This window comes from Actinosynnema sp. NPDC002837 (assembly GCF_040295345.1).
Lineage (GTDB): Bacteria > Actinomycetota > Actinomycetes > Mycobacteriales > Pseudonocardiaceae > Actinosynnema.
Window position 1 is genome coordinate 1 of the sequence record NZ_JBEOVG010000053.1, and the last position, 57,671, is coordinate 57,671.

53 protein-coding genes and 1 tRNA gene (1 of these 54 running past the window's edge) are annotated in these 57,671 nt (G+C 72.1%); 22 read left to right on the forward strand and 32 right to left on the reverse strand.

The features are described from left to right. Positions 1–116: 116 nt before the first annotated feature. The 4 genes from hpt to dacB all read right to left on the reverse strand — a co-directional run bounded on the left by hpt (position 117) and on the right by dacB (position 4,021). Positions 117–668 carry a hypoxanthine phosphoribosyltransferase gene (gene hpt, locus ABTZ99_RS29040; protein ID WP_360466193.1) on the reverse strand — a complete coding sequence of 184 codons (552 nt, stop codon included), beginning with the start codon at positions 666–668 and terminating at the stop codon, positions 117–119. Between the two features lie 17 nt (positions 669–685). After that, positions 686–1,597: a tRNA lysidine(34) synthetase TilS gene (tilS, locus tag ABTZ99_RS29045; protein WP_499615649.1), complete on the reverse strand. Its 912-nt coding sequence runs from the start codon at positions 1,595–1,597 to the stop codon at positions 686–688. Beyond that, complete coding sequence (locus ABTZ99_RS29050) at positions 1,594–2,607, reverse strand: zinc-dependent metalloprotease (RefSeq protein ID WP_498779304.1); 1,014 nt, start codon at positions 2,605–2,607, stop codon at positions 1,594–1,596. Before ABTZ99_RS29050 ends, tilS begins: the two co-directional genes overlap by 4 nt. Positions 2,608–2,668: 61 nt before the next feature. After that, entirely contained in the window at positions 2,669–4,021 is a 1,353-nt protein-coding gene (dacB, locus tag ABTZ99_RS29055; protein WP_499615652.1) for a D-alanyl-D-alanine carboxypeptidase/D-alanyl-D-alanine endopeptidase, read from the reverse strand. Positions 4,022–4,399: 378 nt separating this feature from the next. On the opposite strand from dacB, the gene ABTZ99_RS29060 reads away from it, so the two are divergent. Continuing rightward, positions 4,400–4,903: an inorganic diphosphatase gene (locus tag ABTZ99_RS29060; RefSeq protein ID WP_498779300.1), complete on the forward strand. Its 504-nt coding sequence runs from the start codon at positions 4,400–4,402 to the stop codon at positions 4,901–4,903. Between the two features lie 71 nt (positions 4,904–4,974). Here the strand turns inward: ABTZ99_RS29060 and ABTZ99_RS29065 are convergent, their stop codons facing one another. Together ABTZ99_RS29065 and ABTZ99_RS29070 are read right to left on the reverse strand one after the other, a co-directional pair. After that, positions 4,975–6,645, reverse strand: coding sequence for an MDR family MFS transporter (locus ABTZ99_RS29065; RefSeq protein WP_498779299.1), 1,671 nt, complete (start codon positions 6,643–6,645; stop codon positions 4,975–4,977). Further along, positions 6,645–7,160 carry a MarR family winged helix-turn-helix transcriptional regulator gene (locus tag ABTZ99_RS29070; RefSeq protein ID WP_498779298.1) on the reverse strand — a complete coding sequence of 172 codons (516 nt, stop codon included), beginning with the start codon at positions 7,158–7,160 and terminating at the stop codon, positions 6,645–6,647. The genes ABTZ99_RS29065 and ABTZ99_RS29070 overlap by 1 nt, the downstream gene beginning before the upstream one ends. 128 nt (positions 7,161–7,288) lie before the next feature. Here ABTZ99_RS29070 and ABTZ99_RS29075 point away from each other — a divergent pair, with 128 nt between their 5' ends. Together ABTZ99_RS29075 and ABTZ99_RS29080 are read left to right on the forward strand one after the other, a co-directional pair. Continuing rightward, entirely contained in the window at positions 7,289–7,741 is a 453-nt protein-coding gene (locus tag ABTZ99_RS29075; protein WP_498779297.1) for a DUF4442 domain-containing protein, read from the forward strand. Positions 7,742–7,778: 37 nt separating this feature from the next. Continuing rightward, positions 7,779–8,729, forward strand: coding sequence for a TIGR03617 family F420-dependent LLM class oxidoreductase (locus ABTZ99_RS29080; RefSeq protein WP_499615657.1), 951 nt, complete (start codon positions 7,779–7,781; stop codon positions 8,727–8,729). Here the strand turns inward: ABTZ99_RS29080 and ABTZ99_RS29085 are convergent. Both ABTZ99_RS29085 and ABTZ99_RS29090 read right to left on the reverse strand, forming a co-directional pair. Continuing rightward, positions 8,716–8,895, reverse strand: coding sequence for a hypothetical protein (locus tag ABTZ99_RS29085; RefSeq protein ID WP_498779294.1), 180 nt, complete (start codon positions 8,893–8,895; stop codon positions 8,716–8,718). The two genes, ABTZ99_RS29080 and ABTZ99_RS29085, sit on opposite strands and share 14 nt — an antisense overlap. A gap of 188 nt (positions 8,896–9,083) precedes the next feature. Next, positions 9,084–9,157: transfer RNA gene (locus tag ABTZ99_RS29090), tRNA-Thr, on the reverse strand. 126 nt (positions 9,158–9,283) lie between these two features. On the opposite strand from ABTZ99_RS29090, the gene ABTZ99_RS29095 reads away from it, so the two are divergent. Beyond that, entirely contained in the window at positions 9,284–10,879 is a 1,596-nt protein-coding gene (locus ABTZ99_RS29095; protein WP_499615724.1) for a hypothetical protein, read from the forward strand. Between the two features lie 4 nt (positions 10,880–10,883). Here the strand turns inward: ABTZ99_RS29095 and ABTZ99_RS29100 are convergent, their stop codons facing one another. The 10 genes from ABTZ99_RS29100 to ABTZ99_RS29145 all read right to left on the reverse strand — a co-directional run bounded on the left by ABTZ99_RS29100 (position 10,884) and on the right by ABTZ99_RS29145 (position 26,106). After that, complete coding sequence (locus ABTZ99_RS29100; protein ID WP_499615660.1) at positions 10,884–13,307, reverse strand: protein kinase domain-containing protein; 2,424 nt, start codon at positions 13,305–13,307, stop codon at positions 10,884–10,886. Beyond that, positions 13,304–14,398, reverse strand: a complete 1,095-nt coding sequence (locus ABTZ99_RS29105) for a patatin-like phospholipase family protein (RefSeq protein WP_499615664.1) — start codon at positions 14,396–14,398, stop codon at positions 13,304–13,306. The genes ABTZ99_RS29100 and ABTZ99_RS29105 overlap by 4 nt, the downstream gene beginning before the upstream one ends. 265 nt (positions 14,399–14,663) lie before the next feature. Then, entirely contained in the window at positions 14,664–15,863 is a 1,200-nt protein-coding gene (locus tag ABTZ99_RS29110) for a DNA polymerase III subunit delta' (RefSeq protein WP_498779288.1), read from the reverse strand. 20 nt (positions 15,864–15,883) lie between these two features. Next, positions 15,884–17,911, reverse strand: a complete 2,028-nt coding sequence (locus ABTZ99_RS29115) for a bifunctional MFS transporter/dTMP kinase (RefSeq protein ID WP_499615667.1) — start codon at positions 17,909–17,911, stop codon at positions 15,884–15,886. A gap of 84 nt (positions 17,912–17,995) precedes the next feature. Continuing rightward, entirely contained in the window at positions 17,996–18,457 is a 462-nt protein-coding gene (locus tag ABTZ99_RS29120; protein ID WP_498779285.1) for a hypothetical protein, read from the reverse strand. Positions 18,458–18,470: 13 nt separating this feature from the next. Next, positions 18,471–21,233: a type I DNA topoisomerase gene (gene topA, locus ABTZ99_RS29125; RefSeq protein WP_498779283.1), complete on the reverse strand. Its 2,763-nt coding sequence runs from the start codon at positions 21,231–21,233 to the stop codon at positions 18,471–18,473. 126 nt (positions 21,234–21,359) lie between these two features. Next, positions 21,360–22,328 (reverse strand): hypothetical protein, encoded by a 969-nt coding sequence (locus tag ABTZ99_RS29130; RefSeq protein ID WP_499615670.1) that lies wholly within the window; start codon positions 22,326–22,328, stop codon positions 21,360–21,362. 90 nt (positions 22,329–22,418) lie between these two features. Further along, positions 22,419–23,027: a hypothetical protein gene (locus ABTZ99_RS29135; protein ID WP_498779280.1), complete on the reverse strand. Its 609-nt coding sequence runs from the start codon at positions 23,025–23,027 to the stop codon at positions 22,419–22,421. A 45-nt stretch (positions 23,028–23,072) separates the two neighbouring features. Continuing rightward, on the reverse strand, positions 23,073–23,657 hold the full coding sequence (locus ABTZ99_RS29140; protein WP_499615673.1) for a hypothetical protein: 585 nt from the start codon (positions 23,655–23,657) through the stop codon (positions 23,073–23,075). A 145-nt stretch (positions 23,658–23,802) separates the two neighbouring features. Next, positions 23,803–26,106, reverse strand: a complete 2,304-nt coding sequence (locus ABTZ99_RS29145) for a sodium-translocating pyrophosphatase (protein ID WP_498779277.1) — start codon at positions 26,104–26,106, stop codon at positions 23,803–23,805. 205 nt (positions 26,107–26,311) lie between these two features. Here ABTZ99_RS29145 and ABTZ99_RS29150 point away from each other — a divergent pair, with 205 nt between their 5' ends. Continuing rightward, entirely contained in the window at positions 26,312–28,720 is a 2,409-nt protein-coding gene (locus tag ABTZ99_RS29150; RefSeq protein ID WP_499615677.1) for a DEAD/DEAH box helicase, read from the forward strand. Here ABTZ99_RS29150 and ABTZ99_RS29155 read toward each other — a convergent pair. The 8 genes from ABTZ99_RS29155 to ssd all read right to left on the reverse strand — a co-directional run bounded on the left by ABTZ99_RS29155 (position 28,690) and on the right by ssd (position 34,888). Next, positions 28,690–29,292, reverse strand: coding sequence for a bifunctional DNA primase/polymerase (locus ABTZ99_RS29155; RefSeq protein WP_498779275.1), 603 nt, complete (start codon positions 29,290–29,292; stop codon positions 28,690–28,692). The genes ABTZ99_RS29150 and ABTZ99_RS29155 overlap by 31 nt on opposite strands. 269 nt (positions 29,293–29,561) lie before the next feature. After that, on the reverse strand, positions 29,562–29,900 hold the full coding sequence (locus ABTZ99_RS29160) for an Rv3654c family TadE-like protein (protein ID WP_499615681.1): 339 nt from the start codon (positions 29,898–29,900) through the stop codon (positions 29,562–29,564). Positions 29,901–30,182: 282 nt separating this feature from the next. Beyond that, positions 30,183–30,530, reverse strand: a complete 348-nt coding sequence (locus tag ABTZ99_RS29165) for a TadE family type IV pilus minor pilin (protein ID WP_499615684.1) — start codon at positions 30,528–30,530, stop codon at positions 30,183–30,185. Beyond that, on the reverse strand, positions 30,527–30,703 hold the full coding sequence (locus ABTZ99_RS29170; protein ID WP_498779270.1) for a DUF4244 domain-containing protein: 177 nt from the start codon (positions 30,701–30,703) through the stop codon (positions 30,527–30,529). The genes ABTZ99_RS29165 and ABTZ99_RS29170 overlap by 4 nt, the downstream gene beginning before the upstream one ends. 32 nt (positions 30,704–30,735) lie before the next feature. After that, positions 30,736–31,290, reverse strand: coding sequence for a type II secretion system F family protein (locus tag ABTZ99_RS29175; RefSeq protein WP_499615687.1), 555 nt, complete (start codon positions 31,288–31,290; stop codon positions 30,736–30,738). Next, complete coding sequence (locus ABTZ99_RS29180; protein WP_498779267.1) at positions 31,287–32,048, reverse strand: type II secretion system F family protein; 762 nt, start codon at positions 32,046–32,048, stop codon at positions 31,287–31,289. Before ABTZ99_RS29180 ends, ABTZ99_RS29175 begins: the two co-directional genes overlap by 4 nt. Further along, positions 32,045–33,175 carry a TadA family conjugal transfer-associated ATPase gene (locus tag ABTZ99_RS29185; RefSeq protein ID WP_498779266.1) on the reverse strand — a complete coding sequence of 377 codons (1,131 nt, stop codon included), beginning with the start codon at positions 33,173–33,175 and terminating at the stop codon, positions 32,045–32,047. Before ABTZ99_RS29185 ends, ABTZ99_RS29180 begins: the two co-directional genes overlap by 4 nt. A 660-nt stretch (positions 33,176–33,835) precedes the next feature. Further along, on the reverse strand, positions 33,836–34,888 hold the full coding sequence (gene ssd, locus ABTZ99_RS29190) for a septum site-determining protein Ssd (protein ID WP_499615690.1): 1,053 nt from the start codon (positions 34,886–34,888) through the stop codon (positions 33,836–33,838). 483 nt (positions 34,889–35,371) lie between these two features. Here ssd and ABTZ99_RS29195 point away from each other — a divergent pair, with 483 nt between their 5' ends. From ABTZ99_RS29195 to murQ, 6 genes are all read left to right on the forward strand, one after another. Continuing rightward, on the forward strand, positions 35,372–36,184 hold the full coding sequence (locus ABTZ99_RS29195; protein ID WP_498779262.1) for an HAD-IB family hydrolase: 813 nt from the start codon (positions 35,372–35,374) through the stop codon (positions 36,182–36,184). Positions 36,185–36,751: 567 nt separating this feature from the next. Next, complete coding sequence (locus ABTZ99_RS29200; RefSeq protein WP_498779260.1) at positions 36,752–38,476, forward strand: glycoside hydrolase family 3 protein; 1,725 nt, start codon at positions 36,752–36,754, stop codon at positions 38,474–38,476. Between the two features lies 1 nt (position 38,477). Beyond that, positions 38,478–39,725, forward strand: a complete 1,248-nt coding sequence (locus tag ABTZ99_RS29205; RefSeq protein ID WP_498779258.1) for an exo-beta-N-acetylmuramidase NamZ family protein — start codon at positions 38,478–38,480, stop codon at positions 39,723–39,725. Between the two features lie 12 nt (positions 39,726–39,737). Further along, positions 39,738–41,390, forward strand: coding sequence for a serine hydrolase domain-containing protein (locus ABTZ99_RS29210; RefSeq protein ID WP_499615694.1), 1,653 nt, complete (start codon positions 39,738–39,740; stop codon positions 41,388–41,390). A 109-nt stretch (positions 41,391–41,499) separates the two neighbouring features. Continuing rightward, entirely contained in the window at positions 41,500–42,417 is a 918-nt protein-coding gene (locus tag ABTZ99_RS29215; RefSeq protein ID WP_498779255.1) for a MurR/RpiR family transcriptional regulator, read from the forward strand. Next, a complete protein-coding gene (murQ, locus tag ABTZ99_RS29220) occupies positions 42,414–43,349 on the forward strand; it encodes an N-acetylmuramic acid 6-phosphate etherase (RefSeq protein ID WP_498779254.1) in 936 nt (311 codons plus the stop codon). Before ABTZ99_RS29215 ends, murQ begins: the two co-directional genes overlap by 4 nt. Here murQ and ABTZ99_RS29225 read toward each other — a convergent pair. Further along, on the reverse strand, positions 43,318–43,767 hold the full coding sequence (locus tag ABTZ99_RS29225) for an Lrp/AsnC family transcriptional regulator (RefSeq protein ID WP_201438208.1): 450 nt from the start codon (positions 43,765–43,767) through the stop codon (positions 43,318–43,320). The two genes, murQ and ABTZ99_RS29225, sit on opposite strands and share 32 nt — an antisense overlap. A gap of 107 nt (positions 43,768–43,874) precedes the next feature. Here ABTZ99_RS29225 and ABTZ99_RS29230 point away from each other — a divergent pair, with 107 nt between their 5' ends. From ABTZ99_RS29230 to ABTZ99_RS29245, 4 genes are all read left to right on the forward strand, one after another. Further along, positions 43,875–44,690, forward strand: a complete 816-nt coding sequence (locus tag ABTZ99_RS29230; protein ID WP_498779253.1) for a tryptophan 2,3-dioxygenase — start codon at positions 43,875–43,877, stop codon at positions 44,688–44,690. Then, complete coding sequence (gene kynU / locus ABTZ99_RS29235) at positions 44,687–45,808, forward strand: kynureninase (RefSeq protein ID WP_498779251.1); 1,122 nt, start codon at positions 44,687–44,689, stop codon at positions 45,806–45,808. The genes ABTZ99_RS29230 and kynU overlap by 4 nt, the downstream gene beginning before the upstream one ends. A 65-nt stretch (positions 45,809–45,873) precedes the next feature. Then, positions 45,874–46,281 (forward strand): PIN domain-containing protein, encoded by a 408-nt coding sequence (locus tag ABTZ99_RS29240; RefSeq protein WP_499615699.1) that lies wholly within the window; start codon positions 45,874–45,876, stop codon positions 46,279–46,281. Beyond that, entirely contained in the window at positions 46,278–46,625 is a 348-nt protein-coding gene (locus ABTZ99_RS29245; RefSeq protein WP_499615702.1) for a PIN domain-containing protein, read from the forward strand. Before ABTZ99_RS29240 ends, ABTZ99_RS29245 begins: the two co-directional genes overlap by 4 nt. Positions 46,626–46,738: 113 nt before the next feature. Here the strand turns inward: ABTZ99_RS29245 and ABTZ99_RS29250 are convergent, their stop codons facing one another. Next, a complete protein-coding gene (locus ABTZ99_RS29250; RefSeq protein WP_499615705.1) occupies positions 46,739–47,464 on the reverse strand; it encodes a Fic family protein in 726 nt (241 codons plus the stop codon). 91 nt (positions 47,465–47,555) lie between these two features. Between ABTZ99_RS29250 and ABTZ99_RS29255 the strand changes: the two genes are divergently transcribed. From ABTZ99_RS29255 to ABTZ99_RS29275, 5 genes are all read left to right on the forward strand, one after another. Next, positions 47,556–48,125, forward strand: coding sequence for a GNAT family N-acetyltransferase (locus ABTZ99_RS29255; RefSeq protein WP_499615707.1), 570 nt, complete (start codon positions 47,556–47,558; stop codon positions 48,123–48,125). 200 nt (positions 48,126–48,325) lie between these two features. Continuing rightward, entirely contained in the window at positions 48,326–50,302 is a 1,977-nt protein-coding gene (gene acs, locus ABTZ99_RS29260; protein ID WP_498779243.1) for an acetate--CoA ligase, read from the forward strand. A gap of 147 nt (positions 50,303–50,449) precedes the next feature. Further along, positions 50,450–51,658, forward strand: coding sequence for a Na+/H+ antiporter NhaA (nhaA, locus tag ABTZ99_RS29265; protein ID WP_499615709.1), 1,209 nt, complete (start codon positions 50,450–50,452; stop codon positions 51,656–51,658). 59 nt (positions 51,659–51,717) lie between these two features. Next, a complete protein-coding gene (locus ABTZ99_RS29270; protein ID WP_498779239.1) occupies positions 51,718–52,188 on the forward strand; it encodes a phage holin family protein in 471 nt (156 codons plus the stop codon). 8 nt (positions 52,189–52,196) lie between these two features. Continuing rightward, entirely contained in the window at positions 52,197–53,123 is a 927-nt protein-coding gene (locus tag ABTZ99_RS29275; protein WP_498779237.1) for an alpha/beta fold hydrolase, read from the forward strand. On the opposite strand, the gene ABTZ99_RS29280 is transcribed toward ABTZ99_RS29275, so the two are convergent. Genes ABTZ99_RS29280 through nth form a run of 4 tightly spaced genes read right to left on the reverse strand, consistent with a single transcriptional unit; the run spans position 53,124 to position 56,342 of the window. Next, a complete protein-coding gene (locus ABTZ99_RS29280) occupies positions 53,124–54,311 on the reverse strand; it encodes a MarP family serine protease (protein ID WP_498779235.1) in 1,188 nt (395 codons plus the stop codon). Further along, complete coding sequence (locus ABTZ99_RS29285) at positions 54,308–54,979, reverse strand: NUDIX hydrolase (RefSeq protein ID WP_498779234.1); 672 nt, start codon at positions 54,977–54,979, stop codon at positions 54,308–54,310. Before ABTZ99_RS29285 ends, ABTZ99_RS29280 begins: the two co-directional genes overlap by 4 nt. Beyond that, positions 54,976–55,578 carry a TlpA disulfide reductase family protein gene (locus ABTZ99_RS29290; protein WP_499615713.1) on the reverse strand — a complete coding sequence of 201 codons (603 nt, stop codon included), beginning with the start codon at positions 55,576–55,578 and terminating at the stop codon, positions 54,976–54,978. The genes ABTZ99_RS29285 and ABTZ99_RS29290 overlap by 4 nt, the downstream gene beginning before the upstream one ends. Next, a complete protein-coding gene (gene nth, locus ABTZ99_RS29295) occupies positions 55,575–56,342 on the reverse strand; it encodes an endonuclease III (RefSeq protein ID WP_498779232.1) in 768 nt (255 codons plus the stop codon). Before nth ends, ABTZ99_RS29290 begins: the two co-directional genes overlap by 4 nt. Before the next feature lie 280 nt (positions 56,343–56,622). Between nth and ABTZ99_RS29300 the strand changes: the two genes are divergently transcribed. Together ABTZ99_RS29300 and ABTZ99_RS29305 are read left to right on the forward strand one after the other, a co-directional pair. Further along, positions 56,623–56,874, forward strand: a complete 252-nt coding sequence (locus ABTZ99_RS29300; protein WP_015097743.1) for a hypothetical protein — start codon at positions 56,623–56,625, stop codon at positions 56,872–56,874. 198 nt (positions 56,875–57,072) lie between these two features. Further along, positions 57,073–57,671, forward strand: partial view of a Crp/Fnr family transcriptional regulator gene (locus tag ABTZ99_RS29305; RefSeq protein ID WP_033441932.1) — the 5' portion only. The gene runs 76 nt beyond the window's last position; 599 of the gene's 675 nt are visible here — the first part of the coding sequence; it begins with the start codon at positions 57,073–57,075; its stop codon lies off the right edge, out of view.

Consider the following 57,671-nt stretch of genomic DNA (forward strand, 5'->3'; position numbering starts at 1 on the left):
GTCGTTCGCGCCCTGATTCCCGACGATCGAAAAGCGTGATCGCCGGGAATGAGGACGCGAACGACCGACGCGACCTCGCGGGGGTGGTCCGGTCGGGGCCGCCCCCGTTCACGTGCTCAGCTTGAGTAGACCTTGGGGTCCAAGGTGCCGATGTAGGGCAGGTCGCGGTAGCGCTCGGCGTAGTCCAGGCCGTAGCCGACCACGAACTCGTTCGGGATCTCGAAGCCGACGTACTTCACCGGCACCTCGACCTTGACCGCGTCCGGCTTGCGCAGCAGCGTGCAGACCTCCAGCGACCGCGGCTTGCGCGACGCCAGGTTCTTGAGCAGCCACGACAGCGTCAGACCGGAGTCGATGATGTCCTCGACGATGATCACGTCGCGGTCCGCGATGTCCCGGTCGAGGTCCTTGAGGATGCGCACCACGCCGGAGGACGAGGTCGACGAGCCGTAGGAGCTCACCGCCATGAACTCCAGCTGCACCGGCACCGGCAACGCCCTGGCCAGGTCGGTCATGAACATCACCGCGCCCTTGAGCACGGTGATCAGCACCAGGTCGTTCGCGCCGTCGGCCGGGTAGTCAGCCGCGACCTTGTTGGCCAGCTCGGTGACCTTGTCGCTGATCTCCTGCTCGCTGATGAGCACGGAACTGATGTCGCCGTCGTACACGGACGGTTCCCCTTTTGTCATGACTGCACTGGTTCCACTCGCAGCCTGCCATGCGCGCGCCGCGCCACAAAGCCGCCGGGCAGCCACACGCCGCCCTGCCCGCGCCACTCGCTCACCAGCGCGTCCACCCGGCGCAGGTGCGAGTCGGACAACTCGGGCACGTTCTCCTCCAGCAGCCAGCGGCGCAGGACGCGGCGGCGCAGGGCGGTCGGCAGGCGCCCGACGTCGGCCACCGACCGGCGGTCGCCGTCGAACGCCTCGGCCAGCTCGTCCAGCGCGTCGTTGTCCTCGCGCAGGTGGGCGGCGGTGCGGGCGAGGGCGTCGGCCACACCGCCCTGGAGCACGTCCTCCAGCAGCGGCAGGACCTCGCGGCGCAGGCGGACCCTGGTGTAGCGCGGGTCCTCGTTGTGCGGGTCGCGCCACGGCGTGAGGCCGAGTTCGTCACATGCGGCCTCCGTCACGGCCCTGGAGACCCGCAGCAGCGGACGGCCCCACGGCGGGTCGTGCGCGCGCATGCCGGCGATGCTGCGCGGCCCCGAGCCGCGACCCAGGCCCAGCAGGACGGTCTCGGCCTGGTCGTCCCTGGTGTGGCCGAGCAGGACCAGCCCGCGCTCCGGTCTCAGCGCGGCGTACCTGGCCTTGCGCGCGGCGGCCTCAGGTCCACCCGATCCGGTGACCTCCACCCGGCGCACCTCGGCGACCAGGCCGAGCTCGCGGCACGTGCTCGCGGCCCGTTCGGCGACCTGCGCCGAGTCGGCTTGCAGGCCGTGGTCCACGACGACCGCGCGTGCCCGCGTCAGCCCGGCCGTGACGGCGGCCAGGGCGAGCGAGTCCGCGCCGCCGCTGACGGCCACCGCGACCGGGTCGGGCCGGTGTTCGGCGAGGAAGCGCTTGACGGCCGTGCGCACCTCGGCGAGCGGTCCGTTCACGGTTGGACGCGACGCAGCCAACCGGCCGGGTCGGCGATCTCCGCACGCGTCGGCAGGGTGTCGGCGCTGGTCCAGACGGTGTTGAAGCGGTCCATGCCGACCGCGTCGACGACGTGCCCGGTGAACGCCGCACCCTCCGCGTACTGGCGGACCTTCGCCTCCACGCCGAGGAGCGTGCGCAGCACGCGGTCCAGCACGCCACCGCCCTGGCGGCGGGCCGTGAAGCGCTCGCGGATCGTGCGGACCGACGGCACGACGTCCGGGCCGACCGCGTCCATCACGTGGTCGGCGTGGCCTTCCAGCAACGTCGACAAGGCGATCAGCCGATCGAGCACCTCGCGCTGGCCGGGACTCTGCAGCAGCTCCACCAGGCCACCCGACTCGCGCAACCGCTTCGGCAGGTCGCGCAGGCGTGGCGCGGAGCCCTCGTCCATGCTGCCGAGCAGGGTGGCGACCAGGCCCGCGAAGTGCTCGGCGAGCCACGGCACGGCGGTGAACTGGAGGCGGTGGGTGCCCTCGTGCAGGCAGACCCACATGCTGAAGTCCTCGCCGGAGACGTCGAGGGCCCGTTGGGCGCCGACGATGTTCGGCGCGACCAGCAGCAGCCTGCCGCCCTCGGAGAACGGGTCGTACTGGCCGAGCACCCGGCCGCTGAGGAAGGCGATGACGACTCCCGCCTGGACGCCCGCCGTGCCCGCGAGGACACCGCTGAGCGCGCCGGACTGCTTGGGCAGCGCGCCGTCGGTGAGGGCGGCGAGGCCCTGCACGGCGGCGCGCACCCACGCCGGCCGGTCGACCACTTCGCCCTGCTGGAGCGGCATGCCGTGGCCGAGGCCGGTGAGCTCGCGGACGTGCACCTCGGCGTCCACGGCGAGTTCGCGCAGGCGGTGCACGGCGATGTCGGCCTCGGCTCTGGGCACGATCGGGCCGGGCCGGACGAGCCTGGTCGCCGTGGTGACGGCCAGGGCCCAATCGACCGGGGCACTGCGGTCCTGCGTCGCCGGGTTCACGCCCCTGACGCTACCTGCGGGGACCGCCCGGCCGACACTCCCGCGTCCACGTCTTGAGCGTTCAGCAGCCGCAGGTCCGGAGGGCGGCGGCCATCTCGTCCAGCGCGCCGCGCACCAAGGAGTTGTTCTGCTCGGGGCTCAACGACATGAACGCGAACACCAGCAGCCTGCCGTCCGCGTCCACCACCACGCCCGCGAGCGTGTTCACCGAGGTCAGCGTGCCCGTCTTGGCCCGCACCCAGCCCCGGCCGCCCGCGCCCCACTGCTCGTACCGGGTCGCCAGCGTGCCGCTGCCGCCCGCCACCGGCAGGGCCGTGAGCAACGGCCGCAGCTTGGCCGTCTTCGGGTCGGACGCGTCCGGCTTCGCCGCCGCCACGAGCACGTCCGCCAGCAGCTTCGCGGGCACCTTGTCGTTCGGCGACAACCCGCTGCCGTCCACGATCGTGGACGTCGACAGGTCGAACCCGTTCTCGGTCAGCACGTCCCGCACCGCCTGGGTCGCGCCCGCGAACGACGGCTCCAGGCCGCGCGCCTTGGCCACCTCCCGCGCCATCGTCTCGGCCAGCACGTTGTCCGAGATCTGCATCAGGTTCTCGACCAGCTGGTCCACCGGCGCGGACTTCACCTCGCCGAGCACCTCCGCGGCGGGCGACGCCACGCCCGCCGCCACCGCGGGCACGCCCAACCGCTGCGCCAACGCCTGCGCCGCCACCGCCGCGGGGGTCGCCGTGCGCGGCGTGTCGTACTTCGTCGGGTCGCCACGCCCGCCGTCCAGCATCACCGGCTCGATCGGCGCCACGTACCCGTTCGGCACGTCGCTGGGGTCCCAGCCGGGCGCGGTGCCCGGACCCGCGTACCGCGACACGTCGTACTGCACCTGCGTCACCTGGCCGCCCGACGCGCGCACCTGCGCGGCCAGGTCGTCGATCGTGGCCGCGCCGGGGTAGACCGTCGTCTCGCCGGCGGGCCGGGACGACAGCGTCGGGTCGCCGCCGCCGACCAGCACGACCGAGCCCGGCTGCGCCCCGCGCACGACCTTCGTCGAGAACTGGGCCCGGTGGTCCAGGGCCAGCAGCGCCGCCGCGGCGGTGAGCACCTTGATCGTGGACGCGGGGGTCTGCGGCGTCGTCTCGCCCTGGTTCCACAGCGGCGTGCCGGCCACCGGGTCCACCACCACGCCCGACAACGGCGCCAGCAGCCCGTTCGCGGCCGGACCGGCCAGCACCGCGCGCACGCCCGCCGCCGTGGCCGGCTTGCCGTCCGCGCCGACGCCCTTCATCGCCAACGACACCGGCGCGGGCGGCAGCGGCGCGGCGGTCGTCGGCACGGGCGTGGCGTCGAACCACCCCTGCTGCGTCCCGACGAGCGCGGTGCCGGCGAGGGCGACCACGAGCAGCGCCGCCGCACCCAACACGAACGGGCGCTTCCGCCGCGTCGGAACCGACGGCTCTTCACGTTCCGTGATCGGTTCAGGGACCGGTTCAGGTTCCGACTTGATCTCGGTCGGCGGCGCGGGCGAGGGCGGCGCGACGGGCTTCGGCGGCACCCTCACGGGCTTGGCGGGCACCGGCGCCGGCATGCGCACGGTGGGCGGGTCAGGCCGTCTGACCTGCACCGTCGGCGGCTCGCGGTCGACCTCGTCACCGTCAAAGGTCGGCCACGATGGCTCGTCGGGCACGCAGTCCTCCGCGGTCGAGTACGGGCAACGTCACACCCTCGGCAAGGGGTTGACGAGACGACGTAGTCCACACTAGTGGCGTAACGAACGGCGAAGACGAGCGAGGACCGCGCAGTGGAGTTCGACGTCACCATCGAGATCCCCAAGGGGGTCCGCAACAAGTACGAGATGGACCACAAGACGGGGCGCATCCGGCTGGACCGGACCCTGTTCACGGCCACTCAGTACCCGGCGGACTACGGGTTCGTCGACGACACGCTCGGTGAGGACGGCGACCCGCTCGACGCCCTCGTGCTGGTCCAGGAGCCGACGTTCCCCGGCTGCCTGATCCGCTCGCGCGCGATCGGCATGTTCCGGATGACCGACGAGAAGGGCGGCGACGACAAGCTGCTCTGCGTCCCGGCGGAGGACCCGCGCTCGGAGCACCTGCGCGACATCCACCACCTGAACGAGTTCTACCGGCTGGAGATCCAGCACTTCTTCGAGGTCTACAAGGACCTGGAGCCGGGCAAGAGCGTCGAGGGCGCGACGTGGGTCGGCCGCACCGAGGCCGAGGCCGAGATCGTCCGCTCGTACCAGCGGCTGAAGGACGCCGTGGCCCGCGGCGAAGACCACTGAGCTGATCCGCGAAGAGGCCCGCCCCCGGTTCCGGGGACGGGCCTCTTGCGCTTTCGGGCGTTGCCGAGGCGTCAGTGCGCCGCGATCGGCGCGGGCTTCTCGCCCTGCGCGTCCTGCACCCGCTCCAGGCCGGACCGGTTGGACAGCGGCACCTCGCGCAGGAACCAGATCACCGCGAACCCGATCGCCGTCACCAGGCCTCCGACCAGGAACACCAGGTCGATCGACGAGGAGAAGCCGTCCAGGAACGGCCGCGCCAGCGCCGGGTCCAGCTTGGTCAGGAACTCGGTGTTGTCCAGGTCGAACGCCGGGCCGCCGCCTTGCAGGCCGGCGGCGAACTCGCGGTTCTCCGGCCGGGCCAGCGCCGCCTGGAAGTCGGGCGTGGCCGCCGCCGAGCGCAGCGCGTCGCCGATCTTGTCGCCGACCGTGCTGAACAGGATCGACAGGAACACCGCGGTGCCGACCGTGCCGCCGATCTGGCGGAAGAACGTGGCCGACGAGGTCGCCACGCCCATGTCGCGCGGCTCGGCGTCGTTCTGGATGGCCACCAGCAGGGTCTGCATGCACAGGCCGAGCCCGGCGCCCAGGAAGAACATCAGCGCCAGCGGCTGGTAGATCGGCGTGTCCGTGCCGACCGTGCTGAAGACGAACAGCGCGGCCGTGATCAGCCCGAACCCGATGATCGGGAACACCTTGTAGCGGCCGGTCTTGGCGGTGATGTTGCCGCTCGTGCCCGCCGCCGACATGATGCCGAGCGTCAGCGGCAGCATCATCAGGCCGGACTCGGTGGCCGAGTAGCCCTTCACGATCTGCAGGTACAGCGGCAGCGAGACCATGCCGCCGAACATCCCGACGCCGAGCAGGAAGTTGATGACGTTGCCCAGCGCGAACGTCTGCCGCTTGAACAGCCGCAGCGGGAGCAGCGCCTCGTCGCCCATCCGCCTCTCGGTGAGCACGAACCCGACCAGGCCGAGCACGCCGATGACGTACATGGCGATCGAGGTGCCCGACGCCCAGCCCCAGCCGCGGCCCTGCTCGGCCACGATCAGCAGCGGCACCAGGCCGGTGGTCAGCAGGCCCGCACCGACGAAGTCGATGCGGTGGTTCACCCGCTGGTGCGGGATGTTGAGCACCTTGGCCACCACGACGAGCGCGACCAGCGCGATCGGCACGTTGATCAGGAACACCCAGCGCCAGCCGGCCGTGCCCAGGAACGACTCCATGCCCGCGAACAGGCCGCCGACCACGGGGCCCGCGACGCTGGAGATGCCGAACACCGCCATGAAGTAGCCGGTGTAGCGGCTGCGCTCACGCGGCGAGGTGATGTCCGCCAGGATCGCCATGGCCAGCGACATCAGACCGCCGGCGCCGAGGCCCTGCACCGCGCGGAACGCGGCCAGCTCGTACATCGAGTTCGCGATGCCGGACAGCAGCGAGCCCGCCAGGAACAGCGTGATCGCGGTCAGGTACATCGGCTTGCGGCCGTAGATGTCGGACAGCTTGCCGTACAGCGGCGTGGAGACCGTCGCGGTGATCAGGTACGCGGTCGTCGCCCAGGCTTGCAGCGTCTGGCCGTGCAGCTCGTCCGCGATGGTCTTCATGGCGGTGGCCACGATCATCTGGTCGAGCGCGGCCAGGAACAGCCCGAGCAGCAGGCCCGACAGGATCGTCAGGATCTGCCGGTGGGTGAGCAGGGCCGCGCCGGGTGGCGGCGCGTCCGCTCGGGTTGTCGTTTCCGACATCACTTCTCCTCTTCTGAGCGCGGCCCCAGTCCGCTCTCAGCGATGAAATCCGGTAGCGCCTTCTCGTAGTCCCCCACGAAGCGCTCGAAGTACTCGATGAACTGGGTCCACTCCCGCGGGGACCAGTCCGTGAACAGGCGGGCCAGTGCGACGTTGCGCTGCGCGCGGCGTTCGGCGAGCAGTCGCTCGCCCGCCTCGGTCACCGCCAGCACGCTCGCCCGGCCGTCCTCCGGGTCGGCCCGGCGTTCCACCAGGCCGTCCTTGACCAGCGTCGCCACCTGGCGGCTGACCGTGGACGGGTCCGAGAACACCGCCTCCGCCAACGCGCCGGCCCGCGAGGGGCCGAGGTGGTTGAGGTTGGCCAGCAGCACGAAGGAGGCCTTGTCCAGGCCGGCCTTGCTCATGTGCGCGGCGACGCAGGCGTGCATCTTGTTCATCCGCACCAACGCCATGCCGAGCCGGTCGGCCATGGCGAGCTCGTCGACCCGCACCTCGTCACCCACCGGGGTCGCCATCGCACACTCCGTTTGCTTGCATCAACCAACTAGTTGCTGAGTACAAGCATGCGCTCGGACGGGTGACATGGCAAACGAATTGCCGGTGACTCGGGTCTCATGGTTACCGGCGGGTAGCATCAGCGGCCATGAGCGCTGACCACTCGTTCGTCGCCGACGCGATGAAGCAGGCCGTGCCGTGGGTCAAGACCGTGGGCGTGGAGTTCACCGAGGTCACGGGCGACCGCGTGGTCGCCGCGCTGCCGGACCGCGAGGAACTGCGCAACCACGTCGGCGGACCGCACGCGGCGATGATGTTCGGCGTCGCGGAGACCGCGTCGGGCGCCGTGGTGATGGCCGCGTTCGCGCCGCACCTGGCCAAGGCGACCCCGTTGGTGGTGCGGTCCGAGATCACCTACAAGAAGCTGGCGCTGGGCGACCTGCGCGCCGAGGCGGTGCTGGGCCGGCCCGCGGCGGAGGTCGTGGCCGAGCTGGAGGCGGGCACGCGGCCGGAGTTCCCCGTCGCGGTGACGATCACCGACGCGAACGGCGTGACGACGGGCGAGATGACCGTCGTGTGGACGCTGCGCCCCAACCGCTGACCCGGCCCGGCGCCGCTCGCGGGTAGGTTCGGGCGCCGTGAAGGTGGACCGCCTGGAGATCGAGTACGACCCCCGCACCGTGTCGGCCGCGGCACGAGCGGCGGCGGACGAGGGCTGTGACGGCTTCTGGCTGGCCGAGACCAGGCACGACCCGTTCCTGGCGCTGGGCCGCGTGGCCGGGCGGGTGGACGGGCTCGACCTCGGCACGGCGATCGCGGTGGCGTTCGCGCGCAACCCGATGAGCACCGCCGTGCAGGCCAACGACCTGCAGCTGCTGTCGGGCGGCCGGTTCCACCTCGGCCTGGGCTCGCAGGTGGAGCCGCACGTCACCAAGCGGTTCGGCATGCCGTGGTCACGGCCCGCCGCGCGCATGCGCGAGTTCGTGCTGGCGCTGCGCGCCATCTGGCACAGCTGGGCCACCGGCGAGCGGCTGAGGTTCCGCGGCGAGTTCTACACCCACATGCTGATGACGCCGTTCTTCGACCCCGGCCCCAACCCGCACGGCCCGCCGAAGGTGTGGCTGGCCGGCGTGGGCGAGCTGATGACCGAGGTCGCGGGCGAGGTGGCGGACGGGTTCCTGTGCCACTCCTTCACCACCGAGCGGTACCTGCGCGAAGTGACGCTGCCCGCGTTGGCGCGCGGCCGGGCCAAGGCGGGCAAACCCCTGGCGGGGCTGGAGATCAGCGGGCCGTCGCTGGTGGCGTGCGACGAGCGGGGCGTGGCCGAGGTCAGGCGGCAGATCGCGTTCTACGGCTCGACGCCCGCCTACCGCCGGGTGCTGGACCTGCACGGCTGGGGCGAGCTGCACGAGGAGCTGCACCACCTGTCCCGGCGGCAGCGGTGGGACGACATGGCCGGCGCCGTCACCGACGAGGTCCTGGCCGCCTTCGCCGTCGTGGGCCCGCCCGCCGCGGCGAAGGCCGAGCTGACCCGCCGCTACGGCGACGTGATCACCAGGATCGCGGCGCCGGTCGTCAGGACCGGATGAGGTGCCGCCCGCTCGGCTCGTCGCGCATCACCCAGTGCCGGAACAACTCCGCCCGGACCCGCGCCACGGTCCGCCTCCGCACCCAGCGCCGACGCCCGACGCGTGCCGCGAGCACGGCCAGCGGCAGGGCCAGCACCGTCAGCACGACCATCGTGACCATCGCCATCACCTCCACGGTGGCAACGACACGGTGACCCACGGCTGACGCCAATGGTGAAAAGGTCACCCCGATGGAGCAGCGTCGTCGACCCGACGGTAGCGGGCAAGGGCCCGACGGTAGCGGCACGGGAACGAACACGTGCCCCGGACGTGGCGAAGGCCCCGGACGGACGCCCGGGGCCTTCGCATCTCGCGAGCCGCCTATCGGAATCGAACCGATGACCTGCTCATTACGAGTGAGCCGCTCTGGCCGACTGAGCTAAGGCGGCGAGACGCGACAACTATAGCCGACCCCTCCGGCGTCACCGAACGGGGGGATGGTCGTTAGAGCGACAAGTGACGGTGCTCACGTGAGCACCGCACGACGACCGCCGCTGTCCTGGAGGTCCGACCACATGCGCCTGATGGCCGTGCCCGTCGCCGCCGCGCTGGTCGCGCTCTGCGCCGCACCCGCCCTCGCCCAGCCCACGACCACGCCGGTGCCCGGTCCGCGCGACCCGGGCCAGCCGCCGGTGTCCGCCGGACCGGCGCCCCGCACGCACGCGATCGGCGACGCGGGCACCGGCTTGGCGGTGGTCAGGCTCGCGCCGGACTCGACGCCGACGAACACGATCCTGCCGGGCTTCGGCGAGCAGCTGCCCAAGCAGTCGGCGGCCGAGATCGGCGTCGGGCTCGCCTCCGCCCAGGCCAACACCGAGGCGTTCTTGTCCTACGAGCGGTCGATCGCGCAGGCGTCCCCGCTCGGCTTCGCGGTGCAGGGCCGGGCCCCGCAGACACCGGGCACGCTGGTGCAGACCGCGTCGCCGGACAACGCCGCCCCCGTCACCGGCGGCCTCACGCCACCCGCCACCCCGCTGGACACCCTGCTCAAGGTCGGCCTGCTCGACGGCAGCGTGCACGCCCGCTGGCACGACGAGCTCGGCCCGTGCGTGCAGCCCCTCGCCGACGCCAAGACCTCCGTCGCGTCCCTGAGCGTCCTCAACGCCATCCCCACCCTGCCCAGCACGCCGGACCTGACCGGCCTGCTCACCGGGGGCGCGCCGAAGCTCGACGCCGCCGCCGAGCAGGCCCTGATCGACAACGTCAAGCAGCTCACCGCGCCGCTGAGCCGGCTGGGCGGCCTGCTCTCCGGCACGCCCGACACCGGCGCGGACGGCTCGCTGCTCAGCCTGCCCGAGACGCTCAGCGCCCGCTCCACCGTCGACCTGGTCGACCTGCCCGGCAGCCCGAACAAGGCCGTGCGGTCGACGTCCACGCTCCAGGCCGCGAGCGTCCGCCTCCTCGCCGGCACGGCGGCGGAGATCCGCATCGACGTGGTCGGTCAGCCGACGCTGGTCGCCCTGTCCACCGGCGACCGGGCCACGTCCGGGATCACCTACACCGCGCCCGTGCTGCGCGTCAGCCAGGGCGGCAAGGAGCTGGGCACGCTCGACGCGGCCAACCCGAAGCTGGACGTGCCGATCGGCGTCGCGCCGGGCCTGGAGCTGCCGCTGGTCGGCGCCGTGGCCGACGGCCTGCCCAAGCTCGACATCGGCGTGCTGCGGTTGCAGGTCGCCCAGCTCAACCAGAAGGACGTGGTGATCGACGGCCCGCTCCAGCAGGGCGGTCCCACCATCAACGGGTTCATGCTCGGGGCCACCGCGCGCCTGCTCGACCTCCAGCTGCTGCCGACCGACGCCCTCGGTCTGCCGAACCTGCCGGCGGCGCTGGCACAGGTGTCCCTGGGTGAGCAGATCGTGCGCGCGGCGGCCCCGAGCGGCGGCGTGGTCTGCGCTCCGTCGCAGCCGCCGCCCGGTGGCGGCGGGCAGGCCGCGCCGCCGAAGAAGGGCGAGCCGCTGGCCTACACGAACGCGGCCTACCGGACCGTCCCGATCTTCTGGACGGGCACCGCGCTGCTGCTGGTCGGCGTCGTCCTGGTGGCCGCCCTGCCGACCCGTCGCCCGGTGCGGCGCACCGACCCGGGCACGCCCGACCGCACGTCCACCGCGTAGCGCGTCACCCCATGTCCGCGAGCACCGGCCGGGGTCGGTCGACCGGGAGCAGCAGCCGCCGGTCGCGGTCGGCCTCGTACCGCAGCCGTTCGGCGGCCAGGAAGCACCGGTTCAGGCCGGTGCGGACGTCGAGCGCGTTGACCCCGGTCTTGATCACGTAGAACAGGCCGATGTTCACCAGCGCCACGGCCGCGGCGTACACGTAGGTGTCGTTGAGCACGCCCTGGACGATCAGGACGGCGAACGTCCACACCGTGATCGCGTAGAACGTGATCGTCGGGCCCCACTGCCGGAAGCCGTCCAGGCCGGTGATCTTCTGGTGCTCGGGCGGCACGGTGCTCAGCCCGTGCCGCCTGGCCCGCGCGAGCTGCTCCGTCGCGAACCGGGCGCAGAGGATGTTGGAGAACAGCACCCCCGTGTAGCCGACCGCGGTCCCGATCGGCCACCAGCGGACGTCGACCAGGTTCACGCCCAGGATGAGCCACGAGGCCCAGATGGACATGATCCTCATCCACAGCTCGGCGCCGAACCGCAGCACCGGGCGGGGCGCGCCCGGCGAGTCGGCGACCCGGGTCGTCAGCCCGCTCAGGATGTTCTGGTAGTAGCGGGCCGACGCGAGCGCGAAGCTCACGCCGATGATCCGCGCGGGCAGGTTCTCCCACACCCGGCCCAGCTCGTAGCCCGGCCGGCGCAGGTCGTCGAGCAGCGGGATGACGTCGGGCCGCGCGCCGAGCAGCCGCAGCACGAGCTGGTCGGCGGGCCCCAGCACGTCGATGCCGATGTCCCGGAGGAACCAGTAGACGCACACGGTGAGGCTGAGCGCGAAGCTGATCGACGACAGCACGGAGAACGTCAGCAGCCACCGCGCGTGCATCGACCGGTGCGGGTCCGCCAGCACGCCCTGCGCCTTGCGGAGCCGGTAGATCCGCCGCCTCTTCTTCGGCTCGCGCGACGGCGGGAACAGCGACGACAGCATCGCCACCACCGACTGCCGGTCGTCCGGGATCGCGTGGGGCCGCAGCTGGGGGTCCTCGACCAGGGCGGCCTGCGTGACGTCCAGCTCCTGCGCCAGCACCTGGCCGAGGACCCGGTAGACGTCGGGGTCGTCGGCGGCGATCGGGAAGACCAGCAGCCGCCGTTGCGGCCGCACGTCGATCAGGTCCTCGATGAACCGCGCGAGCAGCGGCGCCTGCCCGTAGAAGCGGTCCGGGATGGTGCCGTCGCGGTTCTCGCCGACGTCGCCGAGCGCGATCAGGATCCGGCCGAGCGAGTACACGTCGGCCTTGGTGACGTCGTCGCCGTTCTCGCGCACCTCCGGCGCGACGTAGGCGCCCTGCCCGCTCTCCAGGCCGCCGACCGCGCCGCTGTAGAGGTAGTTCCGGCCGAAGTCGACGAACGTGACGTCGTACTCGCCGCCGCCCGCGCCGGGGTCGCGGCGCCGCACGATGATGTTCGTCGGCGACAGGTCCTCGTGCCTCTTGTCCCGCGAGTGCAGCTCGGCCAGCGCGGTCACCAGCGGCAGGCCGATCTTGCGGATCATGTCGAGGCGGACGTTGCCCGCGGGCGAGCGGACCGGGGCGCGCCGCCAGCCCAGCGCCACGGTGGCGGAGTCGTCCTTGATCCGCTGGATCTCCTCCGCCAGCGTGTTGCCCTCGGCGAAGTCCATCAGGATCCAGTGCGACGTGCTCGCCCAGACCCGCACCATGTGCTGGACCGGCCTGCCGTCGACGTCGAGCGCGTTGTGGTCGCGCGCGTAGGTCCGGGTCTTCTCGGCGATCACCGGGATCTTCGAGTAGGGGAACAGCACGCACTTGAGCGCGAACCGGATCCGCCGACCCGCCGACTCGTCGGGCAGCCCGCGCAGGATGAACGAGGTCGAGCCGTGCCGGTGGAACTCGAGCTCCGCCTCCCGGATCCGCTGCCACTCCCGCACGGCGCGCTCGTCGGACCGGTCACCGGCGTCGGGCGCGTAGAGGCCGAGCAGCGCGGCGCGCACGGAGGCGTCGCGCACCAGTTGCCGGCACAGGCCGTCGCAGTCGTGCGCCTCCGGCTTCCGGCCGGGGCCGTTGCCCGACCGCGCCGAGTCCTCCATCGTGATGAGCGTCATCAGCAGCACGGAGAGGTAGCCGTGCGTCTCGGCGTCCCGCCGGGTGTGCCCGCCGACCCGGCCGGTCTTGAAGTTCCCGCACCAGCGGGTCAACGAGTCGACGGCGCGCAGGCGCTGCACGCCGACGTCGAGCTGGAAGGACAGCTTGTCGGGCGGGATCGCGGCCAGCAGCCGCCGCCAGTCCTCCACCGCCGGGCACAGCTCGCGGACGCGGCGCAGCCGCGCGGTGTCCGCCGCCTTCGCGTCGAGGGCCGTGATCTCGCGGAAGACCTGCCTCAGGGTCTCCACGTCGGGCTGCCGGGCCGGTGGCGTCCCGCTCACAACGCCGGCTCCCCGGCCGCCGGGCTCGGGCGCACGACCGTCAGCCTCGGCACCACCTCCGCGTCGACGCCCTCCAACGCCAGGTGGAGCATGCGGTACGCCGAGCGCGCGCCGTCGAGCAGCTTGCCCCGGTCGACCTCGTGCCGCTTCACCTCGGGCGTGCCGGGCAGCGGCGCGAGGTCCAGCACCGCGGGCGACGGGTCCGGGTCCCGCCGGCTGCGGGCCAGGTACGGCCGGTCCTCGGTCAGGTACTCCGCGGTCGAGGCCGTGAACCCGGCGCCGAGGCCGGGGCGCATCTTCTCCAGGTGGCGCGCGACCAGGCGGTTGACCACCGACACGCCGTTCTTCGGCGGCGCGATCGGCCTGGTGCTGAACGACAGCACGTGCGTGCACCCGTCGTCGACGGCGGCCCGGAACGGGTGGAAGCGCAGCACGCCGCCGTCGATGGCGCGGCTGCCCCGGAAAGTGGTGGTGCCCTTGATCGCCAGGGGTAACCAGGTGCTCGCCCGCAACGCCTCCCGCAGGTCCTCCGGTGAGGAGAAATCGCTGACGTCGAGCGTGCGCAGCGCGTCGACGTCGGTGACCATGACGTGCAACCGCTGAGGGGACGCGATGATCGCCGCGTAGTCCAGCGGCTTGCGCCGGACCAGCACTTCCTCGAACACGTAGGCCAGGTTCATCGGCCCTTCGCGCCGCAACACCCGGCGGAAGTCGAGGAACACCGGATCGGTCAGGTCGTCGAAGTAGATGGACAGCGGGAACCAAGTGCGCCTGGTGATGAAATACGCGCCGTTGACCGCGCCGGACGAACATGCGTACACGTCGTCGAACGCGTCGGCGAAACCGAGGTCCTCCACCGCCGTGAGCATCGCGCCGGAGACGACCCCGCGCAGTCCGCCGCCCTCGATGGCGAGCCCGACCTTGAACCCGTCCTCGCGCGCACCGGGTTTGCTGCCCGCCGCACGGCGGGCGCGCAGCACTTCAAGCACGGGGTGGGTCGGAGACCACGGCAGTCCGGCGGGCGGACGCGCCGCGAGCGGGCGCACGCCGAGCAGCGGCAACCGGGGGCGTCGGCCATTGATCCGAGACATGCGAAGACCTCTCCGGAGAGCACTGCTACGAGATCAACGTAGTAGAGCGCCGCCCACTCCGGCCCGGGTCGAACCGCCATCACCCGAACGTATTATCCGAACGATTCGACGACCGAATCCGCCACCGCGTCGTGGTGCCGAAATAACCTGTCCACCTGGAAAAGGACCGCCCCACGTCCGCAATTCTGCGGTTGTCCCGTCGTCTTATCCGATCAATTCCACCCGAATCGGCAACAACGCGGGACCGCCGTCGCGGGCGAACCGGTCAGCCCCGCTGGAGCGTGGTGAGCATGGCCTCGATGGCGATCCGCGGCTTCACGTTCAGCTCCAGCGCGGTCCGGCAGTTCAGCACGGCCTCCAGCCGGCGCAACGTCGACTCCGGCGACCACTGCGCCGCCGCCGCGCGCGCGTCCTCCGCCCGGTCCGGGTGGTTGAGCACCGCCCGCGCGCCCGTCGCGGTCACCAGCACGTCCCGGTAGAACGCGGCCAGGTCGACCAGGGCCTGGTCCAGCGAGTCCCGCTGGGTCCGGGTGGCCCGCGACTTCTGCCGCTTCTCCAGGTCCTTCAACGCGCCCTTCGCCCCGCGTGACGCGGCGGCCGTGCCCTTGCCCGTGCCGCCGGCGCCCATGGCGGTCTCCAACGCCTCGCGCTCGGCCACGTCACGGCTCTCGTTCGCGGTCTGCGCGTCGCCCTCGGCGGCCGAGACGAGCTGGTCGGCGCACGTGAAGATGTCCGCGGGCCGCCGCAACGCGGTCGGGATCCGCAGCACCGCCTCGCGCCGCGCCCGCGACTCCTCGTCGGTGGCCAACCGCCGCGCCCTGGCCACGTGCCCGCCGCACACCGAGGCCGCCCACGACGCCACCTCCGGCGCCACGCCCTCCTGCTCCAACGCCGACGCGATCGCCGCGGTGCGCGGGGTCGCCAGCGACACGATCCGGCAGCGCGACCGGATGGTCACCGACACGTCCTCGGGGTGGTCCGACGGCGCGCACAGCAGGAACACGGTCCGTGCCGGGGGCTCTTCCACCGCTTTGAGCAGCGCGTTCGCCGCGCCCTCGGTGAGCCGGTCGGCGTCGGCGATGATCACCACCTGCCACCGCCCCGACGTCGGCCGCCGGGCCGACACCTGCACCAGCGACCGCATCTCGGCCACCGAGATCGACAGGCCCTCGGGCGCGACCACCCGCACGTCGGCGTGCGTGCCGGCCACCGTCGTGTGGCACCCGGCGCACGAGCCGCAGCCCGGCCGGTCGTCCACGGCGACGCACTGCAACGCGGCGGCGAACGCCCGTGCGGCGACCAGGCGCCCCGACCCGGGAGGCCCGGTGAACAGCCACGCGTGCGTCATCGCGCCCGACGCCGGCGTGCCACCCGCCACGATCGACGCGGCGGCCTCCGCCGCCGCCGACAGCACCGCGACCGCCTCCGGCTGGCCGACGACGTCGCCCCACACACCACCGCTCACCAGGCGACCGTACCGATCCGTCAGGGCGTCTCCGCCACCGGCTTGACCGGCATCCTGGTCCGCCGGGCCAGCAGCGGCAGCACGGCGGTCCGCACCCGGGCGGCGACCTCGTCCTCGGTGCCGTCGGCGTCGACCACGACGTACCGCTCCGGGTCCGCCGAGGCCATGTCGGTCAGCAGCTTCTGCACCCGCCAGTGGTGCTCGACGGTGTCCAGCGTGCCGCCGGAGGCCCGCACCTTGGGCGGCATCCGGTCCAGCAGCACGGTCATGTCCGGCCGCAGCCGGCCGGTGGCCCAGTCGACCAGGCCCTCCACCTCGCGCGGCTCCACGCTGCCCGCCGCGCTGAAGTGCGCCAGCGGGCTGTCGACGTACCGCTCCATGACGACCAGCGCGCCGTTGTCCAACGCGGGCCGCACCTCGCGCTCCACCACGTCGGCCCGCACGGCCGCGGCCACCAGGGCGTGCGCCCGCACCCCGGCGAGGTCGGCGGTGGTCAGCAGGTTGCGCAACCGCTGCTCGTCCAGGTCCGGGTCGGAGGCGAGCACGACCTCGCGGCCGGTCTCGCGCAACGCCTCGGCCAGCCGCCTGGCCTGCACGGACGTGTCCTGCCGGGTGTCGCCCTCGACCGCGATCAGCACGCCGGCGGTCCGCCGCGCCCGCCCGCGCAGCGCCGCGAGCAGGTCGGACAGGAAGGGCTCGGAGCGCCGGTTGTCCATCTGCCGGTAGGCGATCAGCCCCAGCAGGGCGGCGATCACGCCCGCGCCGAACAGCACCGGCCGGGTCCCGTCCACCACCATCGGGTGACCGAAGACCGTGACCGTGCGCTTCTGCACCAGCGTGACCAGCAGCGGAGCGGTGGCCGACGCGGCGAACAGCACGATCTTGAGCAGCGACTGGAGCAGCGCCACGGTCCGGCCGCGCATCGCGTCCTCGACCTGCGAGCCGACGATGGTCAGGCCGGTGAGGAACGCCATGCCCGCCGACGCGCCGACGCACGCCACCGCGACCAGCGCCACCCACAGGTGCGGCGCGAACGCCACGAACAGCAGGCTCACACCCGCGACCAGGATCGTCACGCCGAACAGCCGGTCGTACGGCAGCCGCCGGGCCATCCGCGGCGCGGTCGCCATGCCCAGCGCCAACCCGGCGAACACGGCCACGAACAGCAGGCCGAACGTGGAGTCGCCGCCCAGCAGCGACAGCGAGTACGGGGTGGCCGTGCCGATCACCGCGCCGGCCGCGGCGAACGCGCCGATCATGCCGATGACCAGGCCGCGGACCAGCGGCGTGCGGGCGGCGTACTTCATGCCGTCGCGCAGCATGGCGAAGAAGCCGGGCGCCTCGCCGTTCTCGCGGGTGCGCTTGACGGCGGCGATCCGGCCGGACAGCTCCGGGATGCGGGTCGCCACGATGATCGCCGACGTCACGTACAGCGCGCCGTTGACCATGACCGCGATGGTCGCGATGCGGAACTCGAGGTCGCTGTTCTGCAGGCCGAGGTAGCCGGGGATGCCGGAGATGATCGAGTACAGGCCCGCGCCGGAGATGACCGAGATGCCGTAGGTCATCACCAGGCCGAGCTGGTTGGCCGTCTCCACCTGGTCGGGCCGGCGCAGCAGGTTCGGCACCGCCGAGTCCTTGGCCGGGATCCACAGCATCGCGCAGCAGCCGACCAGGAAGTTCGCGATGAACAGCCACCACGCCGTGCCGACCAGCGCGATCGAGATGAACAGGCCGCCGCGCAGCAGGTCGCAGACCACCATGATCTTGCGGCGGTCGAACCGGTCCGCGAGCACGCCGCCGAGCGGGGCGAACAGGATGCCGGGCAGCAGCTGGGTCAGCACGACCAGGCTGAGCGAGAAGCTCTGCCACTGGTAGCTGTCCATCATCTTGGTGACGAGGCCGGTCAAGGCCAGTAGTGACAACCAGTCACCAACGCTGCACAGATAGGTGACACCCCAGAGCCTGCGGAACGGCCGGATCGCCAACACGCTGCGAATCCGGTGGCTGGTCGAGGCCGCTGTGCCGCCGTCCTGGATGGTGCTCACCCCCGCCGATGGTGCAGGCGGTAAGGGTAGCCGGACCGATTCACCCGTCTGACCACATCCGCCGTTCGGGTGACCTGAGCGACATCAGCGCACGAGGTCGACCACGGCTTCGATGATCTCACGCACGACGTTGAACAGCAGCCCGCTGAGCGCGGCCAGCACCACCAGGCACCCGATCAGCCCGCCCTTGCCCTTCTTGGGCGCCTGCGGCCCGGAGGTCGGGCCCGCCACGTCCTGGTGGGGCTGACGGCGGGTCAGCCCCGCGTGCGGCACGTGCGCCGCCGGTTCGCCCGACACCTGCTGGGCCGGAGCGCGCACCGGCTTGCGTGCCGCCGCACGACGGTTCGGCGCGACGTACGCCGGTCCGGGCTCCGGCACGGGCGCCGGCGTCGGCGGCGCGATCGGCGGCACGGCCTTCGCCACGTGGTGCTCGCCCGTCACCAGGCCCGCGAGCGGGTCCGGGAACAGCGGCGGGGGCGGGGGCGGCTGCGTCCCGTCGTAGCCGGACCGACCGGCGTCGAGCCGGCCCGCGTCGGAGTCGCCCACCGCCCCGCCTCCCCTAGCTCTTGGTCTTCGCCGGAGCCTTCTTCCGCGCGGGCGCCTTCTTGGCCGCCGGTGCCTTCTTCTTCGTCGTCGGCCCCTTGGCCCGCTTCTCGGCCAGCAGCTCGGCCGCCCGCTCGTCGGAGAGGCCCTCGACGCTGTCGGACTTGCGCAGCGACGCGTTGACCTCGCCGTCGGTCACGTACGGGCCGAACCGGCCCTCCTTGACCACCATCGGCTTGCCGGAGACCGGGTCCGCGCCCAGCTCCTTCAACGGCGGCGCGGCGGCGGCCCGGCCCCGCTTCTTCGGCTCGGCGTAGATCTTGAGCGCCTCGTCGAGGGTGACCGTGAACAGCTGGTCCTCGCTGGTCAGCGACCGCGAGTCGGTGCCCTTCTTCAGGTAGGGCCCGTACCGGCCGTTCTGCGCGGTGATCTCCGCGCCGGTCTCCGGGTCCTTGCCGACCACGCGCGGCAGCGAGAGCAGCCTCAGCGCGTCGTCCAGCGTGACCGTGTCCAGCGACATCGACTTGAACAGCGAGCCGGTGCGCGGCTTCGGCGCCTTCTTGGTGCCCTCGGGCGCCTCGGGCAGCACCTCGGTCACGTACGGGCCGAACCGGCCCTCCTTGGCCACGATCTCGTGCCCGGTGACCGGGTCGTTGCCCAGCGAGCGGCCTTCCTGCGGCGTGGCGAACAGCTTGTCCGCGATCTCGCGGTTCAGCTCGTCCGGCGGCAGGTCGTCGGGCAGGTTCGCCCGCTGCGCGCTGGTCGTGCCGTCCTCGCCCTCGACCTCGCGCTCCAGATACGGCCCGTAGCGGCCGACCCGGACGTAGACCGTGCGGCCCTCCACGTCGGGGAACAGCGGGATCGAGTTGACCTCGCGGGCGTCGATCGCCTCGACGCTCGACCCGACCAGCTTCTTCAGCCCGCCGGAGCGGCCGACCGACGACTCGGGGCCGACGTTGCCGCCGAAGTAGAACCCGGACAGCCACGTGGTCCGCTCCTGCCGGCCCGCGGCGATGCCGTCGAGCTCGTCCTCCAGCGCGGCGGTGAAGTCGTAGTCGACGAGCCGGCCGAAGTGCTGCTCCAGCAGCCCGACCACGGCGAACGCCACCCACGACGGGACCAGGGCGGAGCCCTTCTTCCACACGTAGCCGCGGTCCTGGACGGTGCTGATGATCGAGGCGTAGGTGGAGGGCCGGCCGATGCCGAGCTCCTCCATCGTCTTGATCAGGCTCGCCTCGGTGAAGCGCGGCGGCGGCGAGGTCGAGTGGCCGTCCGCGGACAGCTCGGCGGCCAGCAGCGCCTGGTCCTTGACCAGCTGCGGGAGCCGCGACTCGGCGTCGTCGGACTCGCCGCCCGCCTCCGAGTCGACCGTCTCCACGTAGGCCTTCAGGAAGCCCGCGAAGGTGATCGTGCGGCCGGAGGCGGCGAAGGTGACGTCCTCGCCGCCCGCCGTGGTCCCGGAGATGCGGACCGACGTGGTGTTGCCCCGCGCGTCGGCCATCTGGGAGGCGATCGTGCGCTGCCAGATCAGCTCGTAGAGCTTGAACTCGTCGGACTCCAGCTCGCGGGCCACCTGGCCGGGGGTGCGGAACACCTCGCCGGCCGGGCGGATCGCCTCGTGGGCCTCCTGCGCGTTCTTGACCTTGCGCGTGTACTGGCGCGGTTCCTTGGACACGAACTGCGAGCCGTACAGCTCGGTGGCCTGCGCGCGGGCCGCCGCGATCGCGGTCTCCGACAGCGTCGTGCTGTCGGTGCGCATGTAGGTGATGTAGCCGTTCTCGTACAGCTTCTGCGCGGTGCGCATGGTGCGGTCCGCGGAGAAGCGCAGCTTGCGGCCCGCCTCCTGCTGCAACGTGGAGGTCATGAACGGCGCGTACGGCTTGCGCGTGTACGGCTTCTCCTCGACCGAGGAGACCGTCATCGAGGCGTTGACCAGGCCGTCCGCGATGGCCCTCGCGTGCGCCTCGTCCAGCACGCGGACGTCGGCACCCGCCTTGAGCCTGCCGTCCGGGCCGAAGTCGCGGCCCGCGGCCAGGCGCGTGCCGTCGACCGCGATCAGCCGGGCGCCGAACGTGCGGGGCGCGGCGTCCTCGCCCGCGTCCATGGTCGCCGAGACGTCCCAGTACGAGGCGGTGACGAACTTCATCCGCTCGCGCTCGCGCTCGACCACGATCCGGGTCGCCACGGACTGGACGCGGCCCGCCGAGAGCTTCGGCATGACCTTCTTCCAGAGCACCGGGCTGACCTCGTAGCCGTAGAGGCGGTCGAGGATGCGGCGGGTCTCCTGGGCGTCGACCAGGTCCTGGTCCAGGTCGCGCGGGTTCGCGGCGGCGGCGAGGATCGCGGGCTCGGTGATCTCGTGGAACACCATCCGCCGGACCGGGACCTTCGGCTTCAGCGTGTCGAGCAGGTGCCAGGCGATGGCCTCGCCCTCGCGGTCGCCGTCTGTCGCGAGGTAGAGCTCGTCGACGTCCTTGAGCAGCTCTTTCAGCTCGGAGACGGTCGACTTCTTGTCCGGCGTGACGACGTAGAGCGGCTCGAAGCCGTGGTCGACGTCGACCCCGAGGCGGGCCCACGGCATGCCCTTGTACTTCGCGGGCACGTCGGCCGCGCCGCGGGGCAGGTCGCGGATGTGCCCCTTGGATGACTCCACGACGAAGTCGCTGCCGAGGTACGACGCGATCTTCCGCGCCTTCGCGGGCGACTCGACGATCACCAACCGCCGGTTGCCGCTCGCTGATCCCCCGTTTGTCTTCCTCGCCCGTGTCGATCCAGCCACGCCGTCCCGCTCTCTTCGAACACTGTGTCCCGACCCGCCAGTGTGCACTGTCCTTCGTCGCCGCTGGGCAGCCCTGGTCGGGACAGGGTGACACAACTGTGCCGGATCCTCCGCCAGGAGGACGCGCTACGCGGCCGGCCAGGTGCGTTCCGCGACGCCCCTGGGCGCGCGTCCGACCAGCTCGGCGAGCCGTTCGAGCCGCCGTCTGCCGGCGACGCGCAACGCCGGTCCCCCGGCTTTCCCGGTCAAGAGTGTCGAGGGCAGGCCCGACATGGCCAATGCTTTTCGCAACGCTTCGTGCGTGTCGGGCGCCTCGGGGTCGAGGCCGAGGAGGTACCCGGAGCCGGACTCGACCCACCGGCCGGACGTGAGCGCCCACAGCCGCAGGGCCGCGCCGTCGAGCGTGAAATCGGGCGGGACGACCTTGCGGTCGCCATCGAACCACTGCGCCGCCAACCCGGCCAGGTCGGTGCGGAAAGCCGTCGTGACCTGCCACGCCTCGATGACCACAGGTTCGGCTGTCTCGGTCTCGGTCTCGCCCTCGGCAGCTTCCGCTTCCGGCTCCGGCGCGGGCTCGGGTTCCGGCTCGGCGGCTGCCGGTCCGCGCCGGCCCGACCCGATCACGACGGGCGCGAACCCGTCCGGCTCGTCGTCGACCAGCTCGTCCAGGGGCTCGCCCAGGTCGTCGAGAGGTTCGACCAGCTCGTCGAACGGGTCGTCGGGGACTGGTTCGTCGGGAACGGGCTCGTCCGGGGCTACCTCGTCCGGGGCTATCTCGTCCGGATCGGGCTCGGCCGCGGCGGCCTCGGTCCCGGCCGGCTCGTCCACCCCTGGTCCGGCCGCTTCGGGCTCGTCCTCGGTGGCCCCGGCCGCGACCTGCACCGTCCGCACGAGTTCCACCCGGGCCTGCACGCCCCGCTCGGCCAGCGCCGCCACCACCGCGGCGGCCCGGTCCCGGGTGTCGAGACCCACCGACACCCGGGCCGCACGTCCGCGGGCGAAGCCCAGCGCCCGGCCGGGCCCGCACAGCAGGCCCGCCAGGTCACCGACGCAAGGCTGTCTCGCCTCGGCCGAGTAGAAGGACAATTGCCCCACGAAGACGCAGCGTAGAACACACGTTCGACCACGGCCAGTCTCCGAAGGGCTGAACCACGTACCCCAATGGCCTCAGGCGTCCCAGCGGTGTCAGCTGCCGAGGCTCTTCAGCGTCTCGGCCATCGCCACGCACTCCGGCGCCTCCTTGAACGCCTGGCCGAGCTTCGGGTCCTCCTGCAGCTTCTTGATCTGCTCCTGGAGCTTGGACGGGTCCGCCTGGTCGCCGCCCAGCTGCTCCAGCTTGGTGGCGAACTCCGGGTCGGCCGGGTCCAGCGCCGCCAGCTCGGTGTTGACCTCGGTCAGCGTCTTGCCCGAATCGGTGAAGAACTTGACCAGCTCGTCGTGCAGCTCCTGGCTCTCGGGCGACGGCGCGCCGAGGTCCTCGAGCTTCGCGCCCGCCTCGGTCAGCGACTTGCCCGCCTTGGAGCTGTAGTCGAGCAGCGCGGTCTTCTGCACGGCCGGGTCCTCGGCGCCGCCCTCGAACATCGTCTTCAGCAGGGTCAGCACGCCCTCGATGGTGGGCGCGATGCCCTCGCAGAACGTGCCGGTCCACACGATCGGGTCGGCGGTGGCCGCCGCGGTCGTGGTGGTCGTGGTGGTCGCGGTCGAACCGGACGACGAGGACGAGCCGCCACCCCCACACGCGGACGTGACGAGGACTGCGGCGAACACGCCGGCGAGCGCGACACGGTGCTTCACGGAAATGCCCCCCAAATCGGGTGAAAAAGGTGAGGGGGCAACCTACTACGAGGTCGGCGTGACGGCTTCCGACGGCCTCAGCGTCCGCAGGTCCTGGCAGGCCGGCGCCTTCTCGGCCGCCGAGGACAGCTCCGGCGACGCCTCCAGCTGCTTCAGCGGCGCGACGAAATCATCCAGCCGGGTGATGGCCTCCCCGGCGGCCTGCAACCCGCCGACCGGGTCGTTGGCGTCCGCCGCCTCGATGGCCGCCTTCGCGTCGCTGAAGTTCTTCGCGATGTCGGTGAACGTCGCCGCCATCTGCTCGACCTGCTGGTCACCGCCCGCCACCGGCGAGGGGCCCACGTCGCGCAGCTTGGTGGCGGTCTGGGTGAACGCGTCGGCCATCTGGCCCATGTACGCGCCCATGTCGGCCTTCAGCTTCGCCGGGTCGTTCGCGTCCAGCTGCGGCGGTGTCTTCGGCACCGTGGCGAACGACGCCGCCGCCGTGCACACCTTGTCCATGTACGCCACCGCCGCCGCGTCGGACGGAGCCGCGGACGACGACGTGGGCGCGGTGGAGTCACCCCCGGACCCGCACCCGGCAACCGCCACGACCAGGGTGGTCGCGGCGACCAGCGGCAGAAGTCTCATCAGGGTGCTCCCCATCGTTGCGTGCAACTCCGATCCCGGGCGACACCGAACAGTGTGCCCCCATCCGGGCGCGCCCACCCGGCCTACCCGGACGTGGGAGGGCGGGGTGCCCCCGACTGCGGCACCCCGCCCTCCCACTCGCACGTCACGCGGAGGTGGTGACCTCCGCCGGGGTGTCCGAGATCGCCGTGCCGCGCCGCTTGGACACGACCACGGCGCCCACGATGACCACGACCGCCACGATCGCGATCGCGTACCGGATGCCGGCCGACTCGCCGGAGCCGACGGAGAACCCGACGATCGCGGGCGCGATCAGCACCGAGACCAGGTTCATCACCTTGATCAGCGGGTTGATGGCCGGACCGGCGGTGTCCTTGAACGGGTCGCCGACGGTGTCGCCGATGACGGTCGCGGCGTGGGCGTCGGAGCCCTTGCCGCCGTGGTTGCCGTCCTCGACCAGCTTCTTCGCGTTGTCCCAGGCGCCACCGGAGTTGGCCAGGAACACCGCCATCAGCGTGCCGGTGGCGATCGCGCCGGCCAGGTAGCCGGCCAGCGGGCCGACGCCGAGGCCGAAGCCGACCGCGATCGGCGCCAGCACCGCGAGCAGGCCGGGGGTGGCCAGCTCGCGCAGCGAGTCCTTCGTGCAGATGTCGACGACCTTGCCGTACTCCGGCTTGACCGTGCCGTCCATGATCCCGGGGTTGTCGCGGAACTGGCGGCGCACCTCGAACACGATCGCGCCGGCCGCGCGGGTCACCGCGTTGACCGCGAGACCGGAGAACATGAACACCACGGCCGCGCCGATGATGAGGCCGACCAGCACGTTCGGGCTGAACACCACGTTGGTGAACGACACCGGCACCTCGCCGAGGCCCACCTGCACGTCCCGCAGCGCCTGCTCGATCGCGTCCTTGTAGGAGCCGAACAGCGCGGTCGCCGCCAGCACGGCGGTGGCGATCGCGATGCCCTTGGTGATGGCCTTGGTGGTGTTGCCCACCGCGTCGAGCTCGGTGAGGATCTGCGCGCCCTCGCCGTCCACGTCGCCGGACATCTCCGCGATGCCCTGCGCGTTGTCGGAGACCGGGCCGAAGGTGTCCATGGCCACGATGACGCCGACCGTGGTCAGCAGGCCGCAGCCGGCCAGCGCGACCGCGAACAGCGACACGACCACCGAGCCGGACAGCAGGAACGCGCCGTAGACCGCGCCGCCGATGACCAGCGCGGTGTAGACCGCCGACTCGAAGCCGACCGAGATGCCGGACAGGATGACGGTCGCCGCGCCGGTGAGCGAGGTGCGGCCCACCTCCTTGACGGGCTTGTGCTCGGTGCCGGTGAAGTAGCCGGTCAGCCACAGGATGACGCCCGCCAGCACGATGCCGATGATCACCGCGACGGCGGCGATCAGGGCCGGGTTGCCCGGCGTGCCCGCGATCTCCTCCGACACGCCCGCGAGGCCCGCGAACGAGCTGGGCAGGAACACGAACGCCGCCACCGTGCACAGCACCGCCGAGACGACCGCCGAGATGTAGAACGAGCGGTTGATCGCGGTGAGGCCGTTCTCGCCGGTGCGGGCACTGGTGATGTAGACGCCGATGACCGCCGTGAGCACGCCGATCGCGGGCACGATCAGCGGGAACAGCAGGCCCTTCGCGCCGAACGCGGCCGTGCCGAGGATCAGCGACGCGACCAGGGTGACGGCGTAGGACTCGAACAGGTCCGCCGCCATGCCGGCGCAGTCGCCGACGTTGTCGCCCACGTTGTCGGCGATGGTCGCGGCGTTGCGCGGGTCGTCCTCGGGGATGCCCTGCTCGACCTTGCCGACCAGGTCCGCGCCGACGTCGGCGGCCTTGGTGAAGATGCCGCCGCCGACCCGCATGAACATGGCGAGCAGGGCGGCGCCGAAGCCGAAGCCCTCCAGCACCCTGGGCGCCTGGCCGACGTAGACGAACACGACCAGGGCCGCGCCGAACAGGCCCAGGCCGACGGTGAACATGCCGACCACGCCGCCGGTGCGGAACGCGATCCGCATGGCCTTCTCCCGGCCGCCGGTCTCCTTGGCCGCGGCGGCGACGCGCACGTTCGCGCGGGTCGACAGCCACATGCCGAGGTAGCCGATGACGGCGGAGAAGCCGGCGCCGACGAGGAAGAACAGCGACCTGCCGATCCGTTCGCCGATGTCCTCGGCAGGAAGCGCGAACAGCAGCACGAACACGATCACGACGAAGATGCCGAGCGTTCGGAACTGCCGGTTGAGGTAGGCCGCTGCGCCCTCTTGGACCGCCTTGGCGATGTCCTGCATCTTGGAGGTGCCCTGGCCCGCGGCCAGCACCTCCCGGAGCAGCACGTAGCCCACGGCCAGGGCAGCCAGGGCGACCACGGCGACCACGGCGACGAGGCCGCGATCACCTCCGGAGAGCTCGAGGCCCTCCGCGAGGAATTGCCGGGACATCCGTCCTCCTGGTGAGTTTTCCAAGCCCAATGTCAGGGCCACCCCGCTGGTGTGAGGCGGGTCACTCACGCGACTGTCAGCCCCGACACAACGTGATGCACCCCTCATTGGATGCGATAGCGGCGGAGTCTATTCATAGTGCGCAACCAGGCAACAACGCGTCCCGATCCGTACACACACCGTTATCCGCAGAGGTGGGGTTCGGATGTCCCCCGGGTGTGCGAAGCTGCGCCCCGTGGCGAACCAGGGACGTCGTTTGCTGGACCGTGTCCTCGCCGGGGTACCCGCGGGCGAATCGCCGTTGACGCACACCGAAGAGCAGCCCCCGCGTCCCGCGCAACCCGTCGGGTGGCCGTCGTGGGCAGCCGAACCGGTGGTGTCGGCGCTGGTGGAACGGGGTGTGGCCCAGCCGTGGCGGCACCAGGCGCAAGCGGCGGAGCACGCGTGGTCCGGATCGCACGTCGTGGTGGCGACGGGCACCGCGTCGGGCAAATCGCTGGCGTACCAATTGCCGGTCCTGAGCGCGTTGACAGTTGATCCGAAGGCAACAGCTCTGTACCTCTCGCCCACGAAGGCGTTGGGCGCGGACCAGTTGAGATCGGTGAGCGGTTTGGGCGTGCCGGGCGTGCGCGCGGCGTCGTTCGACGGCGACACGCCGATGGCGGAACGCGATTGGGTGCGGGCGCACGCCAACTGGGTGTTCAGCAACCCGGACATGCTGCACCGCGGCGTGCTGCCCAACCACGCCCGGTGGATCAGGTTCCTGCGCCGGCTGTCGTACGTGGTGGTCGACGAATGTCACACGTACAGGGGAGTTTTCGGTTCCCACGTGGCGTTGCTGCTGCGGCGGTTGCGGCGGGTCGCGCAGCGGTACGGCGCGGATCCCGTGTTCGTGCTGGCGTCGGCGACGGTGGCCGATCCGGCGGCGTCGGCGGCGGCGCTGCTCGGCGCGCCGTGCGAGGCGGTGACCGAGGACGGGTCGCCGCGCGCGGGGCGGACGGTGGCGTTGTGGGAGCCGCCGCTGCTGGACGACCTGAAGGGCGAGAACGGGGCGCCGGTGCGGCGTTCGGCGGGCGCGGAGACGGCGCGGATCCTGGCCGACCTGGTCGTGGAGGGCGCGCGGTCGTTGGCGTTCGTGCGGTCGCGGGTGGGCGCGGAGCTGACCGCGTTGGGCGCGCGGCGGGTGTTGTCGGAGGTCGACCCGTCGTTGGCCGAGCGGGTGGCCGCCTACCGGGGCGGGTACCTGCCGGAGGAGCGGCGGGCGCTGGAGCGTGCCGTGTCGTCGGGCGAGCTGCTCGGCGTGGCGACGACGAACGCGTTGGAGCTCGGCGTCGACATCGTCGGGTTGGACGCCGTGGTGGTGGCCGGTTTCCCGGGCACGCTGGCGTCGTTCTGGCAGCAGGCCGGGCGGGCGGGGCGGACCGAGGACGCCGACGCGCTGGTGGTGTTCGTGGCGCGGGACGACCCGTTGGACACCTACCTGGTGCACAACCCGTCGGCGGTGCTGGACAAGCCGGTCGAGGCGACGGTGCTGGACCCCGCGAACCCGTACGTGCTGGAGCCGCAGCTGGCGTGCGCGGCGGCGGAGCTGCCGCTGACGCCGGAGTCGCTGGAGTCCTTCGGCGGTGACGCGGCACTGGCCGTGGTGGAGGACATGGTGGCGCGGCGGGTGCTGCGGCGGCGGCCGAACGGCTGGTACTGGACCTCGCACGACCGGCCGCACTCGTCCGTGGACATCCGCGGGTCCGGCGGCGAGCAGGTCGTGGTGGTGGAGGCCGACTCGGGGCGGATGCTCGGCACGGTCGACCCCGGTTCGGCGTGCTGGCAGGTGCACTCCGGCGCCGTCTACCTGCACCAGGGCGAGTCGTACGTGGTGGACGAGCTGGACCTGGACAGCGGTCTGGCGATGGTGCACGCGGAGAAGCCGGACTGGACGACGACCGCGCGCGACACCAAGGACATCTCGGTGGTCCGGGTGCTGGAGAAGCGCTCGTTCGACGGGGTGACGGTGTGCCTCGGCGAGGTCGAGGTGACCTCGCAGGTCGTCGGTTACCTGCGGAAACTGCCGTCCGGGCAGGTGGTCGACTCGGTGCCGCTGTCGCTGCCCGCGCAGACCTTGGTGACACGGGCGGTCTGGTACACGGTGTCCGCGGAGTTGTTGGGCAGTGCGCCGGGGGGCGCCGGTCTGGCTCCGGCGCGCGTCCCCGGCGCACTGCACGCCGCCGAACACGCGGCGATCGGCCTGCTACCGCTCTTCGCGACCTGTGACCGCTGGGACATCGGCGGAGTCTCGACCGCGCTGCACCAGGACACCGGGGAGGCGACGGTGTTCGTGCACGACGGTCATCCCGGGGGAGCCGGGTTCGCCGACCGCGGGTTCAACGCGGTAGTCCCGTGGTTGGTCGCTACTAGGGAGGCCATCGCGGCTTGCGCGTGCCCGGCCGGGTGCCCGTCCTGCGTGCAGTCGCCGAAGTGCGGGAATGGCAACGATCCGCTGGACAAGGCGGGCGGGGTGGCCGTGCTGGACGTCGTGCTCGGGGTCGTCGGGGAGAGCCGCCACGACGTCCGGCACGGCCGAGTCGATCAGGACCGGTCGGCGGCGACCAGGCCGTAGGCGCTGGTGCGGTCGGCGGCCTGGAGCAGGGCGTCGCGGACCACGTCCACGTGCGGCAGGTGCCACGCGCAGATCTGCGGCTTGACGCGCCAGTGCACGACGCCGACGTGGCCCGTGCTCGGCGGCAGCGGGACGTACTCGCCCTGGCCGTAGTGCTTGACGTCCGGGTCCGTGACCGGCGTGCCGCCGGAGGCGACCAGGAACATCCAACGGCCTTCCGGGGTCGCCACGATCGGCACCGGGACGCCGGCGGCCCGCAGCTCGACCGCGGCGCGGCGGCCGAGGTCGGCGCTCACCTCGACGGCGTCCACGCCGTGGCCGGTGGCCAGCAGGATGCTGTAGGAGTGGCCCGCCCACCAGGTGGCGACCTGCTCCGCCTTGGTGCCGATGCGCTCCTGCCAGTCGCGGTGCACCGGGACCGGCCCGAGGTCCTCGACGCCGTCGCGCCCGGCCCACCGCTCACCCGCCGGATAGGTGCCCGGCAGCACAGGCCACCCGTGCCACGCGAGGTTGACCGCCTCTGCGCGCAGCTCGATGCGGAAGGCCCCGCGCCAGCTATCCGACCACTCCATCTTTCGTTCGCCTCCTGCGTCCTGCGTCCACGACACCGTGTCGCGCGTCGTTCGACACCGTGTCGGTGCCACCACTTGAACTAACGCCATGACCGGGGGTTTTGGTAACCGCCTGTCGACAACTGGTCGTTGTGGCACGGCGAACGCGGCGGCCGGGGGCGTTGAGCAGAACGGCCTGCGAGCCGTCCGCCCGCCGCGAAGCCGCGAATCTGCGGTCGTGTGAGTCCGCTCACCGCCGACGGACGACCGTTCGTCGTGTCGGGTACGGGTTACGGTTCGGCCGGACCTGCACGGGCCCGGGCACTGGGCGCGCCGAACACCGTGGGCTCGCCGGTGACGCGGACACTCACCTCCCACCCCTCCACCTGGCACGAGGCCAACCGCCCACCCATCCGTTCGACGACCCACTCGGCCCGGCCGCAGGCGTGCGCCACCCCACCGGCCAACTGCCCGGCCGCCGCCAACGCCCCGAGGTCGGCCGCCGCACCCAACCGGTGCCTGCCCACCACGGCCTCACCGACGTGCACGCCGACCACCACGAGCCCAAACCACATCGCCCCCACCGCGACCGCCATGACGGACGCCGCCCCACGGTCATCACCAACCACCCACCCCTCCCCTCCTTGTCTGTCCCTACTTCCGGCCCTTCGCCCTGCTCCGACCCCTGCGCTCCGGCCCCTGCCCTCCCCGCCCTTTCCTGTCCCGCCGGCCCTTCCTGCCTGCCCGCCCCTTCCTGCCCGGCATCTCCCCGATCGCCGCGACCGACGCGGGCCTCAGCGGCTCACCGGCCGCCGCGACCACCGCCGCCCGAGCCGTCCGCCGACTCCCGCGACCCGAGTCGTCCTTCGACTACTCCGGCTCGACTACTCCGGCTCGACTACCCAGCTCGGCTACCCAGGCTGGACCACCCCCGGCTCGACCACCGCGTACGCACGTGCCCGCAGTTCGACACCCAGCCGCGAGACCGCGACCTCCACCGTTGCCGTGTCCCCCTCCCTCCTCACCTCCCACCGCGCCCCTTCCGGCGCGATCGCCCCGACCACTGCGTCGACCCGCGCGGAATCGCCCCGGGCGACCAGCCGAGCCGCCTCCCGTGCCGCATCCGTGCACCGGAGCTGAGCCACGACCGCCATCACCGCGCCGACTCCCAGCACCAGCACGGCGACCAACCCGCACACCGCCACCGCCGCTTCGACGGTCACCCCGCCCCGGTCATCGCCCAGCACCTCCCGCCTCACGCGTCCACCGTGAACGCCCGCTGCACCAAGGCCCGGAGCAGCCCTTCCACCCAGTCCCCGCTCATCAGCGAGTACAGGAGCAGGGCGATCGCCGTGGCGGCAAGCGTGCCGATCGCGTACTCCACCGTCGACATCCCGCTGTCGCCCAACACGTTCCGCCTGCCGGCCACCATCTCCCACTCTCCTTCAGCTCCACTGTGGACAGTTACCAGTCGTCGCTCACGCCGGCGACGACGCCGATCACCACCGGCACGACGCCCAGGCACAGGAACGCGGGCAGGAAGCACAGCGCCAGCGGTCCCGCCACGAGCACCGCGGCGCGTTGCGCACGGGCCTCGGCCTGGTCGGACACCCTCGCCCGCGCCTCCGCGGCCAGGTCCGCCGCCGCCCCGGCCAGCGCCGCGCCCGACCGGGCCGTCCGACGTGCCGCTCTCGCCAGCGGCGCGGTGTCCGGGTGGGCGAGCGCCTTCGCCCACGCGTGCACCGGGTCCGCGCCCAACGTCAGCAGGTCGACCACCTCGCGGAGGCGTTCGGCCGGCCCCGGAGGGACGCCCGGCAGCACGGCCCGCACCGCGCCGGCCACCGGCAGGCCCGCCCGCAAGGCGGCGGCCAGCAGGTCCCACGTCGCCGCCGCGGCGAACGGGTCCGGCGGCCTGGCCTTCGGCACGGGTTTTCGCCTGGTCCTCGGTCGCAGCCGCGCCGCGGCTCTCGTCGGCGCGGGGAAGGCGATCACCGCCAGGGCGAGCAGCAGCAGGCTCATGCGATCACCTGCCTGGTCAACCGACCGCTCCACCGCAGCCCGGCGCAGATCAGGGCAACCCCGGCCACCAGCAGCACCTGTCCCGGCGCAGTGCCGGACAGGACGGCCAACGGTCCCGCGCCGCCGAGTTCGCCCAGCACCACGCCGAGGAGCGGCAGCCCGGCCAGCACCGCCGCGCCGGCCCGCGGACCGGCCATGCGGGCGTGGACCTGCCCCGCGAACGCGGTGCGCCGGTCGAGGTCCCGCCGGACCGCGTCCAGCACGTCGGCCAACGGCACGCCGTGCACCGCCGACAGCCGCCACGCCCTGGCCAGGTGGGTGGCGTCGGGGAAGTCGGCCAGCGCCGCCTCGACCTCGCCACCACGTGCCGACGTCGCCGCGATGGCCCGCAGGACGTCGGTCGCCGGCGGCTGTGCGTCCTCCGCCGCGCCGATCGCCGCCTTGGCCGGGTGAGCGCCCGACCGCAGTTCCGCGACGAACGCCTTCAGCCCGTCGGCGAGCGCGACGGACGCCGCCATCCGGTCGCGCTGCCGGATCGCCTCCCGGTACGTCCGCCACACGGTCGCGGCCAGCAACGCGCCCGCGATCGCGCCACCTGCTCCCACCGGCATCCCCAGCGCGATCCCCACCAGGACCACCAGCACCCGATTGGGCCTCCACGACTTCCACCGCCCCGCGGGCCGAGGCCCGGCGAGCCGCCGTCGCGCCCGGGCCGACGGCAGCACCACCAACGCGGCGGCCAGCAACAGCAGGCTCATGACGCCCTCACCAGGCCCTTGAGCACCGCGCCGGCTTCCTGCCAACCCCCGTCACGCCGCCACGCGGGTCGGACGACGAGGTGACCGGACCGCCGTTCCAGCACACCGATCTCGGCCAGGTACCGCGTGCCGTCGCCCGCCCGGCGCATGTGCAGCACGACCTTCACCGCGGCGGCCAGTTGGCTGTGCAAGGCGTGCCGGTCGAGCCCACCGAGCGCGGCCAAGGCCTCCAGCCGCGCGGGGACTTCGGCCGGCGAGTTGGCGTGCAACGTCCCCGCGCCGCCGTCGTGCCCGGTGTTCAGCGACGACAGCAGCTCGCACACCTCCGCGCCCCGCACCTCCCCGACCACGATCCGGTCGGGCCGCATCCGCAACGCCTGCCGGACGAGGTCGCGCATCGTCACCTCGCCCGCGCCCTCGACGTTCGGGCCGCGTGCCAGCAGGCGGACGACCTGCGGGTGGTGGGGCTGGAGTTCTCCTGCGTCTTCGACGCACACGACCCGTTCGTCGTGCGGCACGCACCCCAACAACGCGGCGAGGAGCGTCGTCTTCCCCGAACCTGTGCCGCCGACGACCAGGAAGGCCTGCCGGGCAACCACGATCGCCCGCAGCAGGTCGGCCGCCATCCGGTCGAACGTGCCGCAAGCCTCCAAGGTCTCCAGGTCGTGCACCGCCGGGCGGAGGACCCGCAACGACAGGCAGGTGAACGGTGAGATCGGGGGCAGGACCGCGTGCAACCGCACCGAGCCGGGCAACCACCCGTCGACACAGGGCGCGGCGTCGTCCAACCGCCGCCCGGCCGCCACCGCGAGCCGCTGCGCGAGCCGACGAACGGCCGCCTCGTCGGGAAAGGCGACGTCGGTGCGCCGCAACCCGCCGACCCCGTCGACCCACACCTCATCCGGCCGGGTGACGAGGACGTCGGTCGTGTCCGGGTCCCGCAACAGCGGCTCCAGCGGCCCGGCACCGACGAACTCCTGCCGCAGCACCGAAAGCGCCCGCTGGACGTCCTCGTCACCGAGCACCCCGCCGGCCTCACCACGCACGGCCGCCGCGACAGCCGCCGACGTGAGGTCACCGCGCCCGCTGGCCAGCCGCAGGCGAACGCGCTCAACCAGATCGTTCACAACCACCCTCCCTCAAAGCTCGACGACGACCTCCCAGAACCTCCCGAGCCGCCTCGACCAGCCCCGGCCGGCCATCGCCCGGCTCGCCCAGGAACGACGCGGACAGCTCGGCGAGCACCAGCTCCGACAGCGACACGGGCCGACAACTCCGAAATCCCACGGGCGGCCGGTACGCGGGATGCCGCCGCACAGTGGGCCCGCGGTCACAGGTCACCGCCCACCGCCAATCCATCGCCGATCCACCCGGGGCCAACCGCGCCACGACCGACATCCGCACGACGACCGCTGTCCGCGCCCATCCCGCGACCTCTTCCCCAAGGCGGGCGAGGAACGGCCGGATCGTGCCGATGAGGTAGGTGGGCGAGGTCGCGGAACGGGTCGTTTCCGCCGGCGGTCGGCGTTCGCGGAGGGACGGCGAGGTGCAGATCGCCGCCGCCGGCCGGAACGCTCGGCCCGACTGCGGCCAACAGGGTTTGGCATCGCGCTCCAGGCATCCGGAGCGGAACAGCCCCGGTTGCGTGGCGCGACAACCGATACGCCGGTCCACGAGCAGGCGGTCGTCGTTCGCCGGCGATTGGACCGGGGTCATGGTCGCGGCCGCGGTAGCTGTCGTGGTCGCGGTCAAGATCGCGGTTGTGGATGTGGGCGAGTGGGTTCTGGTTAGTGCGCATGGAGGGCTGCCAGGACTGTTCGGGCGGCCTTGGCCAGTGGGCCGCGCGTGGTTTCGGGGAAGTGGCCGTTGTCCAGGGCCCTGGCCAGCCGAGGCTCCGGACGCATGGTGGTCAGCAGCGGAACGCCTATCGCCGCCACCACCTGCGCCGTGGTGAGACCGCCCGGGGCCGGGCCGCGGACCACCGCCTTCAGCCGCACGCCCCGCTCACCGGCCCGGTCGACCACGGTCTTGGCCGCCATGCACGCCTTGACGTCCGCCGGCACCACCAGCACCGCCAAGTCGGCCCGGTCGAGGGCGGCGCAGGCGGCCTCGGTCAGTTGGCGCGGCACGTCGCACACCACCGTGCCACCGGCACGCCTGCCCGCCTCGACCACCGCCACCACGGCGTCCGGCTCCGGTCCCGGCCCCGTCCGGCCGCACGACAGCACGGTCAGGCTCCCGTGCCTGCCCGAACGGCCCGGCAGCGCCGTGCGCAGCGCCGCCGCCGGCACGCGGCCACCCGTCAGCCTCAACGTGGGCCACCGCAGCCCTTCCTGCCGCTCCGCGCCCAACGTCAGGTCCAGGCCGCCACCCAACGGGTCGCAGTCGACGAGCAGGCCGTGGCCGCCGGCCGCCAGCACGGCCTGACCCACCGCCACCGCCAGCACCGACGCCCCGGCGCCACCGCGGGCGCCCAGGATCGCCAGCACCTTCCCCTCACCGACCGGCGCGCCCTCGGCGGCATCGGCCAGCACCGCCCGCAGCCGCTCCTGGTCGGCGGGCAGCTCCAACACCTGCTCCGCGCCCAGGGCCAGGGCACGCCGCCACACCTCGGCGCCCGGCGGACCGGCGCCGACGACGTGGACCCCCGATCTGCGCGGGAACCCGCCGCACGCGACGACGGCCTCGAAGTCGAGCACCACCGCCGCCGCGCCGTGCCAGCGCCCGCGCAACGCCGTCACGTCGACCACGCGCTCCACCTCGCAGCCGACGACCGCCGCCGCGTTGAGCACCTCGTCCACCAGGCCCGCATCGGTCACCAGTGCCACCGGTCGCTTCATCCCGCTCTCCCCGTTCTCCGTGGTGGATCTACGGGTTCCACGGTGTCGAGCGGTGAGGAAGGACACAACGGCACATGATCAACATGTGGACAACCGGACTGCCTGTGGACAACTCGGAGCGCCGCGAACGGCCGCACCCGGCCGAACGGCAGCCGTCACGGCACCCGGACGAAAGATCGGAGGCTGATGCAAGAAGCGGCACGAGCGCGCGGAGGTCCAGCGCGGAGCACCGGCGAAACCGACCCCGGACATGGGACGACCCCCGCCAGGGGGGAGGGACGGGGGTCGTCATTGGTTCAGTCCCGGGGGGTCGGACTGAACCCGTCCGGTCGAGCCGGACCCGTCTACTGTATCCCCACAGGACAGGGTCTTGCGTGTCTTCCGTCAGAGGGAGACCAAATTTCGATGGACCGCACACCTACTTCGTAAAGTGACGAAGCACTGGCGGCGGCCCGCCACCCCCTCCCCGCTTAAGCTTGACCGGTGACCGAGCACGCCACCGAAGGCAGTCGAGTCGCCGCGTTCTTCGACCTGGACAAGACCGTCATCGCCAAGTCGAGCACGCTGGCGTTCAGCCGGCCCTTCTTCCAAGAGGGCCTGATCAACCGGCGTGCGGTGCTCAAGAGCGCCTACGCGCAGTTCGTCTTCATGCTGGCCGGCGCGGACGCCGACCAGATGGACCGGATGCGCTCGCACATCACCGCGCTCTGCGAGGGCTGGGACGTCGAGCAGGTGCGCTCGATCGTCGAGGAGACGCTGCACGACATCGTCGACCCCCTCGTCTACAAGGAGGCCACGCAGCTCATCACCGACCACAAGGGCGAAGGGCACGACGTGGTCGTCGTCTCCGCTTCGGGCGAGGAGCTGGTCGCGCCCATCTCCACCATGGTCGGCGCGACGCACAGCGTCGGCACGCGGATGGTCGTCGCGGAGGGCCGCTACTCCGGCGAGGTCGACTTCTACTGCGCGGGCGAGAACAAGGCGATCGCCGTCAAGCAGCTCGCCGAGCAGCACGACTACGACCTGAGCAGTTGCTACGCCTACTCCGACTCCATCACCGACCTGCCGCTGCTGGAGGCCGTCGGCCACCCCACGGTGGTCAACCCGGACCGCGCGCTGCGGCGGATCGCCACCCAGCGGGGCTGGCCGGTGCTGACGTTCTCCGACCCCGTGTCGCTGCGCGCCCGCATCCCCCGCCCGTCCGGCACCGCGGTCGCCGTGACCGCGATCGGGTTGGGCGCGGCGACGGCCGCGGGCGTGGCCTGGTACGGCCTGCGCAGGCGGCGCCGGAGCTAGTTCACCCCGCCGTGCCCCGGTCAGCGGTACCAGTGGTCCCGAGCGCGTCGGAATCACTGTCACAAAAGCCTTTCCGCTACTGAACGTCGCTTGAACGGTGCACCCCATCGAGCCCTTGCTGTGACGCCGGACACGCACTACAAAGGAAGTGCGGACCTCGGGTCGGCCAGGGACGAAGCGGAAGAGAAGCGGCGTCCACCCCGGCAGAGCTCCGTGCGCGGACTTCGAGACACCCACGCGCAGCACGCCGCGGGAGGCTTGTCGTCTAGGGCCTGCGTACCGGGACGCCGGACGCCGAGGCCAGGTTGGTACGACACGAGTTGCACGCTTGGTAACTCAGAAGCCCGCGCTGACGACGGTGGGGCCCCTCTGCTGAGGGGCCCCACCGTCTTTTCGCGCCCGGACACCGAAACAGTGCCCGAACGAGTGAAGCGCGAACCCCCTGGTTCTGTCGGTCCCCCTCCGCACAATGGCCACGCAGCGCAACCCGTTGACCCACCACTGTGACGTGGGTAACTTGCCAAACGCACCACTGAGTGGTGGAAAGTTCCCAGAGGGGAGGCCGCAGTGCTCCGTCCGCTCGTCGCCGTCGCCGTGGCCGCGGCTTCCGCAGTGACCTCACCGGCGGCGCCGCCGGCGCACGCCTCGCCGGACCAGGCGCAGCACATCACCGCGATGGTCCGCGGCATGTCGCTGGAGCAGAAGGTCGGCCAGTTGTTCGTCACCTACCTGCACGGTCAGTCGCCGGACGAGGCGCACCCCGGCAACCTGCGCGACTTCGGCGTCGCCACCCCGGCCGAGGTGGTGGCCAAGTTCCAGCCGGGCGGTGTCGTCTACTTCAACAACTCCAGCTACGACAACATCGACACCCCGCGCCAGATCGCCACCCTCTCCAACGGCCTGCAACGGGCGAGCCGGGTCCCGCTGGCCATCGCCACGGACCAGGAGATGGGCATCGTCACCCGCATCGGCGCGCCCGCCACCCAGTTCCCAGGCAACATGGCCCTCGGCGCGGGCCGCAGCGCCGAGAACGCCGAGCACGCCGCCCGCATCACCGCACGCGAGCTGCGCGCCATGGGCATCACCCAGAACTTCGCGCCGGACGCGGACGTCAACTCCAACCCGGCGAACCCGGTCATCGGGGTGCGCTCCTACTCGAGCGACCCGGCGCTGGCGGCCGAGCTGACCGCCGCCCAGGTGCGCGGCTACCAGGGCCGCTTCCTGGCCAAGCACACCGTCAGCGCGACTGCCAAGCACTTCCCCGGCCACGGCGACACCGACACCGACAGCCACACGACGCTGCCGAAGGTCGACCGCACGGAGGCCGAGTGGACCGAGGTGGACGCGCCGCCGTTCCGGGCCGCCATCGCCGCGGGCGTCGACTCGGTCATGACCGCGCACATCCAGATGCCGAAGATCGACCCGTCGGGCGAGCCGGCGACGTTGTCCAAGCCCTCGCTGGACCTGCTGCGCGAGAACCTCGGCTACGACGGCGTGGTCATCACCGACTCGCTGGCCATGGCGGGGGTGCGACAGCTGCACGACGACGCCGAGATCCCCGTGCTGGCCCTGAAGGCCGGCGTCGACCAGCTCCTCATGCCCGTCGACCTCGAGCTCGCGGTGAACAGCGTGCTGGCGGCCGTGCGCAGCGGCGAGATCACCGAGCAGCGCGTGGACCGGAGCGTGCTGCGGATCCTGCGGATGAAGTTCCTGCGCGGCATGCTCACCGGCCCGCTCGTCGACGTGGACAAGGTCGACTCGGCGGTCGGCCCGGCCGAGCACCTCGCCGCCGCCAGGGCGATCACCGACCGGACCGTCACCGCCGTGCGCAACGACGCGGGCGTCCTGCCCCTGCGCGCGAAGCCCACCGCCGCCCTGGTCACGGGCTGGGGCGAGACGACGACCCGCACCCTGGCGGGCGTGCTCGGCGGCACGGCGCTCCCCACCGGCAGCGCGCCGACCCAGGCCCAGATCACGGCCGCCGTCCAAGCCGCGGCCGACGCCGACGTGGTCGTCGTGCTCACCAACGCGCTGTCGCGCCAACCGGCGCAGCAGACCCTGCTGACGCGGCTCCTGGCCACCGGCAAACCCGTGATCGCGGTCGCCGTGCAGAACCCGTACGACGTGGCGCACACGGCCGCGCCGACCTGGCTGGCGACCTACTCCTACGGCGCGGTGTCGATGGAGGCGCTGGCCAGGGTGATCACCGGTGAGGTGGGTCCGGTCGGCAAGCTGCCGGTCGCGGTGCCCGGACCGACCCCGTACCCCTTCGGCCACGGCATGGAGTGGTGACATGGACCGCAGGCACTTCCTCGCCGCGGGCGCCGGCGCCCTCGCCGTCCCGGCGCTCAGCGCCTTCGACAGCGCCCCCGAGCACCCCGACCGGCCGCGGCTGATCAAGACCGGCGCCGAGCAGCTGGCCGAGGACGGCTGGCGGCGGTTCGCGGGCCGCAAGGTCGGCGTGGTCACCAACCCGACCGGCGTGCTGCGCGACCACACCCACATCGTCGACTCGATGGTGGCCGCCGGGCTCAGGCCGCACGCCGCGTTCGGCCCCGAGCACGGCTTCCGCGGCACGGCGCAGGCAGGCGGCTCGGAGGGGAACTACCTCGACCCGCGCACCGGCATCCCGGTCTACGACACCTACGGCGCGAGCACCGCCAAGATCGCCGAGATGATCACCAAGGCGGGCGTCGACACGCTCGTGTTCGACATCGCCGACATCGGCGCGCGCTTCTACACCTACATCTGGACGATGTACGCCGTCATGCAGGCCGCCGCCGCCACCGGGGTGGCGTTCGTCGTGCTCGACCGCCCCAACCCGGTCGGCGGCACGGCCCGCGGCCCGCAGCTCGACCCGGCCTACGCCACGTTCGTCGGCCGCAAGCCGATCGCCCAGCAGCACGGCATGACGATCGGCGAGCTGGCGCGGCTGTTCGACGGCGAGTTCCTGCCGACCGACGGCGGCCGGGTGAGCAGCCTCGAAGTGGTCGACGTCAAGGGCTGGAAGCGGGACGACCTGCACTCCGGCATCCCGTGGGTCCCGCCGAGCCCGAACGTCCCCACGCACGACACCGCGCTGGTCTACCCCGGCACGTGCCTGTTCGAAGGGCTCGTGTTCTCCGAGGGCCGCGGCACCACCCGCCCGTTCGAGACGATCGGCGCGCCGGGCCTGGACTGGCGGTGGGCCGAGGACCTGAACGCGCTGGGGCTGCCCGGCGTCCGGTTCCGCGAGACCTACTTCACGCCCACGTTCAACAAGTTCGCCAACAAGCTCTGCGGCGGTGTCGTCCTGCACCTCACCGACCCGCACCGGTTCGACGCGCCGCGCACCGCCGTCGCCATGATCGTCACCGCGAAGGCCCGCTACCCCCAGGTCTTCGCGTGGCGGCCGGACCTCTACATCGACAAGCTCAGCGGCTCGGACCGGCTGCGCCGCATGGTCGACGCGGGCGCGGGCACCGACGAGGTGGTCGGGGCCTGGGCCGACGAACTGGCCGCGTTCGACCGCACCCGCCAGCCGTACCTGCGCTACCGGTAGAGGGAGACAGCGATGCGCATCCCCGCCCTGCTGATCGCGACCACGATGGCCGTGTCCGTCACGCTGCCGGCGCACGCCGAGGGCCGTGAGGCCCGCTTCGACCAGCCGCACGAAGGCTGGTCGAGCGCCGTGCTGAGAACGGGTACCCCGGACCGCGTGGGACTCCACCAGGCCCCGCTGGACGCCGCCCTGGCGCAGATCGAGCGCTACACCGTCCCGGACGCGACCGGCCACCCGCTGTTCGCGGGCGCCGTCACGCTGTTCGCGCACGACGGCGTGGTCGTCACGCACGAGCCGACGGGCTGGGCGGTCCGCTACGCCGACGCCGCCGGCACCGAGCTGCCCGAGTCGCAACGGGTGCCGATGGCCCAGGACACGATCTTCGACCTGGCCTCGATCTCCAAGCTGTTCACCTCGATCGTGGTGATGCGCCAGCACGAGCTGGGCCGCTTCGGCCTGGACGACCCGGTCGCGAGCCACCTGCCGGAGTTCGGCGTCAACGGCAAGGACAAGATCACGGTCCGGCAGCTGCTGACCCACACCTCGGGCCTGGTGGCGTGGCTGCCGCTGTGGTCGCAGTACCCGGACATCCCGTCCCGGCTCAAGGCCGTGATGGACACGACGCCCCGCAGCACCCCCGGCACCACCTACCTGTACTCGGACCTGAACCTGATCACGCTCGGCGTGCTGGTCGAGAAGTGGTCGGGCAAGAAGCTCGACCAGCTCGTCCACGACGACATCACGCGCCCGCTGGGCCTGGTGGACACCGGCTACAACCCGCCGGCGGCCAAGCTGGACCGGATCGCGGCCACCGAGTACCAGGCGGGCCGGGGCATCATCCGCGGCACCGTGCACGACGAGAACGCCTGGTCGCTGGGCGGCGTCGCGGGCCACGCGGGCATGTTCTCCACGGCGCGCGAACTGGCCGTGCTCGGCCAGGCGATCCTCAACGGCGGCGCGCACGCGGGCGGCCGGATCCTGCGCGAGGACACCGTCGAGCTGATGCTCACCGACTTCAACCAGGCCTTCCCCGGCAACTCGCACGGCCTCGGCTTCGAACTGGACCAGCGCTGGTACATGGGCGCGCTGACGTCGCCGAGGGCCGCCGGGCACACCGGCTACACGGGCACCACGCTGGTGCTGGACCCGTTGTCGCGGTCGATCGCGATCCTGCTGACCAACCGCGTGCACCCGAGCCGCAACTGGGGCTCGATCAACCCGGCCCGGCGCGTGGCGGCCAACGGCCTGGCGCAGGCCCTGGCGGTGCGCCCGCGGCACGGCACGGCGTGGACGCCGGAGACGGCGGGCGGCACGTTGACCACGCGTGACCTCCCGCGGCGCGCCGAGCGGCAGAAGCTGTCGTTCTGGGCGTTCGTCGACCTCGACCCGGGCGACCAGGTCGTGGTGGAGGCGACCGACGACGGGTCGGCCTGGCGCGAGGTCCGGGTGCTGGCCGGTTACGGGCAGCGGCGCTGGCAGAAGGTCGAGGTCGACACGGAGTCGGCGACGAAGTTCCGCTGGCGGTACGTGCGCGGCACGGGCTACGGCGGGCGCGGCGTGTACGTGGACGCCGTCCGCGTCACCGACGAACGGGGAGTGGCGCTGGACGCGGAGCGCGAACCAGCGGCGATGAGCCTCGAAGGGTGGCGGACCGCGGACCGTTAGTGACATTCGGTCCGCCCGATCCCGCCAAGCGGTGAGATTGGGTCACGGTTGGGGTGAGTTACCCCCACCCCGCGTTGACCGTACGTTGAGCGGTTAGTAAGTTTCCCACGTGTCCACCGAAAGTACCGCCGACTCCAGTCCTCTGGTCAAGATCCGTTCACTCCTGCCCGGCCTGGCCCGGGCGGAGCAGCGGGTCGCCAAGGTCGTGCTGGACAACCCGGCGACCGTCGCACACCGCAGCATCACCGAGGTCGCCGAGGCCGCGGGCACCAGCGAGACAACGGTGACCCGGTTCTGCAAGGCCATCGGCGTCGGCGGGTACCCGGAGCTGCGCATAGCGCTGGCCGCCGACACGGCCCGCACGTCCATGCGCCCCGACCGGGACCTCGGCGGCGACATCGGCCCCGGCGACGACATGCGCCAGGTCGTGGGCAAGGTGGCGTTCGCGGACGCGCGCGCGGTCGAGGAGACGGCCGAGCAGCTGAACGTGGAGACGCTCGAAGCGGTGGTCGCGGCGGTCGCGGGCGCGGGCCGGGTCGACGTCTACGGGTTCGGGGCGAGCGCGTTCGTCGCGTTCGACCTCCAGCAGAAGCTGCACCGCATAGGGCGTACCTGCTTCGCCTGGAACGACACGCACATCGCGCTCACGTCGGCGGCCGTGCTCACCGAGGCCGACGTGGCGGTCGGGATCTCGCACACCGGCTCCACGTCCGAGACCGTCGAGGCGCTGCGGGTGGCCAAGGAGCACGGCGCGACCACGGTGGCGCTGACGAACTTCCCGCGCTCGCCGATCAGCGAGGTCTCCGACCACGTGCTGACCACGGCGGCGCGCGAGACCACGTTCCGCTCGGGCGCGATGGCCAGCCGGATCGCCCAGCTCACCGTGATCGACTGCCTGTTCATCGGTGTCGCGCAACGGCACGTGGACAGCGCCAAGTCGGCGCTCGAGGCGACGTACGACGCGGTGTCGGGGCACCGCCTCGGCGCCCGACCGGACGGCAGGCGACGTCGGGAGTCCGGTAAATGACCCCGCCCCCGGACGGTGTCGCGGTCCGCGTGGACTCACCCACCGAGGCCAGGAACCCGCGGACGCAGGACATCGACCGGCTCTCCACGCTGGACGTGCTCCGCCTGATCAACAGCGAGGACCACCTGGTCCCCGACGCCGTGGCAGCCGTGCTGCCCGAGCTGGCGCGGGCGGCGGACCTCGCCGTGGGCGCCCTGCGCGGCGGTGGCCGCGTGCACTACGTCGGCGCGGGCACCTCGGGCCGGCTGGCCACGCTCGACGCCGCCGAGCTGGTGCCGACGTTCAACGCGCCGCCGGACTGGTTCGTCGCCCACCACGCGGGCGGCCGGGACGCCCTGGTCAACGCCGTGGAGGACGTCGAGGACCAGGGGTCCGACGGCGCCGCCGAGATCCGCAAGCACGCGGCGGCGGGCGACCTGGTCGTCGGCGTCACGGCGTCCGGCCGCACGCCGTTCGTGATGGCCGCGCTGGAGGAGGCGCGCTCGCTCGGCGCGCACACCGTGCTGGTGTCCAACAACCCGACCGCGCCCGCCCCGGTCGACGTGGACGTGCTGATCGCGGTCGACACCGGCCCGGAGGCGATCGCGGGGTCCACCCGGATGAAGGCGGGCACGTCGCAGAAGCTGGTGCTGACGTCGTTCTCGACCGCGGTGATGGTCCGGCTCGGCCGCACGTACTCGAACCTGATGGTGTCGATGCGCGCGACCAACGCCAAGCTGCGCGGCCGCACGGTGCGCATCCTGCGCGAGGCGACGGGCCTGGGCGAGCAGGAGTGCACGACGGCGTTGGCCGACTCGGGCGGTGACCTGAAGGTCGCGTTGGTGCACCTGTTGTCCGGTGTGCCCGCAGCGCGCGCTGCGGAGGCGTTGGAACGCACCCAGGGGCACGTCCGGATGGCGCTCAGCCAGCTAGCACCGGGCGCCACGGGATAGGCGTCGACAGCACCATCGCGCTGGACGTCTCGCCGTAGCCGCCCAGCCGCACCAGCAACCGCTCCAACTCGCTGATCGACGTGGTCACCACCTTGACCACCGAGCAGATGTCGCCGGTCAGCCGCACCACCTCCACCACCTCGGGGCAGTCGTCGAGCAGCTCCGGGTGCACCGTGATGCACCGGGGTCCGTAGCACTTCATCCGCACCAGGGCGACCACCGACCGTCCCACCGCCGTCGGGTCGACGGTCGCGCGGTACCCCGTGATGACGCCCGCGTTCTCCAGCCGCCGCACGCGTTGCGCGACCGTCGGGGGCGACACGTGCACGCGCCGTGCCAGCTCGTTGTACGACAGCCGCGCGTCCTCCTGCAGGGCCTCCAGCAGGGCCCAGTCCACGCCGTCCAGCTCGATGCTCACAACCGCAAAGCTACTCCGGCGAACGCCTTCCGTTCGTAAGAACTTTCCGCTGCAACACTGTTCGTCACCCATTCAACTACCCCGAACGCGCGGTCATGATGGAAGGCATGACTTGCCCCGTCTCACCCAAACTCGACTTCGGCGGCACGACGCCCTACGAGGACTACGTGCACGCCTCCGTGCTGCACTCGCTGCAGCAGCAGTGGTCCAAGGACCCGCGTGAGATGTCGTTCCTGGTGATCACGCAGGTCATGGAGCTGTACTTCGGCCTGCTGTGCTTCGAGTGGCGGCAGGCCAAGTCCGAACTGCGCGCCGACGACCTGCGTGCGGCGGTCCGCACGCTGCGCCGCAGCGACCTGCACATGCAGGCGCTCAACGCGGCGTGGCGGCCGATCGCCCGGATGACGCCCGCCGAGTTCAACTCCTTCCGCGACGCCCTCGGCGAGGGCTCCGGCTTCCAGTCGGGCCGGTACCGCGAGGTGGAGTTCCTGCTCGGCGAGAAGTCGCGGTCGATGCTCGTGCCGCACCGGGCCGTGCCGCAGCAGCACGACGCGCTCGAACGTCTGCTGCACGAGCCGAGCCTGTACGACGACGTGCTCGCCGCCCTGAGCCGCCAGGGGCTGCCGATCCCGGCGGAGGTGCTGGAGCGTGACGTCAGCGGGCCGTACGAGCCGAACGCCCAGGTGGAGGCCGTGTGGGCGGACATCTACCGCGGCGGGTCGCGTGACCTGCTCGAACTCGGCGAGGCGTTGACCGACATCGCCGAGGAGTTCGCCCGCTGGCGCTACGACCACCTGCTGGCCACCCGACGTTCGATGGGCGCGAAAACCGGCACCGGCGGTTCCGCGGGGGTTGCGTGGTTGGAGAAGCGCACGCAACGCTCCGTGTTCCCCGAACTGTGGACGGCCAGGAGCTACGTATGAACGACCGGTTGGCGCACATCCGCGACTTGTTCGACCTCGACGACGACGTGGTGTACCTGGACGGGAACTCCCTGGGCGCACCGCCGAAGGCCGTCGCCGAACGCGTGCAGGAGGTCGTGCGCGAGCAGTGGGGTCGGCGGCTGATCCGCAGTTGGTCCGAGGGCTGGTGGGAGGCGCCGGAGCGGGTCGGCAACCGCGTCGGCCGGCTGGTCGGGGCCAAGCCCGGGCAGGTCGTCGTGGCCGACTCGACCAGCGTGAACCTGTTCAAGGCGCTGATGGCGGCGGTGCGCAACACCGACCGCATGGAGATCGTGGTGGACGCGGGGACGTTCCCGACCGACGGGTACATCGCCCGGTCGGTGGCGGAGCTGACCGGCTTGGCGTTGCGGCCGGCGCCGCCGGAGGAGCTGGACCTGCGGGACACGACGGCGGTCGTGCTGCTCAACCACGTCGACTACCGCACGGGTCGGCTGCTGGACATGGCGAAGCTGACCGAGCAGGCGCACGCGGTGGGCGCGAAGGTCGTGTGGGACCTGTGCCACAGCGCGGGCGTGCTGCCGATCGAGCTGGACGCGTTGGACGTCGACCTGGCCGTGGGGTGCACGTACAAGTTCCTCAACGGCGGGCCGGGCTCGCCCGCGTTCCTCTACGTGCCGAAGCACGCGCAGGCGACGTTCGAGCAGCCGTTGACGGGGTGGACGGGCCACGAGGTGCCGTTCGCGATGTCGCCGGAGTACACGCCGGACCCGGGCGTCTCCCGGGCGCGCGTGGGCACGCCGGACATCATCTCGATGCTCGCCCTGGACGCCGCGCTGGACGTGTGGGACCACGTGGACCTGCGTGACGTCCGCGCCAAGGGCCTGGCCCTGACCGCGCACTTCCGGTCGCTGGTCGAAGACCTGCCGGGCATCGAGGTGATCACGCCGGCCGACGACTGGCGCGGCCACCAGATCAGCCTGCGCCACCCCGAGGCCGAGCGGATCATGGGCGAGCTGGTCGAGCGCCAGGTCATCGGCGACCACCGCCCGCCAGACCTGCTGCGCTTCGGCTTCGCCCCGCTCTACAACACCTTCACCGACGCCGACCGCGCCGCGGCCACCCTGAAAGAACTGCTCTGACCCGCGGGTTCGGCAGCCGGACACGTGCCGATATCGAGCACGCAGTCCTCCCCTAGCATCGGCGGATGCGTGTCGGTGTGTACGTGGACGGTTACAACCTGTATTACGGCGGGCGTAAGCACTGTGGTCGGGGTACAGCCGGTTGGCGTTGGTTGGACGTCCGGGCGCTGGTCGAGACCTTGTTGGCGGAGAAGGCGGTCGACTGGCCGTCAGCCTCGCTCGAACGGATCGTGTACTGCACCGCTCGCATCAGCGCCGCGCACAACGCGTCGGGATCCCAGGACCAGGACGTCTACCTCAAGGCTCTGCTCGCCGCAGGCAGCGTGGACCACATCGAGTACGGCAACTACATCAGCAAGGTCGTCAAGAGGCCGTTGGCCGTGGAGAAGGGCGGTGGCGGGAAGAGCAGGCACCACCCCGTCCTGGTTGCACCAACCTGGCCGATCATGGTCCAGGACGTGGCGCACCGGTGACCGACGCGGTGTTCATGGCCTCGGTGGCGACGTTCGAGGAGAAGGGCTCGGACGTCAACGTCGCCGCACACCTCCTGGTCGACGTTCTCACGTCCGTGGTGGACGCGGTCATCGTGATCAGCAACGACAGCGATCTCCGGATGCCCGTCCACGAGGCGTGGAACCGCGTGCCCGTAGGTCTGGTCAACCCCGGCGGCGGCTACACCGCGGGTGCCCTGTCCATGAACGCGGGCACTGGGTTGGGCAGTGGGAACCACTGGTGGCGAACCCTGAACAGCGGCGATTACACCGGCCACCAGCTCCCGGACCCGGCCGGCCGCTACACCCGGCCACCGGGCTGGTGACGTCCGCTTTCGGCGGCAGCGGCGTTTGATAAGCCGACGGGGACCGGATAGCCTGGATCCATACCCGCCCGGTCCCTCGTGGGCCGGGTTTTTCCTTGCCCGGACGCACCGGCCTAAGCGGAGGCGGCGTCCGCGATGCTCCGCGCTTCGCGGGCGCCGGCGGTCAGGGCTTCGCACCAGAACAGCAGCCAGCGGGTGATGCCGTCCGGATCGCCGGTCGAGTAGCCGTGCAGGGCGGAGGCGTAGTCGTTCTGCCGGCGCAGGCAGAAGACCTCCGGCACGCCCAGCGACTTCGGGTCCAGGCCCGTGGCGATCGACGCCAGCCGGGACGCCGCACGCGCCACCACGCCGTTCGCCGTGTCGAACGGCGCCAGCGACATCAGCTCACCGTGCACCACGGCCACCAGCAGCGGACCGGGCGCGGACGTGCCGCCGGTGACGAGCTGCGACAGCAGCCCGAGGCGTTCCGAGACGCCCGCCGCCGCACGGGGACGTCCCAGCTCACCGCCCAGGTCCGCCCCCGCCAGCACGTGCAACCGCGCCAACGCCTGCAACGGCGCCCGCTGCCACGTCGGCAGCACCACGCCCAGCGACTCGGCCACCCGCAGCGCACCCGCCAGCACGGGGTCCGACACCGACCCGTCCGACGGGATGGCGGTCGGCCCGCCGTCCAACGCCGCCGACGCACGGGCGGCGCGCACGGACGCCTCGGCCGCGGTGGTCGCCCACCCGCGCAGGTTCACCCGGTGCCGGTGCACCTGGAACACGGCGTCACGAGCACCGGCGACGGCGTCGGCCACACCGGGCAGGTCCAGCAGCGGAGCAAGCGGATCGGTCACGCCGGAGCACACTACCCGCCGGTAAGTGGCCCTTCACAACAAGCCGAAATGGATATTCCAAGTAGCCACTAGCCGACCTAGCGTCCACGCCATGAACTGGTACGACCGCCCCGTCCTCACCGGCCGCCACGTCCGCCTCGAACCGCTCAGCCCCGACCACGCCGAGGGCCTGCACGAGGCGGGCAAGGACCCCGACGTCTGGACGTGGCTCAGCACGCCCCAGCCGACGACGGTCGAGGACACCCGCGCCTACGTCGAGCGCAGCCTCGCCGACCCCACCCGACTGGTCTGGGCGCAGATCGACCCGCGGACGAACGAGGTCGCCGGCACCACGTCGTACTACGAGATCGACCCGAAGAACCGCGGCCTCTACATCGGCCACACGTGGATCGGCACGCGCTGGCAGCGCACCGCCCTCAACACGAACGCCAAGTTCCTGCTCCTGCGCCGCGCCTTCGAGGACCTGGGCGCGCTTCGCGTCGGCTGGCACACCGACCTGCGCAACGAGCGCTCGCAGAGGGCCATCGAACGCCTCGGCGCGACCCGCGAGGGCGTCCTCCGCGTGCACCGCATCAGGCCGGACGGCACCCTGCGCGACACGGTCGTGTACTCGATGACCTCGGACGAGTGGCCGGCCCTGAAGGCCAGGCTCACGACGTGACGTGGGTCACGAGACGTGCCGCTGGTCGCAACCCAGGTGTCGTTCGGCGGAATCGCGGTGGTCACCGGGCCTGCCACGGGTTACACAGTTACCCACGCGTTTCGAATCGGCCACAATTGGTCTGAACCTTTTGGGTGCGCAGTGAGCTGAATCGCACTACGGTCAGTGCGCACCCCACGGATTCAGGAGGTCCGCCCGCCATGACAGAGCCGCAAGTCGCCCTGGACAACCTGTCGACGGAGACCAGGACGTTCCCGCCGAGCGAGGACTTCGCCGCGCAGGCCAACGCCACCTCCGCGCTGTACGAGGAGGCGGACGCCGACCGCGAGGCGTTCTGGGCGAAGCAGGCCGAGCGGCTGTCCTGGGACACGAAGTGGGACCGCGTCCTCGACTGGTCGAACGCGCCGTTCGCGAAGTGGTTCGTCGGCGGCAAGCTCAACGTCGCCTACAACTGCGTCGACCGGCACGTCGAGTCCGGCCACGGCGACCAGGTCGCCATCCACTGGGAGGGCGAGCCCGGCGACAGCCGCGCCATCACCTACGCCGACCTGCAGCGCGAGGTCTCCAAGGCCGCCAACGCGCTGGTCGAGCTGGGCGTGGGCGCGGAGGACCGGGTCGCCATCTACATGCCGATGGTGCCCGAAGCGATCTTCGCCATGCTCGCCTGCGCACGGCTCGGCGCGATGCACAGCGTGGTGTTCGGCGGCTTCTCCGCCGAGGCGCTGCGCACCCGCATCGAGGACTCGCAGGCCAAGCTGGTGATCACCACCGACGGCCAGTACCGGCGCGGCAACCCGGCGGCGCTCAAGCCCGCCGTGGACGAGGCCGTGGCCAAGGCCGCGAGCGTCGAGCACGTCCTGGTGGTCAAGCGCACGAACTCCGACGTCGAGTGGACCGAGGGCCGCGACGTCTGGTGGCACGACGTCGTCGACCGCCAGTCCGACCAGCACACGCCGGAGGCGTTCGACTCCGAGCACCCGCTGTTCATCCTCTACACGTCGGGCACCACGGGCCGCCCCAAGGGCATCCTGCACACCTCCGGCGGCTACCTGACCCAGGCGTCGTACACGCACTACAACGTGTTCGACCTCAAGCCGGACACCGACGTCTACTGGTGCACCGCCGACATCGGCTGGGTCACCGGGCACAGCTACATCGTGTACGGCCCGCTGTCCAACCGCGTCACGCAGGTCGTCTACGAGGGCACGCCCAACACCCCGCACGAGGGCCGCCACTGGGAGATCGTGCAGAAGTACGGCGTGTCGATCTACTACACCGCGCCGACGCTGATCCGCACGTTCATGAAGTGGGGCGCCGACATCCCCGCCGAGTACGACCTGTCCAGCCTCCGCGTGCTGGGCAGCGTCGGCGAGCCGATCAACCCCGAGGCGTGGATCTGGTACCGGGAGACCATCGGCGCGGGGAAGACGCCCGTCGTGGACACCTGGTGGCAGACCGAGACCGGCGCGATCATGATCTCGCCGCTGCCCGGCGCGACGTCCGCCAAGCCCGGTTCGGCGCAGCGCCCGCTGCCCGGCATCGGCGCGAAGGTCGTCGACGACCAGGGCAACGAGGTGCCGCACGGTGGCGGCGGCTACCTGGTGCTCGACCAGCCGTGGCCGGGCATGCTGCGCGGCATCTGGGGCGACGAGGAGCGCTACCGCGACACGTACTGGTCGCGGTTCGCCGAGCAGGGCTTCTACTTCGCCGGCGACGGCGCGAAGTACGACGACGACGGCGACATCTGGCTGCTGGGCCGGGTGGACGACGTGATGAACGTGTCCGGGCACCGCATCTCCACCACCGAGGTCGAGTCCGCGCTGGTCTCGCACCCGACGGTGGCCGAGGCGGCGGTGGTCGGCGCGACCGACCCGACCACGGGCCAGGGCATCGTGGCGTTCGTGATCCTGCGCGGCGGCGTGGCCGAGGGCTCCGACGGCGCCGAGGCGATCAAGGCGCTGCGCGACCACGTGGCCAAGGAGATCGGCCCGATCGCGAAGCCGCGGCAGATCATGGTCGTGCCGGAGCTGCCGAAGACCCGCTCGGGCAAGATCATGCGCCGCCTGCTGCGCGACGTGGCGGAGAACCGGCAGGTCGGCGACGTGACCACGCTCGCGGACTCGTCGGTGATGGACCTGATCTCCAGCGGTCTGAAGTCGGGCGCCCAGGAGGACTGAGCAGGGCAGGACCGAGCACTGAGGTCCAGCACAGGAGGGGTCCGCCGGTTCGTCGGCGGGCCCCTCCGTGGGTTAGGGTCGGTCCCGGTGAGCCGGGAAGCCTGGTCGGCACGAGGATGAGTCGTTGCCGAACCACCGGAGTCGATCTTGAACCGCATTCGCCCCACCGCCGTCGAGTTCGCGCGCTACCTGCGCACGGAGACCGTCGGCGGCATGATCCTCCTCGCCGCCACCGCCGTGGCGCTGATCTGGGCGAACACGCCGATCTCCGGTTCCTACACGGCGTTGCGGGACTTCCACCTCGGACCCGAGTCGCTGCACCTGAGCCTGAGCGTCGGCGACTGGGCCAAGGACGGCCTGCTCGCGATCTTCTTCTTCGTCGCCGGGCTCGAGCTCAAGCGCGAGCTCGTGATCGGCGAGTTGAACGACTTCAAGTCGGCGATCCTGCCCGTGGTGGCCGCCATCGGCGGCATGGTCGTGCCCGCGTTGATCGCGCTGGGCGTCGGCTGGGGTGAGCCCGGCGTCGAACGGGCGTGGGCGATCCCGGTGGCCACGGACATCGCGTTCGCGCTCGGCGTGCTGGCGATCACCGCGTCCGGCCTGCCGAACGGCCTGCGGCTGTTCCTGCTCAGCCTGGCCGTGGTGGACGACCTCGGCGCGATCATCCTCATCGCGGTGCTGTTCACCGCGTCGTTCAACCTGGTCGCGGCGGCGACCGCGGTCGCGCTGCTGGCGCTGTACGCGTTCCTGCAGCACAAGCGGGTGACGACGCCGTGGCTGTACGTCCCGATCGCGGTGGGCACGTGGGTCGCCGTGCACGCGGCGGGCGTGCACGCCACCATCGCGGGCGTCGCGCTGGCCCTGCTGACCCGCGTGCGCAAGGACCGCTACGAGCACGAGGCGCCGGCGCTGCGGCTGGAGCACCGGTTGCAGCCGTGGTCGGCGGCCGTGGCGGTGCCGCTGTTCGCGCTGTTCGCGGCCGGCGTGCCGGTGAACGGCGAGGCGTTGGGCTCGTTGTTCGCCAGCCCGCTGGCGTGGGGCGTCATGCTCGGCCTGGTGGTGGGCAAGGTGGTCGGCATCGTCGGCGCGTCGGCGTTGGCGGTGCTGTTCAAGGCCGCCCGGTGGCCGAGCGGCGCGGGACCGCGGGACATCGTCGCGGTGGCCATGCTCGGCGGGGTCGGGTTCACCGTGAGCCTGTTGATCGCGGACCTGGCGCTGGAGGGCCCGGCGGCCGAGCAGGCCAAGGCGGCGGTGCTGCTGGCGTCGTTGACGGCGTCGTTGCTCGCGGCGGTCCTGTTGGTCCGGCGCAGCCGGGTGCACCAGCGCGCCGACGAGGACGAGTACGACGACGAGTAAACCGCAGTCGTTCAGCCGGTCGGGCGGCCTCGGTCCCGCGTGCATGGCACGATGAGCCGGTGACCAGCGCTCGGGAGAACACCAACGGCAGCGGCCTGCCACCTGTTCCGTCGATCCCGTTGACCGCGGAGAGCGCGGTGAAGATCGCGGAGGAAACGTCCATCGGCGGCCTGGTGCGCGACGCCACGGCCCACCTGTCCACGTTGGTCAGGGCGGAGGTCGAGCTCGCCAAGTCCGAGGTCGCGGGCGAGGTCAAGAAGGGCCTCAAGGGCAGCGTCTACTTCATCATCGCGCTGACGGTGCTGCTGTTCAGCTCGTTCTTCCTCTTCTTCTTCGGCGCCGAGCTGCTGGACGTGTGGCTGCCGCGCTGGTCGGCGTTCCTCATCGTGTTCGGGCTGATGCTCGTCACCGCGGTGCTGTTCGCGCTGCTGGGGTACCGGAAGGTGAAGAAGCTGCGGGCGCCGCAGCGGACCATCGACTCGGCCAAGGACACCGTCGCGGCACTCCGGCACCGCGGCGAGGGCCGCTGAGCCGCGCCGTGCGGCTGCCGCCGGACCCGTCGACCGCTCGGGTGCCCGGCCCGTGGACGCACCGCGACGTGTCCGCGAACGGCATCCGCCTGCACGTCGCCGAGCTGGGCGAGGGCCCGCTCGTGCTGCTGCTGCACGGTTTCCCGGAGTTCTGGTGGACGTGGCGGCACCAGCTCGTCTCGATCGCCGAGGCGGGCTACCGCGCCGTGGCCGTCGACCTGCGCGGCTACGGCGACTCCGACAAACCACCGCGCGGCTACGACGGGTTCACGCTCGCCGGTGACGTCGCGGGCCTGGTGAAGGCGCTCGGCGAACCGCGGGCGCACCTCGTCGGCCACGCGTGGGGCGGCATGCTGGCGTGGACGGTCGCCGCCATGCACTCCCGGCTGGTCTACTCGGTGACGGCCGTGTCCGCGCCGCACCCGCTGGCGCTGCGCCGCGCGATCCGCCGCCACCCGCGCCGCCAGGGCCGGGCGAGCGCGCACCTGTTCCGCTTCCAGCTCCCGGTCTACCCGGAGCGGTGGCTGACCAGGGACCGCGGTGCGGCCGTCGCCGGGATGCTCGGCGCGTGGGGCGGTCCGAAGTGGAGGGTGTCGCCCGAGTTCGACGAGGTGGCGCGCCGCAACCGCGAGGCGGTCCTGGTGCCCGGCGTCGCGCACAGCTCCATGGAGTACCACCGCTGGGCCGTGCGGTCCCAGCTGCGCAGCGACGGCCGCCGCTTCGCCGAGGCGGTGGACCGCAGGCTGGACGTGCCCGTCCTCCAGCTGCACGGCGCGCTCGACCCGGTGGTGCTGGAGCAGACCGCGGCCGACTCGGGGCTGTGGACGGGCGGCCGCTCCGCGTACGCCGTGCTGCCGGACGTGGGCCACTTCCCGCACCAGGAGGCGCCGGACACCACCAGCCGGCACATCACCGACTTCCTCGCGAAGGTCTAGTCACGACGCGCAGGTCTGCGTGGACACCCGGCGCACCATCGTCGGCGCCTTCGCCACTTCCTCCGCGACCTCGTCCGCCGTCAGCACGAACCCGGTCTCCTGGTCGTCCACGGCCGCGCCGAACACCACGCCCATCACCCGGCCCTGCGGGTCGACCAACGGCCCGCCGGAGTTGCCGCTGCGCACCGTCGCCCGCACCGTGTACACGTCCCGCGTCACGGTCTGCGCGTCGTAGATGTCCGGCCCGCGCAGCATCCTGATCCGCTCGCGCACCCGCGCCTCGGACGCCGTGTACGGCCCGTCCAGCGGGTAGCCGAGCACGATCCCGTCCTCGCCCGGCGCGATCTCGTCGGTGCGGAACGGCAGCGGCGTCGCCTCCAAGTCCGGCACCGCCAGGATCGCGATGTCGGTCTGCGCGTCGTAGTGCACGACGGTGGCGTCGAACTCGCCGATGCCGACCTCGACGGTCACGTCCGTCGTGCCCGCGACCACGTGCGCGTTCGTCATGACCCGCTCCGGCGAGATGACGAAACCCGTCCCCTCCAACGCCCGCGAGCACGACGGCGCGCGCCCGCGCACCTTCAGCACGCTGGGCTCCAGCTTCCGCACGATCGGGTTCGCGCCCAGCGCCGGGTCCGGCGGACCCACCTCCCGCAACGGCGTCCGGTCGAACGGGTCCATCGCGGCCGGGAAACCGGACACGTCGAACAGGTTCTGCAGGTCGTCGGCCAACGTGCGCGCGGCCTGCGGCATGGTGTCGTCGACCGTGGACAGGATCACCGACTGGTTGAGCGACTTCACCAACGACGGCAGGCCCGCGACCATGGTCAGCGGCAGCGCGATCATCCACGCCACCACGAACACCACCGCACCCTGCACGATCGCGCCCAGCGCGTTGTCCACGCCGCGCAACGGGGTGGAGTTGACCTTCGACTTGATGCTGCGGCCGATGTAGACGCCCAGCGTCTCGCCCAACGCCACCAGCAGCACCACGATGCCGACCGCGAACACGACCTTGGTCACCACGCTGTCGACCCGGGAGACGACCAGCGGCGCGAGCTGCGTGCCCAGCACCAGGCCGATCAGCACCCCGACGAACGCGGGCAGCGCCACGACCATGCCCTGCCGCGCGCCGGAGACCGCGGCGAAGGCGGCCAGCGCCAGCACGAGCAGGTCGACCCAGTTCACGAGACCTCCACCGCGCGCAGGGCCAGGTCGAGATCGCGCACGTCCGCGCGGTCCCACGGCCGTTCCCACCCGCCCAGTGCGAGCAGGCCGTCGAGCAGGCCGGCGGTGAAGCCCCACACCAGCATGCCGGGCGCGGCGAACGCCGGACCGATGTACCCGGACGGGTGGCTCACCCGGAACCGGTTCGCCGGGTCCGCCAGGTGCGCGATCGGCACCCGCGCCACGGCCGCGGTCTCGGCCGGGTCGACGGGCGCGACCGGCGACGGCTCGTCCCAGTGCGCCAGCACCGGCGTGACGACGAACCCGGACACCGGCACGTACAACTGCGGCAACGTCGCCACCGGCCGCACGCCCTCGCGCAGCACGCCGGTCTCCTCGAACGCCTCGCGCAGCGCCGTGTCCACCGGGCCGTCGTCGGTCGGGTCGGCCGCGCCGCCGGGGAACGCGACCTGCCCGGGGTGCGAGCCGAGCGTGTCGGCACGCCGCAGCAGCAGCACGTCGGGACCGCCCGGACCCTCGCCGAACAGCATGAGCACGGCGGCGGGACGTCCGGTGCCGTCGGGCGGCGGCTTGATCCGGGTGAACGCGCGGGCGTCGATCTCGGCGGTCGCCTTGACCAGCCCGCCCATCCACTCGGGCACGTCGTCCGGGTCGACCAGGGCCGTCATCCGACCACCTCGCGCACCTGCTCGACCGACGTGAAGGTGACGGGATCGGTGACCTGGGTCAGCGAGCCGTCCGCGCCGACGACGTAGTTCATCGGCAACGTCCGCGGCACGCGGGCGGCCTTGCGCACCGCGTCGGGCGGGTCGACCACCGACGGCAGGTGCACGCCGAGTTTCGCCAACAGCTCCAGACCGTCAGCCTCCTTGCTCTCCACCAGGACCGCGACCACCGCCGCCGCGCCGGGCTCCCGCGCGTAGGCGTCGAGGACCTTGAGCTCCTCCTGACAGGGAACGCACCAGGTGGCCCAGAAGTTCACCACAGTCCGGCCCGTCACGGTGGACGCCACGTCGACCGGCCGTCCGTCGCCCAGGCACGTGACCGTCACACCTCGCAGGACCCCGGGCCCTTGAGCGTCCGCCGGGCCTTGCGGGCACGGCCGGAGCGCGGCCTGGGCGCGCGCCGCGTCCAGGTCCGTCGTCCGCTCGGTCCGGGTCGGGATCGCGGCCTGGTCGACCGGGTCCGGTGAGCGGGGCCACAGCGCGACCACGCCCGCCACCGCCAGCACCAGGACGACGGCGGCCCACCGCGCTGCCGAGCTCACGCCAGCTTCTCCCCCGCACGCACGCGTTCGGCGAGTTCGATCAGGTGCGGCGCTTCCTCGCCCTTGACCAGCTTCTGCGCCTTGACCGGGTCGACCTGGCCGATGCCGTAGGACGGGCACTGCGGCGCCAGCAGGCACGCGCCGCACGCGGGGGTCCGGGCGTGGCAGACGCGGCGGCCGTGGAAGATCGTGCGGTGCGAGAGCAAGGTCCACTCCTTGCGCTCGACCAGCGCGCCGATCGCGTGCTCGACCTTGACCGGGTCCTCCTCCCGGGTCCAGCCCCAGCGGCGGACGAGCCGGCCGAAGTGCGTGTCGACCGTGATCCCGGGCACACCGAACGCGTCGCCCAGCACCACGTTCGCGGTCTTGCGGCCGACGCCGGGCAACGTCACCAGGTCCTGGAGCCGGCCGGGCACCTCGCCGCCGAACCGCTCCACGAGCGCCGAACCGAGGCCGATCAGCGACGTCGCCTTGTTGCGGTAGAACCCGGTCGGCTTGATCAGCTCCTCGAGCTCGGCGCGGTCGGCGGAGGCGTAGTCGGCCGCCGTCCGGTACCGCTTGAACAGCGCGGGCGTGACCAGGTTCACGCGCACGTCCGTCGTCTGCGCCGAGAGCACCACGGCCACCAGCAGTTCCAGCGGTTCGGTGAAGTCCAACTCGCAGTGCGCGTCGGGGTAACCCTCACCGAGGACCCGCACCATGCGACGCGCCCGGCGGACCAGCCCCAGCCGCGTCTCCGGCTGCTTCACCGCGCTCTTCGCCATGCGGACGAGATTACTGGCCGGCGCCGTGCGCACGGCGGCTCGGTCGTCGGCGGAGCCCCGCCGGGTCTCCCGGGGTTCCGGCGTGGTTCCCGGGAAGACCCACCCTCACGGGGGATACGGGCCGGCGGGCGGCGTCCGGTTTGACGCGCGACGATCGTGGGCAGGCAACCATCGGCCGACCGCACACGTCCTTTGAACGTCTGAAGGACCTCGAACCGACACGCCGGAATGACCCCCCTTGACCGCGCGCCGAACCGGATGCGCAAGGATCGGAGCCATCATGACTGCCTGGTTCGTCATCGCCGTTCCGATCGTGATCATGTTCTTCGCGCTCTTCATGGAGCGCGTCGAAGCTCGTCTGCGGCACGTCGCCGTGCAGGAGGACGAGGTCGAGGAGTTCCTGGAGTCGGCGCGCCCCGACGAGGTCAGGGCGCTCTACGGGCACGGCATCGGCCGCGCGCTGGAGCTGTTCCGGCTGCGCAGGCTGGGCGGTCGTGCCAGGAACCTGCGTCAGCGGCGCACCCGCCGCTAAGCGGGAAGGACCGGCGAGGCCCACGGGGTCAACCCCCCGCGGGCCTTATCGGGCTGTCCGGGCTGCGATGGGCGGCGCGCCGAAAGGCGATCCCGACCACAGCCCTTAGACTGCACTCAGTGATCGGCGGCAGGCGCTGATCCGCCAGAAGGCGGAACGCGCTCAACCATGCCGCCGCGTCTCGACAGGAGGGACGAGGTGGACGAGACCCTGGCCCGCGCGGGCATTTTCCAGGGGGTTGAACAGGCCGCAGCGGAGGCGCTGGCGCAGACCCTGGAGTCTGTTGAATTCCCGCGTGGCCACGTGATCTTCGCGGAAGGCGAGCCGGGAGACCGGCTCTACATCATCCAGTCCGGCAAGGTGAAGATCGGCCGCAAGTCGCCGGACGGCCGGGAGAACCTCTTGGGGATCTTCGGACCGTCCGACATGTTCGGCGAGCTGTCGATCTTCGACCCGGGTCCGCGCACGTCCACCGCGACCACGGTGACCGAAGTGCGCGCGGTCAGCATGGACCGCCCAGCGCTGCGGCAGTGGATCACCAACCGGCCGGAGATCGCCGAGCAGTTGCTGAGGGCCCTGGCCCGCAGGCTGCGCCGGACGAACTCCATGCTGGCCGACCTGATCTTCACCGACGTGCCCGGCCGGGTCGCCAAGGCGTTGCTGCAGCTCGCGCAGCGCTTCGGCAGCCAGGAGGCCGGACTGCTGCGGGTCACCCACGACCTGACGCAGGAGGAGATCGCCCAGTTCGTGGGCGCCTCGCGCGAGACGGTGAACAAGGCCCTGGCCGACTTCGCCCA

Excerpts from the sequence above, each read along its gene's own strand:
- ABTZ99_RS29065 (WP_498779299.1), bottom strand. The coding sequence starts at position 6,645 with ATGTCGGAAACGACAACCCGAGCGGACGCGCCGCCACCCGGCGCGGCC.
- ABTZ99_RS29070 (WP_498779298.1), bottom strand. The coding sequence starts at position 7,160 with ATGGCGACCCCGGTGGGTGACGAGGTGCGGGTCGACGAGCTCGCCATG.
- ABTZ99_RS29075 (WP_498779297.1), top strand. The coding sequence starts at position 7,289 with ATGAGCGCTGACCACTCGTTCGTCGCCGACGCGATGAAGCAGGCCGTG.
- ABTZ99_RS29085 (WP_498779294.1), bottom strand. The coding sequence starts at position 8,895 with ATGGCGATGGTCACGATGGTCGTGCTGACGGTGCTGGCCCTGCCGCTG.
- ABTZ99_RS29095 (WP_499615724.1), top strand. The coding sequence starts at position 9,284 with ATGCGCCTGATGGCCGTGCCCGTCGCCGCCGCGCTGGTCGCGCTCTGC.
- ABTZ99_RS29105 (WP_499615664.1), bottom strand. The coding sequence starts at position 14,398 with ATGTCTCGGATCAATGGCCGACGCCCCCGGTTGCCGCTGCTCGGCGTG.
- ABTZ99_RS29140 (WP_499615673.1), bottom strand. The coding sequence starts at position 23,657 with ATGAGACTTCTGCCGCTGGTCGCCGCGACCACCCTGGTCGTGGCGGTT.
- ABTZ99_RS29145 (WP_498779277.1), bottom strand. The coding sequence starts at position 26,106 with ATGTCCCGGCAATTCCTCGCGGAGGGCCTCGAGCTCTCCGGAGGTGAT.
- ABTZ99_RS29150 (WP_499615677.1), top strand. The coding sequence starts at position 26,312 with ATGTCCCCCGGGTGTGCGAAGCTGCGCCCCGTGGCGAACCAGGGACGT.
- ABTZ99_RS29155 (WP_498779275.1), bottom strand. The coding sequence starts at position 29,292 with ATGGAGTGGTCGGATAGCTGGCGCGGGGCCTTCCGCATCGAGCTGCGC.
- ABTZ99_RS29170 (WP_498779270.1), bottom strand. The coding sequence starts at position 30,703 with ATGGTGGCCGGCAGGCGGAACGTGTTGGGCGACAGCGGGATGTCGACG.
- ABTZ99_RS29175 (WP_499615687.1), bottom strand. The coding sequence starts at position 31,290 with ATGAGCCTGCTGCTGCTCGCCCTGGCGGTGATCGCCTTCCCCGCGCCG.
- ABTZ99_RS29180 (WP_498779267.1), bottom strand. The coding sequence starts at position 32,048 with ATGAGCCTGCTGTTGCTGGCCGCCGCGTTGGTGGTGCTGCCGTCGGCC.
- ssd (WP_499615690.1), bottom strand. The coding sequence starts at position 34,888 with ATGAAGCGACCGGTGGCACTGGTGACCGATGCGGGCCTGGTGGACGAG.
- ABTZ99_RS29205 (WP_498779258.1), top strand. The coding sequence starts at position 38,478 with ATGGACCGCAGGCACTTCCTCGCCGCGGGCGCCGGCGCCCTCGCCGTC.
- ABTZ99_RS29210 (WP_499615694.1), top strand. The coding sequence starts at position 39,738 with ATGCGCATCCCCGCCCTGCTGATCGCGACCACGATGGCCGTGTCCGTC.
- murQ (WP_498779254.1), top strand. The coding sequence starts at position 42,414 with ATGACCCCGCCCCCGGACGGTGTCGCGGTCCGCGTGGACTCACCCACC.
- ABTZ99_RS29230 (WP_498779253.1), top strand. The coding sequence starts at position 43,875 with ATGACTTGCCCCGTCTCACCCAAACTCGACTTCGGCGGCACGACGCCC.
- kynU (WP_498779251.1), top strand. The coding sequence starts at position 44,687 with ATGAACGACCGGTTGGCGCACATCCGCGACTTGTTCGACCTCGACGAC.
- ABTZ99_RS29240 (WP_499615699.1), top strand. The coding sequence starts at position 45,874 with ATGCGTGTCGGTGTGTACGTGGACGGTTACAACCTGTATTACGGCGGG.
- ABTZ99_RS29255 (WP_499615707.1), top strand. The coding sequence starts at position 47,556 with ATGAACTGGTACGACCGCCCCGTCCTCACCGGCCGCCACGTCCGCCTC.
- acs (WP_498779243.1), top strand. The coding sequence starts at position 48,326 with ATGACAGAGCCGCAAGTCGCCCTGGACAACCTGTCGACGGAGACCAGG.
- ABTZ99_RS29285 (WP_498779234.1), bottom strand. The coding sequence starts at position 54,979 with ATGACGGCCCTGGTCGACCCGGACGACGTGCCCGAGTGGATGGGCGGG.
- nth (WP_498779232.1), bottom strand. The coding sequence starts at position 56,342 with ATGGCGAAGAGCGCGGTGAAGCAGCCGGAGACGCGGCTGGGGCTGGTC.
- ABTZ99_RS29300 (WP_015097743.1), top strand. The coding sequence starts at position 56,623 with ATGACTGCCTGGTTCGTCATCGCCGTTCCGATCGTGATCATGTTCTTC.